Here is a 56,507-nt window from a genome sequence, read left to right as displayed (position 1 = left end):
CCTGGCCGGAGATCCGCTTCAACATCGACGTCAAGGAGGCGGCGGCCATCGCCCCGCTGGCCGAGGCGGTCAGGCGCACCAACGCCTACGATCGCATCTGCCTGACCTCCTTCTCCGATGAGCGCCTGATGCTGGCCAGGGCGGCGATCGGCAGGGAGGTGTGCTCGGCGCTCGGGCCGCGCGGCGTGGCCGCGCTGCGCGCCGCCGCCACCACCTCCGGCTACGGCCGGCTGCTGGCCCGCCTGTCGCGCGTCGGCATCCCCTGCGCCCAGGTGCCGGTGGGCTTCCGCGGCCTGCGCGTCACCACCCGCCGCCTGGTCCGCACCGCGCACGCCATCGGCATGCAGGTGCACGTATGGACCATCAACGACCCCGCCCGCATGGAGCGCCTGCTCGACCTGGGCGTGGACGGCATCATGACCGACAACGTCACCGGCCTGCGCGAGGTGCTCGAACGCCGCGGCCAGTGGCATCCCCACGGAATGGCGGCCTGACAGGCCATCCGTCGCCAGCCTTGGAATATGCTTGCCCCGCACCAGTCGCTGTCCTCGGCCAGATCCCAGAGCGGGCCATGGCCGCATCGCTTCGTAACCCTTGTGGGCGGGCCACGATCCGCTGGGCGGCGGTCACGGTTGAGCGCGGACATCACTCTCGGTTGGAATCGCGTGCCGAACCGGCGCCTTCGTCACCGACCGTTCTCGTCCTGGCACTGGAGCCGCTACCTACATCAGCATGCCTTGGCGGCGTGGGGACACGGCTTGCCGTTGCCCTGTACCTTCTTGATGGTTCCACGGCCTCGCTGAGTCATGGGTTTGAGCCCTTTCGCCGGAAAGGTGATCATTGTATGGTCATGGGCGCGACACGCGGATTTCAACGACGACCTGCGAAAATAGGCCGTGCGTCAAGCATGACCGACAACGTCACCGGCCTGCGCGACGTGCTCGAACGCCGCGGCCGGTGGCACCCCGGCAACCTGGCCGCATAAGAGGAGCAGCATGACCCTCCCCTCACCCCCCGCGCTCTTCGACGACTCGCCCGCCGCGCGCAAACGCGAGCAGTGGGGCTGGTACTTCTACGACTGGGCCAACTCCGCCTTCCCCACCACGGTGCTGACCGTCTTCCTCGGCCCGTATCTCATCACGATCGCGGAGAACGCCGCCCGCGGCGGACAGTACGTGGACGTGATCGGCTTCGACGTCCGGCCGGGCGCATACTTCTCCTTCGTCGTCGGGGTCGCCGCGATCCTGCAGATCGTGTTCATGCCGGTGGCCGGGGCGCTGGCCGACCACACCGGGCGCAAGAAACAGCTGATGGGCTTCTTCGCCCTGCTCGGCGCGCTGGCCACGGTCTGCTTCTGGTTCGTCAGCGACGGCCGCTACATCCTGGGCGGCGCGCTGTTCCTCGTGGCCAACGTGGGCTTCGCGTGCGCCTTCGTCATCTACAACTCCTTCCTGCCCGAGATCGCCACGCCCGACGAGCGCGACAAGGTCTCCGGGATGGGGTGGGGGTTCGGCTACCTCGGCGGCGGGCTGCTGCTCGCGGTCCATCTGGTGCTGTTCCTCCAGGCCGAGTCGTTCGGTCTGGACTCCGGGACGGCGGTGCGCATCGCGCTGAGCTCAGCCGGGCTGTGGTGGGGCGGATTCACGATCATTCCGCTGCTGCGGCTGCGCAACCGGCACGCCCTCGCGCCGCGCTCCGAGTCCGCGGGGCAGGCGATCGGCGGCACGTTCCGTCAGCTCGGCCGTACCGCCGCGGGGTTGCGCGCCTATCCGCTCACGCTGGCGTTCCTGGTGGGCTACCTGCTGTACAACGACGGCGTGCAGACGGTCATCTCGTTCTCCGCGACCTTCGCCGAGAAAGAGCTGCAACTCGGCAAGACCGTGCAGATCGGCGCCATCCTCATGGTGCAGTTCGTCGCCTTCTTCGGCGCGCTGCTGCTCAGCTGGCTGGCCTCGCGCATGGGCGCCAAGCGGGTGGTGCTCGGCGCGCTGGTGGCCTGGACGATCGTCGTCACGATCGCTTACTTCCTGCCCGCGGGTTCGGCTCTGGCCTTCTACGCCCTCGGCTTCGCCATCGCCATCGTCATGGGCGGCACGCAGGCGCTGTCGCGCTCGCTGTTCTCGCATGTCATCCCGAAGGGCAAGGAGGCCGAGTACTACAGCCTCTACGAGATCAGCGACAAGGGCTCGACGTTCCTCGGCTCGTTCACGCTCGGCATGGCCTTCCAGATGTCGGGCAGCTACCGGCTGGCGATCATCTCGCTGATCGCCTTCTTTGTCCTCGGCGGCGCCATCCTGGCAGCGGTGAACCTGCCCAAGGCCATCCGCGCCGCGGGCAACCAGGTGCCCGAGAAGATCTAAGCCGGCGCGGCGAGCAGCATCGTGCCCGGCCCCTGCGCCGCACCGGGGCCGCGCACGACCGTCGCTCCGGAACGAGAGCACTGCTCTTGACATCAGCGCGTCATGCCGAGAGCATTGCTCTCACAACAGAGCGACGCCCTCTTCAGGAGTACCCATGTCCACCCGGCTCACCGCCGCCGCCTTCGCGACCGGCGGCATCCTGTTCCTCGTCTATCCGGCGATCCGCCCCTCCGGCGACGACGCCACAGCGATGGCCTCCACGGAATGGGTCATGGGGCACGCCGCCGCGATGGTCGGTTTCATCCTGCTCGGGTTGGCGGTGCTCGGCCTGCACCAGGTGCTCGGCGACCGGCTGTCGCTGCGGGCGGCGGTGGTGACGTGGATCGGCGCGGGCCTGACGCTGCCGTACTACGGCGCCGAGGACTTCGGGCTGAACGTGATCGCCAAGCGCTCGCTACGCGACCAGGCGCCCGCACTCATGGAGCTGGCGCAGGAGTTCAGGTACGGGCCGCTCGCGGTCACGATGTTCGCCGCCGGGCTGCTGCTGCTCGGCGCCGGCACGGTCATGGCGGCGGTCTCGGTGTGGCGCTCGCGCACGCTGCCCCGGTGGAGCGGGACGGCGCTGGCACTCGGGTTCGCGCTCTTCATCCCGCAGTTCTTCGGCCCGTATCCGCTGCGGATCGCGCACGGCGCGCTCATCATGATCGGCGGACTTTGGCTGGCCGGGGCCCTGGCGACGGCCCGGACCCGAGCGGAATCGGCACCCGCCTGAATAACCGAGGCCCCAACCGCGATTGGATCACCCCGCAGGTGGGAATCCCATCACGGTATCAAGCGTTAGACACCGTGGGAGACAGACCCCCCACTTCAAGGGGGCCCTGTAGGAGGCATTGAGACATGGGCGAGCGCGCGCTTCGTGGCACCCGGCTCGGGGCAACCAGCTACGAGAACGACCGTAACACGGATCTGGCTCCGCGCCAGGAGGTGTCCTACACCTGTCCGAAGGGCCATCGATTCGAGGTTCCGCTTGCCGCAGAGGCCGAGATCCCCGCGACCTGGGAGTGCCGCATGTGCGGCGTGACCGCGGTACGCGTGGACGGCGAGCAGCCGGAGTCCAAGAAGACGAAGCCCCCGCGGACGCACTGGGACATGCTCCTGGAGCGGCGCTCCATCGAAGACCTTGAGGAGGTGCTCAACGAGCGGCTCGCCGTTCTGCGGGCCCAGCGTCGTAAGAGCGCCTGACCTCTTCTCACGGTGAAACCCCCGGGCCGGCGGCCCGGGGGTTCTTCATGCGCGCCCGCCGGCTCGCGTGAGCCGGCCAAGGCCCGTCAGTCGCGCTCCTCCCGGATGACCTCGCCGTGCACCACCCGGCCGCCATGCGGAGCCTCGCCCTGCGGAGCGGCGGCGCCGGGAGACGGCGGGAAGAGGTTCGCGTACGGCGACGCGGCCGCCATCTTCTTGACCCGGCGCTCGAAGAACCACGCCCCCAGGCGGCGCATCATCGGACGGGTGAACGGCAGCACGCACAAGAACCCGAACACGTCGGTGAAGAACCCCGGCGTCAGCAGCAGCGCGCCGCCCACCAGCACGAGGCCGCCGTCGGCCAGCTCGCGGTTGGGCATCCGGCCGGACTGCAGCGCCTCCTGCAGCGCCCGCCAGGCCCGGCGTCCCTCACGGCGCACGATCCACGCGCCGAGGAGGCTGTCGGCGATCAGCAGGGCCACGGTCGCGGGGCCGCCGATCACGGAGCCGACCTGGATCAGCAGCCAGATCTCCAGAATGGGGACGACCAGGAAGGCCAGGAAGAGCAGGAGCCGCATCATTTCCTCGATTCCGCACACACGCGTACGCCAGGAACAACGCCCGGCGGCCCGCAAGCGTTCCTATCCTGACTCGCCTTTGCGGCGCAGCCGCCTCGGCAGGCCGGTGACGCCCCACATGCCGATCCGCCACAGCGCCTCGGACATGACCTTGCCGCTCATCTTGCTCTTGCCCACCGTACGCTCCACGAACGTGATGGGCACCTCCACCACCCGCAGCCCGTGCCTGGAGGTGCGCAGCGTCAGGTCGACCTGGAAGCAGTAGCCCTGCGACTCCACGCCCGACAGGCCCACCTTCTCCAGGGTCGCGGCGCGGTAGGCGCGGAACCCGGCGGTCGCGTCGCGTACCGGCAGGCCCAGCATGACGCGGGTGTAGACGTTGGCGCCCTTGGACAGCAGCTCACGCCGGTGCGGCCAGTTGACCACCTTGCCGCCGGGCACGTAGCGGGACCCTATCGCCAGGTCGGCGCCGTCCACCAGCGCCTCCAGCAGCTTCGGCAGCTCCTCCGGCTGGTGCGAGCCGTCGGCGTCCATCTCCACCAGCACGTCGTAGCCCTCGCTCAGCCCCCAGCGGAAGCCGGCGATGTAGGCCGCGCCGAGACCCTGCTTGCCCGGCCGGTGCAGGACGTGCACCTGGTCGTCGGCGGCGGCGAGCTCGTCGGCCACCTCGCCGGTGCCGTCGGGGCTGTTGTCGTCGGCCACGAGCACGTGCGCCTCCGGCACGGCCGCGCGCACCCGCCCGACGATCATGGGCAGGTTGTCGCGCTCGTTGTAGGTCGGTACGACGACCAGCACCCGGCCGAGAGTCTCCATTGTCAGTCGTTCCTCACCTGGTCGCCTCGCCGCCTGGTGCGCCACGCGGCGACCGCGGCGGCCGCCGCTCCCATCACCATCAGTGCCCACTCAGGAAGTGCTCCCACCTTGGTGGCGAGCGTCTCCTGGGTGCGTACGGGCACCTTGACCACGTTCATGTCCGCGACCAGCTCGCGGGTCTGCCATGCGACCTTACCGTCAGGCGTGACGAAAGCGGAGATTCCGGTCGTGGCGGCGGTCACCACGGCCCTGTTGTGCTCGACGGCACGCAGCTGGGACATCGCCAGCTGCTGCGGCGGCAGATTGGACAGGGCGTAGCTGGCGTTGTTGGTCTGCACCACGAGCGGAGTGCCGCCGGCGCGCACGGTGCGGCGTACGGTGTCGTCGTAGGCCACCTCGTAGCAGTTGACCGCGCCGACCGTGACCGGACCCATCTTTAGATCGCCCGGTTTGTCGCCGGGGACCGACTGCCGGCCGACCAGGCCGGCCCGCTCCCACAGCGCCAGCACGATGTCCTTGAACGGCGTGTATTCGCCGAACGGCACCAGGTTCTGCTTGTCGTAGTAGGCGCCCGCCCCGGTCACCGGGTCCCACACCAGGCTGCGGGTGGCACGGTGCTCCTCGCCGATCGCGACGACGGCGCCGACGAGCGTCGGCACCCCGACGTCGCGTACCGAGTCATGAATGATCTGGCGGGCGACCTCGTCCTGGTAGGGGTCGATGTCGGTGGAGTTTTCCGGCAGGATGACGATGTCGGGCTTGGGGAGTTTGCCGGCCCGGACGGCCTCGGCAAGGCGTTTCGTCTCGTTGGCATGATTTTTCAGGACAACGGCGGGCTCGTCGCCGAGGGCGTACATGCCGCGGCCCGGGACGTTGCCCTGCACGACGCCGACGTTGATGCTGCGGCCCTCGTCGCCGGGCCGCGGGATCGCCAGGGCGAGCACGGGCACGGCCAGCGCCAGCCCCACTGGGACGGCCCTGCGCCACACCCGGCTCCGTACCAGGACGGCGTGGGCCAGCAGGGCACCGCTCAGGGTGGCGGCGAACGACACCAGCGGCGCGCCGCCGAACGCGGCGTAGGGGGTGAACAACGACTCACCCTGGCTGAAGGCCACCCGCGCCCAGGGGAAGCCGCCGATGGGCACCAGGCCGCGGGCCCACTCCATGGCCACCCACAGCCCGCCGAACCACACCGGCCACCCCGGCAGCCTGAACACCAGCGCGGCCAAGGCGGCCATGGCGGCGTAGAACAGGCTCTCGGTGCCGACCAGCATGAGCCAGACGTCGTCGCCGATGGTGCGCACCCAGGCGAGGGCGGGGAACAGGAACACCGCCGCGCTCAGGTAACCCAGCCAGGCGGCCCGCCGGGGACGGGCGCCGTACAGCGAGCCGGCGATCAGGGCGATGCCGAGAGGGGCGCACCACCACCAGCCGAGCGGCGGGAAGGCGGCGAACAGCGTGATCCCGCCGGCCACGGCGGCCACGACACGGGCGGCGAGCACTTTCCGCGTCTCCCGCCCGGCCCGCCCCGGCGCGGCCGCCGCCGTAGGCGGCGCCGCTCCCCCGCCGGCCGGTGTCCCGGACGCCGCATCCTGCCCCGTCACGTCCTGCCGCGTCACGTCCGCCCGGGCCGTGTCCTGCCCCGTCGCATCCAGCCGCGCCGTGTCCTGCCGCGCCGTGTCCAGCTCCGTTGCGTCCTGCCCCGCCGCATCCTGATGGGCCGCGTCCTGCCCCACCGCATCCTGTCCTGCCGCAGGGGCCACGTCATCCGCGCCGAGCAGCGTGTCCCGGGCCTCGTCTGCGACTCCCGTCGCCTTCTGCGGCGCATCGGCCGTCGAGAGGCCGGGGTCGCTGGTCGCCCTGCCGCCTGCCGACACCTCACGGGCCGGGGCGGCCACGGACGCATTCACGCGCTCCGAGCCGACCGTCTGCCCGTCCACCTGCGTGCGATCGCGCTCGCGGCCCGCCTCGGGAGGGCTGATCCCGTCAAGGGTGGACGTACCGGAGGACGTGGCGGGAGCGGTGTCCCTGACGGGCCGGCCGGACGCCGCGTCCGGCGCGTCAGGCGAGCGCGGTTCGGCCCCGGCAGTAGGAGATGAGCCGTGCCCGGTTTCGGGCGGTAGGCTCGCTCTGTCCTGAACCACTCCGGGATCTCCTCGCCACCGTCGAACGCCTGCTTGCGAAAACGCTACCGCCCCACGGCCGCGCTCGAGCCAGCGCGGGCACAAGAAAGATCGATGAATCGACGTCGCGGCAGGGTGATCCCGCGACCCACGGGATCACCCGGCGCACTGACGATCCTGCGCACGAGAGCGGGAAGAGGGCCCGGAAACCCTTCGGACCGGACCCGTCTCGTCGGCGGCGAGCTCGGAATTCCGTTGTCTACTGGGCTCCCGGACCCGTCCCGGGTCCAACCCCCCGCCCGGTTGGGGTGCCCCGACTCGACGGACCGACGGCCCTGCACCTGGCTGTGTGGACGAAGCCACGCTCCGTCACGGACGCAGGATCCGGCGATGTCAGAGACGGCCAACCGGCCAAGTCCCGTGCTGGACTGCGCAGCAAACTACCGACTCCACCTCAGATGTCAACCGTGTCCCGATCAGCAGAAACATCAAGTTTCCGCAGGTGGGACATGTATGACCTGCCGCCGCAATGCAGATCAAAGCCCACTTGCCGGTGCCGGCGAGCGGCTCGGCAAGCCCTGCAGCGCCGGGGAAAGCGGCCGCTCGTGAACGACGCCGAGCCGCTGCGTGGCCCGGGTGAGAGCAACATACAGGTCGCTGGGCCCACGTGGCGACTGGGCGGCGATGAGGTCAGGCTCGGCCACGATCACCGAGTCGAACTCCAGCCCCTTGGCGTCGGCCACCCCCATGACGGCCACCGGCGCGTCAAGCGCTTCCGCTCCCCTGGCCCGCCCGGCCCCGGGCGTGACCACCACGGCTCCCGCGACGCTCGCCGCGACCTCCGAGCCCAGCGACGCGAGCAGCGCGTCCGGCACCACCACGGCGACCTTACCGCCCTCGCCGACCTCGTCCTTGGCCAGCTCGGGCAGCGCCGACAGCGGCGCCGACCAGGGCTCGACGCCCAGCTCACGCACCGACGTGGGCGCCTGGAGAGCGGGGTCGACGGTGGCCAGGACGCGGGCGGCCACGGCCATCAGCTCGACCGGCGTGCGGTAGTTGACGGTGAGCCGCTCCTGACGCCAGCGCCCGGCCACGTACGGATCCAGGACCGACGACCACGACCGCGCCCCGGCGGCCGAGCCGGTCTGGGCGATGTCGCCGACGATCGTCATCGACCGCGTCGGGCAGCGGCGCATGACCGCCCGCCAGGCCATCGGCGACAACTCCTGCGCCTCGTCCACGATCACGTGCCCGTAGGCCCACGTGCGGTCGGCGGCGGCGCGTTCGGCGGTGGTGAGGTAGGGGCCCTCGCCGCGCTGGCGTTCGGCCAGCCGCTCGGCCTCCATGACGTCGGACAGGCCCGTCAGCTCCAGGACCTCGCGGGCGTAGGCGAGCTCGGCCTCGCGCTGGTGCTCCTCGGCCTGCCGGGCCGCGGCCAGTTCCTCCTCCGCCTGCAACGCGGTGGCGCGCAGCACCTGCTCGTCGATCTCGCCGAGCAACTCGGCGGCCTCGTCCAGCAACGGGACGTCGGACTCGGTCCAGTCCCCTCCGTCGCGGCGCAGCAGCGCGCGTTCCTCAGGCGTTAGGTGAGAGGCCGCGTAGCCCAGCCGCTCCGGGGAGCCGTACAGGCCGAGCAGCAGCCGCTGCGGCGTCAGATACGGCCACAGCCGGTTGAGCGCCGACTTGACCACCGGCTCGGTCCGCAGCTCCTCGCGCAGGTCGGCCAGCTCCTCATCGTCGATGAGCCCCTTGCCGATCTTGCGGGCCTGCTGCCTGGCCAGCGCGTTGAGCAGCGACCTGACGAACACCGTGCGCGCCTGGTTGTGCGGCCGGCGCGACCGGGCGGCCTTGTTCCTGGCCGCTTCCAGCATGGAAGCGTCGATGGTGAGCGTGATGCGCCCGATGGGCAGCTCGATGGGCTTGCGCGGCACCTTCTGGCGCTCGCGCACGGCCTTGGCGATGACCTCGGCCATGCGCAGGTCGCCTTTGAGCGCGGCCACCTCGGGGCGCTCCCTGGCGGTGGCGGTCACCCCCGGATACAGCTCACCGACCGTGGACAGCAGCACGTCGGTCTCGCCGAGCGAGGGCAGGACCTGCTCGATGTAGCGCAGGAACGTGAGGTTCGGGCCGATGATGAGCACGCCGCGGCGCTCCAGGCGTTCCCTGTGGGTGTAGAGCAGATAGGCGGCACGGTGCAGCGCCACGACGGTTTTGCCGGTGCCCGGGCCGCCCTGCACGACCAGCACGCCGTTCAGGTCACTGCGGATGACGCGGTCCTGCTCGGCCTGGATGGTGGCGACGATGTCGCGCATGCGGCCGGTGCGCCGCTCGTCGAGGGCGGCCAGCAGCGCGGCCTCGCCGTTGAGCGTGGCGCGGTCGGCGTCGCTGAGCGAGTCGAGATCGAGCAGGTCGTCGTCGACGACGACGACCGTGCGGCCCTTGGTCTGCAGGTGGCGGCGCCTGGTCACGCCCATCGGGGCGGCCGGGGTGGCGCGGTAGAACGGCTGCGCCACCGGAGCCCGCCAGTCGATGAGCAGCCGCCGCTGATCGTCGTCGGTCATGCCGAGCTTGCCGATGTAGAGCCGGCCCTCCTCGACGTGATCCAGCCGTCCGAAAACCAGGCCGCGCTCGACCGCCCAGAGGCGCGCGAGCCGGGAGGCGTACATGTCGGCGAACGTGTCACGCTCCGACCGGTTCTGCATCGTGCCGACGGCGCCCGAGGCCAGCACCTCCTTCAGCTGGTGCTGGGTACGCTCGCGCAGCGTGTCGAGCCGATCGTAGAGGCGGGTGACGTACGCCTGCTCTCTGGCGAGCTCCGTTTGACGAGTTGCCGCCTGACCATTAATGTGGTTAATGGGACACTCCGGGCCATTCTGCTTGTTGTTACGACAAACGACGACATTAGCATGCCTGTCGAGGTACTCTGCCCTCTTTTCTTTCCTTCCCAGGCGTTCGGTTACGTCTTCGTTTCGGCTCTTGACCATTCCGGCGGCTCCGCCTTACGTTCCTCTCAAGTTAGGAAAGTTTCCTAACTTCGAGCGAAGGAGTCATCGTGAGCGGTCCCGTGCCGGGGACACCCAGTCTGCTACGCGCCATCAACGATCGCGCGGCCTTGCAGGCACTCCTCGAACGCGGCCCGCTGACCCGCCCCGAGATCGGCGCGCTCACCGGGCTGTCCAAGCCCACGGCATCCCAGCTTCTCGCCCGGCTGCAGGAGGCGGGGCTGGTGGTGCTGGACGGCATCAGAGAAGGCCTGCCAGGCCGTACCGCGGAGGTCTACCGGATCAACCCGGCGGCCGCCTACGTGGGCGCGCTCGACGTCACCCCCGACCGTATCGAGGTCAAGGTGGCCGACATCACCGGCGCGATCGTGGGCGAGCACACCCTGCCCACGCCGCGCCGCCCCCACGGCGAGCTGGTCGGCCGGCTCAACACGGCGATTCTCGGCGCGAACCCGCCGGACAAGCTACGCCGGGTCGTCATCGGCGTGCAGGCCGCGATCGACCCGACCACCGGCAGGCTCGGGTACGCCGCCACCAAGGACGTGCCCGGCTGGCAGATCCCCGACCTGGTGCCCACGCTCAGCGCCGGGCTCGGCGTGCCGGTGGACGTCGAGAACAACGTCAACCTCGTCGCGCTCGCCGAGCAGGCGCACGGCGCCGCCCAGGACAGCCGGGATTTGGTGCTGCTGTGGGCGGACTCGGGCATCGGCTCGGCCATCGTCATGGGCGGGCGCATGCACCGGGGCGCGAGCGGCGGCGCGGGCGAGGTGGGCTACATGCCGACCCCGGGCGCGCCGACGGCCCGCGAGGCCGGCCGCCTCGGCGATCACGGCTACCAGGCGCTGACCGGCGGCCCGGCCGTGCTGAAACTGCTGCGCTCGTACGGCGTGCGCGGCGCCGACTTCCGCCAGGCGGTCGCGAACGCCGTACAGGCGGCCGAAGGCACCGGGCAGAAGGCCGACGACGCCAGGGCCGGGCTGCGTGACATCGCCGCCCGCCTGGCCGTGGGCCTGGCCGCCATCACCTCCGTCGTCGATCCCGGCCTGATCGTGCTGACCGGCGGCGTGGTGCTGTCCGGCGGCGAGACCCTGCGCGAGCTCGTCGAGCACGAGCTGCACGCGCTCACCATCCCCCGCCCCCGCGTGCGGCTGTCGAGCGTCGAAGGCAACCCGGTCCTGGCCGGCGCCCTCGACCTGGCCCTCGACACCGTGCGCGAGGAGGTCTTCAGCTCCACCGTTCCCTCATGAACTCTGGCAGGAGGCACCCCCCGTGCGCTTCGTCCCCCTCGCGGTCGCCGCGGCCCTCGCGCTGACCGCCTGCACCGCCGGCAAGGAGGCCGGGCCCTCGCTCGGCGCCCAGCCCAAACCCTCAGGATCCGCTTCCCAGGCCCTTCCCGCCGCCACGATCGAACTGTGGCACGGCTTCTCCACCGACGCCGAGGTCAAGGCGTTCGAGGACGCCATCTCCGGGTTCAACAAGAAGTTCCCGCAGATCACCGTCAAGGCCACCAAGGGCGTGCAGGACGACCAGATCACCCAGGCCATCCGCGGCGGCAAGGCGCCCGACGTCGCGGCCTCGTTCACCACCGACAACGTCGCCCAATGGTGCAAATCGGGAGCGTTCCAAGACCTCACCCCGGTGATCCGGCAGGACGGCATCGATCTGACGGTGCTGCCGGCGGTGGCACGTTCCTACACGGCCTTCGACGGCAAGCAGTGCACGCTGCCGCTGCTGGCCGACGCCTACGGCCTCTATTACAACAAGGCCCTGATGAAGGGCAACGAACCGCCCAAGACGCTGAGCGAGCTGACCGAGCTGACCAAGAAGCTCACCGTCCGCGACGCGGGCGGCGAGATCAAGGTGGCCGGCTTCATCCCGAGCGTCCAGTACTACGAGAACAGCCCCAGCCACATGGGTCCCATGGTCGGCGCCAGGTGGTACAACGACGACGGCACCTCGGCCATCGGCTCCGACCCGGCCTGGAAGCAGCTGCTGACCTGGCAGAAGGAGCTGGTCGACTGGTACGGCTACGACAAGCTGGAGAAGTTCCGCAAGAGCCTGGGCGACGAGTGGAGCGCCGAGCACCCCTTCAACAAGGGCAAGGTCGCCATGATCCTCGACGGCGAGTGGCGCAACGCCATGCTCGCCAATGACGCCAAGGACCTGGACTACGGCACCGCTCCCCTGCCGGTCGCCGACGACAAGCCCGACCTGTACGGCAGCGGCTTCACCGCCGGCACCGTCATCGGCGTGCCGAAGGGCGCCAAGAACCCGCAGCACGCCTGGGAGCTGATCAAGTATCTGACGACCGACACGAGCTCGCTGGTGACGCTGTCGAACGCGCTGCGCAACGTCCCCACGACGAAGGCGTCGATGGAGTCTCCCGACCTGGCCAAGGACGCCAATTTCACGACGTTCCTCGGCATCTTCGCCCACCCGAAGACCTCGACGCTGCCCGCCAGCGTGAACAGCGTCTTCAACCAGGAGGTCCTGGGTTCCTTCGTCGCCAAGTGGGAGAAGGGCTCCGTGCCGGACCTGGACGCCGGGCTGAAGAACGTGGACAAGCAGATCAACGACAAGCTGAAGCTGTCCGGAGGCTGATGTGAGCGTCGTCCACGCCGCGCCGCCCCCATGGCGGCGCGGCGAGGGCCTGCGTGCCCTCCTCTGGTTGTCGCCGTGGATCGCCGGCGTGTCGATCTTCTTCGTCTACCCGCTGCTGTCCACGGTGTACTTCTCCTTCCACCGCTACGACATGTACACCCTCGAGTTCATCGGCCTGGACAACTACCGTTACCTGCTGCAGGACGCCAGGGTGGCGACCTCGGCGCGCAACACGCTGTGGCTGGTGCTCATCATGGTCCCGGCGGCCGTGCTGTTCTCGCTGGCGCTCGCGCAGCTGGTGGTCAGGCTCAAGGCCGGCGTCGGCCTGCTGCGGACGATCTTCTACCTGCCGTCGCTGGTGCCGATGACGGCGGGCACGATCACGTTCGTCTTCCTGCTGAACCCGGGCACCGGCCCGGTCAACGTGGTGCTCGCCTGGTTCGGCGCCGAGGGGCCGGACTGGTTCGGCGACCCGGCCTGGTCCAAGCCCAGCCTGACGATGCTGTCGCTGTGGGGCTGCGGCCAGCTCATGGTGATCTTCATGGCGGCGCTGCTGGACGTGCCCAAGCACCTGTACGAGGCCGCCGCCATCGACGGCGCGGGCCCCTGGCGGCAGTTCCGCAGCGTGACCCTGCCGACGATCGCGCCGGTGCTGATGTTCACCCTGGTCACGAACGTCATCTACGCGCTCCAGTACTTCTCCCAGGCCATGATCGCCTCCCGCGTGGCCTCGGGCGTGACCGACTCGGCCGGCAGCTCCTTCTTCCCCGGCTACCCGGACGAGTCGCTGCTCACGCTGCCGCAGTGGCTGTTCCACGTCGGCTTCCGCGACTACACCATGGGGTACGCGTGCGTGCTCGCGCTGCTGCTGTTCGGCACCTCCATGATCTTCACGCTGATCCTGCTGCGGCAGTTCCGCCGGGCCGAGGAGGTCTCATGAGCGTCACGATCACCGCGCCGCCGCGGACGGCGCTCGCCCGGGGCACACGGCACGACGGGGCCAGGGCGCGCAGGCGGCGCGTGCTGATGTGGATCGCCACCCACGCCCTGGCCATCGCGCTCGCGCTCATGTTCCTGGCGCCCGTGGTGTTCATCGGGCTGACCGCGCTGATGACCGACGATCAGGCACTGACCAGCCAGTTGTGGCCGCAGAGCTGGAACTGGGACAACTTCGTGGTGGTGTTCGAGAAATCGCTGCTGCTGCGGTGGGCGGGCAACACGCTGATGTACGCGGCGCTCGGCACGGTCTTCACCCTGGTGTCGTCGGTGCCGGTGGCCTACGCGCTGGCCAGGTTCCGCTTCCGGGGGCGGCGGCTGGCCTTCCTCGTCGTCATCACCACGATGATGCTGCCGCCGCAGGTCGTGGCGGTGCCGATCTATCTCGTGTGGGCGCGGCTGGGACTGACCGACAGCCTGTGGCCGCTGATCCTGCCGCTGCTGCTGGGCGATGCGTTCTCCATCTTCCTGCTGCGCCAGTTCCTCCTGACGATCCCGTGCGACTACACCGACGCCGCCAAGGTGGACGGCTGCTCGGATATCCGGACGCTGCTGCAGGTGGTGCTGCCGATGGCACGCCCGGCGATCGCGGCGGTGGCGCTGTTCCAGTTCTTCTACTGCTGGAACGACTACTACGGGCCGCTGCTGTACGCCGGCGTCGAGCAGGAGAAGCTGACGTTGTCGCTGGGCCTGGCGACGTTCAAGGCGTTCCACAGCGTGCAGTGGAATCTCACCATGGCCGCCACGCTCCTGGTGACGGCGCCGGTGATCATCGTGTTCTTCCTCGCCCAGAGAGTGTTCATCGAGGGCGTCACCTTGACGGGAGTGAAGGGTTGAAACTGGCCGTGGTCGGGGGCGGGTCGACGTACACGCCGGAGCTGATCGACGGGTTCGCGCGGCTGTGCGAGGAGCTGCCGGTGGCGGAGATCGCCCTGATAGACCCTGACGCGGCGCGGCTGGACCTGGTGGCGGGGGTGTCGCGGCGGATGCTGGCGCACGCCGGGCACCCGGCGCGGGTCCTGGCCACCTCCTCGGTCGCCGAGGGCGTCGCCGGGGCGCAGGTCGTGCTGTTCCAGCTGCGGGTGGGCGGCCAGGCCGCCCGCGAGCGGGACGAGACGTGGCCGTTGCAGTGCGGCTGCGTGGGGCAGGAAACGACGGGCGCGGGCGGCCTGGCCAAGGCGCTGCGCACGGTCCCGGTCGTGCTGGACATCGCCGAGACGGTACGCGAGCACGCCCCGGACTCCTGGATCGTGGACTTCACCAACCCGGTCGGGATCGTCACCCGGGCGCTGCTGGACGCCGGGCACCGGGCGATCGGGCTGTGCAACGTGGCGATCGGGTTCCAGCGGCGTTTCGCCGCCTGGCTCGGCGCCGACCCGGCCCGGGTCTCCCTCGGCCACGTCGGGCTCAACCACCTGACCTGGGAGCGGGCCGTCTACCTCGACGGCCGGGACGTGCTGCCGGAGCTGCTGGCCGAGCACGGCCAGGAGATCGCCGAGAGCCTCGGCCTGCGGCCGGGCCTGCTGCGGCGGCTCGGCGTCGTGCCGTCCTACTATCTGCGGTATTTCTATGCCCATGACGCGGTGGTGCGCGAGCAGCGCTCGAAGCCGTCGCGGGCCGCTGAGGTGGCGGAGATGGAGGCGCGGCTGCTGGAGCTCTACGCCGACCCGTCCGTGGTGGAAAAGCCCGAGCTGCTGTCCCAGCGGGGCGGGGCGTTCTATTCGGAGGCGGCGGTGGCGCTGATCGCGTCGTTGCTCGGCGATCGGGGCGACACGCAGGTGGTGAACGTGCGCAACGCGGGCACGCTGCCGTTCCTCGGCGACGAGGCGGTGATCGAGGTCCCGGCGGCCGTCGGCGCCGGCGGGGCCGTGCCGCTGCCGGTCGCCCCCGTCGAGCCGCTGTACGCCGGGCTGATCGCGAACGTGTCCGCGTACGAGACGCTCGCCCTGGAGGCGGCCCTGCACGGCGGCGCGGACCGGGTGCGGGACGCGCTGCTCGCCCACCCGCTGATCGGGCAGGACGAGCTCGCCGAGGAGCTGACCGGCCTGCTGCTCGAGGCGGGCCGGGAGCATCTGCACTGGACGGTGGACTAGTGGCGCGTCCCAGGCTCGTTCTGGCCGTGGACGGCGGCAACAGCAAGACGGACGTGGCGCTGGTGTCGGAGGACGGCGAGGTGCTCGGGACGGGCCGCGCGGGCCCGTTCGTGCCGCAGCGGGACGGTGCCGCGGCGGCCGTGGGGGTCGTCGAGGCGGCGGTCGCGGCGGTCGCGGGCGTCGTCGAGGCGGCGGTCGCCGCGCTGCCGCCCGCGGACGGTATCGAGGCGGCTTTCGCCGCGCTGGGGTCCGCGGACGGTGTCGACCACCTCTCGGCCTGCCTGGCCGGGGCGGATCTGCCCGTGGAGGAGGAGGCGCTCGCCCGGGAGTTCACGGCCCGGGGGTTCGGGGCGGACGTGGTGGTGCGCAACGACACCTTCGCGCTGCTGCGGGCCGGCGCGTCGGCCCCGTGGGGGGTGGCAGTCGTGTGCGGGGCCGGCACCAACGCGGTCGGCGTCTCCCCCGCCGGCGAGGTCGCCCGTTTTCCCGCGCTCGGCCCGATCAGCGGGGACTGGGGCGGCGGCCACGGCCTCGGCGAGCAGGCACTGTGGCACGCCGTACGCGCCGAGGACGGCCGCGGCGTGCCGACCGCCCTGGCCGGGCTGGTCACCTCCCACTTCGGCACGCGGACGGTCGAGGAGCTGGTGCTGGAGATCCACTTCGGCCGGCTGGACGGTGCGCGGCTGCACGAGCTGGCGCCCGGCGTGTTCGCGATGGCGGCGGCCGGGGACGCGGTGGCCCGGTCGCTGGTGGCGCGGCAGGCCGAGGAGGTGGCGGTCATGGCCGAGGTCTGCCTGCGCCGGCTCGGGCTGCTGGAGACGCCGGCGGAGGTGGTGCTCGGCGGTGGCCTGCTGACCGCCCGGGACCCGCTGCTGACGTCGCTGCTGGACACGGAGCTTGCGGTGCGTGCGCCGCGGGCCGAGCCGGTGGTGGCCGACGTGCCGCCCGTCATGGGCGCGGCCCTGCTCGGCCTGGACCACCTCGGCGCCTCCGACACCGCCAGGACCCGCCTGCGCGCCCACTTCGAGCCGTCCCGCACCCCCTGACCCCGCACAGAACCGCCTGCGCAGGCGCGTGGCGCCGGCCGTCAGGCGCGGGGGTCCTCGTCCTGGAGGAGGCGGGCGCGGCTGTTGGACAGGTGCACGCGGACGGCGGCGCGGGCGCCCTCGGCGTCCTGCCGCCGGATCGCGGCGTAGATGTGGTCGTGCTCGGCGACGATCCTGGCGAAGTCCGGCCGGTCGGGACGCAGCCGGTCGCGCGGCATGATGATCATCGACGGGCCGAGCGAGGCGAGCAGATCGGCGAAGTACCGGTTGCCGGTGACCAGCGCGATCCGCAGGTGGAACAGGTAGTCGGCGTTGACCGCCGCGCTCGGGTGCCCGGCCGCCGACTCGAAGCTCTCCAGCGCCTCCCGCAGCCCCGCCAGCCCGGCCTCGGTGCGGCGGGCGGCGGCCAGCCCGGCCGCCTCCACCTCGACCCCCATGCGGAAGTCGAGCAGGTCGAGCACCTCCTGCCGGGTGCTGGCGGGCGCCGGGTCGAAGCCGGTCGTGCTGGGCCGGGCCAGCACGAAGCTGCCCCGCCCGTGCTGGGTCTCGATGAGCCCGGCCGCCTTCAGCCGCGCGATGGCCTCGCGCACGACGGTCCTGCTCACGCCGTACGTCTCCACCAGGTCGCTCTCGGTCGGCAGCCGCTCGCCGGGCCTGATCACGCCTTCCTGGATGCGCGCGGTCAGGGTGTCGACGAGCTGCTGCGTGCGGCTGGTCACGTCGTCTCGTAGCGCTCGGCGGTCCACTTGGCCGCCTGCTCGCTCAGCGTGACGCCGATCCCCGGCCGGTCCGGCACCAGCATGCGGCCGTCGCGGATCTCCAGCCGCTCGTTGAACAGCGGCTCCAGCCACTCGAAGTGCTCCACCCACGGCTCCAGCGCGTAGGCGGCGGCCAGGTGGAGGTGGATCTCCATGGCGAAGTGCGGGGCGAGCTGCAGCCGCTCGTGCTCGGCCAGCGCCGCCAGCCGCAGGAACGGGGTGACGCCGCCGATGCGGGGCGCGTCCGGCTGGATCACGTCGGCGCCGCGCGCCCTGATCAGCTCCGCGTGCTCGCCGACGCTGGTCAGCATCTCGCCGGTGGCGATCGGCGTGTCCAACGCGGCGGCCAGGGCCGCGTGTCCCGCGTGGTCGTAGGCGTCCAGTGGCTCCTCGATCCAGACCAGGCCGTATTCCTCCATCGCCCGGCCCATCCGTGCGGCCGTCGGCCGGTCCCACTGCTGGTTGGCGTCCACCATGAGCGGCACCTGCTCGCCGAGGTGCTCGCGCACGGCCTTGAGCCTGGACAGGTCCGCCCGGGTGTCCGGCTGGCCGACCTTGATCTTGATGCCGCCGATGCCGCGCTCCAGCGCCGCCGTGGCGTTGTCCAGCACCTGCTCGATCGGCGCGTGCAGGAATCCGCCCGAGGTGTTGTAGCAGCGTACGGAGTCGCGGTGGGCGCCGAGCAGCTTGGCCAGCGGCAGGCTCGCGCGCTTGGCCTTCATGTCCCACAGCGCCACGTCGAGCGCGGCGATGGCCTGGATCGCCAGCCCGCTGCGGCCGACCGACGCGCCGGTCCAGCACAGCTTGTCCCACAGCCAGGCGATGTCGTTGGGGTCCTCGCCGACCAGGTTGTTCGCGATCTCCTTGGCGTGCGCGTACTGGCCGGGGCCGCCGGCGCGTTTGGAGTAGGCGAACCCGATGCCCTCGTGCCCCTGCTCGGTGCCGATCTCGGCGAACAGGAACGCGATCTCGGTCATCGGCCGCTGCCGGCCGGTCAGCACCTTCGCGTCGCTGACCGGCGTGTCGAGGGGGAGGTAAACGGAGGACAGACGCACCCAGGCAATACGATCCGCAGAAGTCATCATGATGACATCCTATGTTGTCGTACAACCCAGGCGCCACCCACGAGGGCGGCGGCTGCGGCGTAGGCCGGGGTGCCGGCGGAGGTCAGGTACGCGACCGCGCCCGCCACGGGCACGCCGAGCCACTCCCAGCGGCCGTCGAGGGCCACCAGGGCCACGATCAGCAGGGCGTACCAGGGGAAGCCTGGGGTGAGGACGAGGAAGGCCGTACCGGTCAGCACGAGCGCGCTGCGCCACGGGCGATCGGGGTCGCCGCGCCTGAGGACGTGGAGCAGGACGGCGGCGAGGATCGCCAGGGCGGCGGGCAACGCCCAGGAGTCGGGCAGCACCCAGCGCAGGAGCGCGTACCTGTCGCGGGCCCCGGCCTCGTCGTAGCCCTCCTCGGCCAGGTAGCCCGACAGGTAGCCGAACACCGACCCCTGCGAGGCGAGCACGTACGGCAGGTAGGCGAGCACCACGACCAGCACGGCCGGGACCAGCGTGCGCAGTGCGGCGCGCCAGGCGCCTGCCGCCGTCCCGGCGAGAGCGCCGGGGATCACCACGGCGGGCACCAGCTTGACCGCGACCGCCGCGCCGAGCAGCGCGCCCCGCCCGAGCGGCCCGGCGCGGGCGGCGCCGAAGGCGAGCACCACGGCGGCCACGGCGAGCATGTCGACGTGGGCGTTGTTCACCGCCTCCATGGGGACGGCGGGGCACCACGCCCAGTACGCGGCCGGCCGGACGTCACGCCTGCGCAGCATGATCAGCAGGGCGGCGGTGGTGCCCGCGGCCAGCAACGCGCCGGAGACCTGCAGCGGCTTGTGCCGGGCGCCCTCCGGCGACAGGCGGTCCACCAGCAGGAAGTACGCCTCCGCCAGCGGCGGATAGATCGTGTGCACGGTCGGCCGGTTGATCCTCGTGCAGGCCCCGTCGATCGGGTAGAGGCGCCCCTGCGCGCAATCGGGGAACAGCCAGGGGTCGCGGAGGTGGGCGAGGGCGGGGTCGGCCGGCGTGCGGTCGTAGGGGGACAGGCCGGCCGACTGGACGCGACCGTCCCAGGCATAGCGGAAGGAGTCCGTGCTGGTGGCCGGCGGGCCCAGCAGGCCCGTGGCGATCACCGCCAGCCCGCCCGCCAGCACCAGCCGCCCGGCCGGGCGGCCCGGCACGCCACGCACCGCCCACACCGCGCCGCCGAACAGCACCCAGGCGGCGGCATACCACCAGAAGACTCCCTGGGGGGCAGCGTGGAAGACGACGGCGAGGACGCTCACCTGCGCGGCGATCAGTGCCGCGGCCACGCCCGTCCGCGGCCACACGCGACGGGCCGCACGGCCGGGTGCGCTCTGGGGCGGTGCGTGCGCTGCCGCGCCGTCCCGCGGAGCGGCGGTCAGGCGCGGGTGCTGTCGTGGTGCGGCCCTCATGGTGTGCAGCGTCGCACTGCCGCGCCCGGACCGGGCGGCGACGCGGCGATCCGTCCGCACTTCGTAAGAGGTGTGCCGCGCGATGCCCGCCAAGCGCCCACGGCCGCGCCTTGGGCAAGGGGCGCCGTAGGGCGGTCATACGGACTTGGGCAGGTGCCGCCTTGGGGCGGTCAGGCGGAGTTGTCTTGGACGGGGGCCGCTTCGGCGGTCATGTCGGGGGCGCGGTGCTCGTACGGTGTGCTCAGCACCACCGTGGTGCGGGTGGAGACGTTCGCGGCGGCGCGGATCTGCTGCAGGAGGTCCTCCAGCGCCACCGGTGAGGCGACGCGCACCTTGAGGATGTAGCTCTCGTCGCCCGCCACGCTGTGGCATGCCTCGATGGCCGCCAGGTGGGCCAGCCGCTCAGGGGCGTCGTCGGGCGCGGCGGGATCGATCGGCTTGATCGACACGAAGGCGGTCAGCGGAAGCCCGATCGCGTCGTGGTCGATGATCGCGGCGTATCCGCGCAGGACGCCGCGCTTTTCCAGGCGGCGTACGCGCTGGTGCACCGCTGAGACCGACAGCCCCGTCTCCCTGGCCAGGTCGGTGAAGCTCATGCGGCCGTCACGGGCCAGCAGCGTGACGATCCGGCGGTCGATCTCCTCCATCGGTCAAAGGTAGCCGGTCGTGGTCACGACATGGTCCCGACCGGAGTGACCCCCCGGCGCATCGCGTGCTCCACCAGCGTGACGAGGACCTCCCTGCCGGAATCGCGCCTGCGGGCGTCACAGCGCACGATGGGGATGTCCGGCTCCAGGCCGAGCGCGTCACGCACCTCGCCGACGGTGAACGGCTGCGTGCCCTCGAAACAGTTGAGCGCCACGATGAACGGCTGCTCACGCTTTTCGAAGTAGTCGACGGACGGGAAGCAGTCGTCCAGGCGGCGGGTGTCGGCCAGCACCACGGCGCCCAGCGCGCCCATGGCGAGCTCGTCCCACACGAACCAGAACCGCTCCTGGCCCGGGGTGCCGAACAAGTAGAGCATGTAGTCGTTGCGGATGGTGATGCGGCCGAAATCCATGGCCACGGTGGTGGTCAGCTTCCGCTCGACGCCGGACAGATCGTCGACGTGCGTGCCGACCTGGGTGAGCGCCTCCTCCGTGCGTAGAGGCCGGGTCTCGGAGACCGCGCCGACCATGGTGGTCTTGCCCGCGCCGAATCCCCCGGCGATCAGGATCTTGATCGCCGTCGGTAGTCGCCAATGGTCAGAGCGACCGAATTCCATCCAGCACCGCCCGTACATCTCCCGCGCATGCGCGGCCCGCCCCTGAGGTGCCGTGGTCAGTGGTACCTGTCAAGGTGTGTTTGAGAAGGCCGATCCACATGCCTGGCATCGAGACACCCTAGCAACGCCACATTTTCCACTCAAGCCGCAATTTGTTGCAAGAATCAAAATGTCACATTTTGTCGCTCAGAGCCCTGTTATTCGCTGGTTCCGTTCCCCCAGAGTCAAGTCCGCTTGTCATGGCCGCGGACCCGCCCTTCACGCTGTGTGGCCGGGGCCGGCAATACCGTTGAACCCGGCCTGGAATCCGAGCCGTCTGCCCAGGTAGGCGGCGGTGCGGGGGCTGTGCTCGCGAACCGGCTCGATCAGCTGCGCCACCTCGCGCGCGAGCGCGGCCATCGCGTCGGTCACCTCGGCGCGGCTGACGCCGAGCCCCAGAATGTTCAGATCGCCCCAGCTCATGTCTCTCCGGTATGACGCCAGCTCGCCGAGCAGATGCAGATACCGCTGCACCTGCCGGCTGACGGCACGTAATTGCTCCAGGTGGGCCTTCACCCAGGCATCGCCCGTGTAAATCCAGTGGGACAGGTCCGCGAAGCACGAGCCACGGCTGTCGGCGTTGTCGAGGTAGCGGGCCAGCGTGGGCGCCGCCTGCGTGTCGCGCCACACCCACGCCCTGGCCATGCCCGCCGGCATCCTGGCGAGCTGGTCGCGCCAGCCATGGGCGACGACCCCCAATACCCGGATATATACATCTGTTTGAGAATTGTTTCATGATCGCGCGCTATCGATCATGGTATCAGCAGCGTGGCCGATCAGCCTGCTCCGCTGACTGGGAACGCCACGTCGTCTTCCAACCTGGCCTGGCACCGCGCCCGAGGCGGAGGCCGCGGCGCAGCCCCGTCGAGCAGGCGTCCGGCCGCGACCGGCGCGGCGGCCTGTCAGGCGGGTAGGCCGGTTCACGTCGATCGGGCGTCGGTCGCGACCTTGGCGGCGAGCGCGACGCGGGAGCTGATGCCGAGCTTGGTGTAGATCTTGCCGATGTGGTACTCGACCGTCTTGACGCTGATCAGCAGCTCTGTCGCGATCTGACGGTTGGTCAGGCCGTGGGCCACCAGCGTGGCGGTGCTGAGCTCCTGGGGCGTCAGCCCGAGCCGTACCGTGGCCTGCGCTTCGAGCCCGCACGCCGCCAGCTCCTGCGCGCAGCGGTCCACGAGCGGACGCGCGCCCAGGCGTTCGAAGATCGCTCGGGCGGCGCCGAGCCGTTCCGCGGCCGCCCTGCGCCTGCCTGTGCGGCGCAGCAGGCGTCCGAGGTCCAGCAGGACCCGCGCCTCCTCCAGCGGGCACACCCCCCGCTCGACGAGCGCCAAGGCACGGACGAAGTCCTCCTCGGCCTGCGCGGGATCGTTCCCGGCAGCCAGCAGCAGCGCCCCCAGCCTGATCCGCTCCGCCTGCCGGCGCGGTCCCGCCGCCCCGCCGGCCCGGTCGGACTGCCACGCCGCGTCGAGCTTGCCGAAAGCGGCGAAGGCGCGCTCGGCCTCGGGCAGCCTGCCCTCGGCGATCAGCGCCTCGATCCGGCGCGGCCGCGGGTCGGGCACAAAAGCGTCGGGGATGAACAGGCCTACCACCGCCGACACATCCGCAGCGCCCACCACCGCCGACGCGCCAGCAGCGCCAACAACCACGCCAGACGCATCTGCAACGCCAACCACCCACGACGCGTCAACAGTGCCAACCACCGGCGACGTGTCAGCAGCGCCTACCACCCGCGACGTGTCCTCGGTGCCGAGCAGCGCCAGGGCCAGGCCCGCCTGTGTCTCCCCTAGGGCGTGGCGCATGCGGCGGGCGGCGGTCATCGCGGCGCCGGCGTGGGCGAGCGCAAGCTCGTGCTCGCCCAGAGCCGCGAGCGGCGCCACGCACACCGCCTCCAGGCAGGGCAGCAGCCACCGCTGGCCGAGCGCCGCCACCTCGGCCAGAGCGCGCTCGGCGCGGGCGGCGGCGTCGTGCCAGCGGGCGCACGCGTGCTCGGCGGCGGCCAGCAGCGCAGTAGCCGGCAGCCGATGGTGTGGCAGCCCCGCCTTCTCGGCCTCGGCCACGACCTGCTTCAGCACGGCGCACGCCTGCTCGGGCGCGTCCAGCTCAAGGTGCGCGACGGCCGCCGCGAGGCTGCCGGGCGGGGCGCCGGCGCTGGATGCCCCTGCCAGCGCCAGCACGTCGTACGGCCTGGCGATCGTGCCCTGGAGGGGCTGCTCGATCGCCAGGCGCGCCCAGCGCACCGCCCCCGCGCGATCCCCCGTCACCAGGTGCAGCCAGGCCAGCTGCTCGGCCACGTCGGCGGCCAGGCCGGGCTCCCGAACCCGCCACGCCTCGGCCAGCAACACCGACGCCTCGTCGAAGCGCCCGGAGCCGAGCGCGAGCCGGCCCAGCACGTACCAGCGCGCCGGCGCCGCGTCGTCCCGGTCGCGTGCGGCCAAGGCTCCGGCGAGCCGTTCCGCGTGGAGCACGTCGCCTCCGATGAGAACGTGCTCCAGCGCGGCCGTACGCAGCTCGTCGCGGCGAGCGGGGGCGCGCGCGGCGTCGATGAGCCCGGCGGCCGGCTCCAGATGGACGGCGGCTTCCCGCCACCGCCCGTGTTGTGCGGCCTTGGCCGCGTACCCGGCCAGTTCCTCGGCCAGCACGTCGTCGGGGCCGCTCGCCGCCGCGGCCCGGTGCCGCAGCGCCGTGCTGGTGTCGCCGGCCTGCGCGGCCGCCGCGAGGTGCAGGCGGGCCCTGGTGCCCGGGCCCAGCCCGTCGTACGCGGCGGCCCGGGCGAGAGGCTCGGGGAAGCCGATCAGCCGGCCGGGCAGCTCCCGGAGCAGCCCGGCGGCGACGGCCTCCTCCAGGGCGTCCAGGGGGTCGTCGAGACCGCCGGCGACGGCCGCGGCCACGTGCAGCGGGCACCCTTCCCCGAGCACGGCACAGGCGGCGACGAGCTGCCTGGCGGCCGGTGCGGAGCCGTCCAAGCGGCGTGTGAAGGGCCGCAGGTAGGTGCCGGGAGCCGGCACGCGTACGGCGGCATCCTCGAGGACGGGCCGGGTCACTGTCGCCAGCAGGGCGCAGGCGTGCAGCGGGTTGCCCCGCGTGTGCTCGCGCAGCCGCTCGGCCGCCTCCTCGCCGAGCCGCGGCATCGGCAGCGGCTTGCCGGGGAGCACTCCCGAGGGCGGCGCCAAGGCGGTGGACAGTTCGGCCAGGTCGGCGGCGCTCAGCCCGCCGAGCGTGATGCGGAGCGTGTCGTCATCGGTCAGGAGGCGCCGCAGCCCGTCGGGCAGCCAGGGGTCGGCGACGTCGCGGACGGCGACCAGCACGAGCACCCGCCCGGCCCGCAGCCGCCGCAGCACGTATCCCAGGGCGTGCAGCGACGGCCGGTCCGCCCACTGGGCGTCGTCGATCAGCACCACCACCGGCCCGTGCGCCTGCAACGCCCCGATGACCTCGCAGATCACCTGCCCCGCCGCGCACGGGTCCTGCCCCGCCGCATCGAGCCCCGCCGCCTCCAGCCCCGCCGCCTCCAGCCCCGCCGCCTCGAGGCCCTCCAGCGCCGCGGCACGTCCGTCCGGGCCCGCCACATCGTCCGCGAGCTGCCGCAGCACACCGAGGGCGAGCCACCGCTCCCCCTCCTCACCGCCGGCGGCCAGCACCCGCACGCCCGCCTCCCCACCGAGCGTGTGACGGACCAGGGCGGTCTTGCCGATCCCCTCAGGTCCCTCGACCACGACCCTCCTGGCGCGGCCCCCGCCCGCCGCGCGCAGCTCGGCGCGCAGCAGGGCGAGCTCCGCCGTCCTGCCGACGAACATGCCCGCTCCCTCCCCCCTGGCAGAGCAAGGTGGGCAATGCCTGATACACGCTGGTCTGTCCAGATGCGGTCAGCCCGGAGCAGGCCGCACCCGCCCCCACGCCACGGAGGCGTCGTCGTGCCGCTTCCCCCGGCCCGGCCCATGCGCCTCCTCCAGCCCCCGCACGGCCCCGATCACCGCATCCGGCCCCTCGCCGTCCAGCATGGCCACCACGTCGTCCCAGTTCCAGCCGTACCAGTCGACGAGCCTGGCCACCCCGTCGGTGCACACCCCGACCCCTCGCACCTCCCGTACGTCCACCGCCCCGCCCACGCCCTGGCCGGCCGCCTCGGGCCGCGCGGCGGCCACCCAGAAGCCGCCCGGCGCGTTCCGCATCCGCCGCACCAGCTCCACCGTGTACGGCCGCCCGCCCGGCAGCCGCTCCAGCCGATCGTCGGCCACCACTGCGACCCCGCCACCGGCCCGCGCGAGCACGACCGGCGAATCGCCCAGCACGAGGTATTCCACCCGCCCCCGACCGATCCGCACCATGGCCACCGTGGCGGACGGAGAATCCGGGTTGCCCAGATCGCACCCGTCGCCGTGCGCCGCCACCGTCTCCTCGATGGCCCGCTCCAGCACCCCGGCCAGCGGCGTGTCACCGTCCGCGGCCAGCCGCGCCGCCAGCGCCCCGCCGAGTCGCGCCACCAGCCAGGGCACGTCGTGGACGCAGCCGCTGTCCACCCCGGCCGCCGCCGTGGCCCCGTCGAGCACGACGATCCAGGACGGCCCGGCGATCACCAGATCCTCATTGGGCCGGTCGGCCGAGCCGGGACGGGTGGCGTAGGTGACCTCCGCGAACATGACAGCGACTGTGCCACAGTTGCCCTCATGACGATGGCCTGCGACCTCGGCGACGTCGTGGCCGAGCGGCAGCTGGAGGCCGTCGCCGAGGACGGCGCCCGTACGCCCGTGACGGTACGGATCGGCAGGCCGAGGCCGGACCGGCTCAGCTCACACGGAGACTGGTGCTGCCCCCACCAGATCGCGGGGCTGGGCGAGGACCGGGCCGGGGCGGCCTTCGGGGCCACAAGCTCCTCGACTGACGGCGCCTACACGATCACGAGCTCGCGCGGCGTGTTGTTGAGCCGCTCACCTCCGCTGTCGGTGCACACGACGATGTCCTCGATCCTGGCCCCGTGCCGGCCCGGCAGGTAGATGCCCGGCTCGACGGAGAAGGCGAAGCCGGGCTCCAGCGGCTCCCCGTTGCCGGCCACGATGTAGGGCTCCTCGTGCGTCTCGATCCCGATCCCGTGCCCGGTCCGGTGGATGAAGTAGTCGCCGTATCCGGCCTCGGCGATCACCTCGCGGGCGGCCGCGTCGACCGACTCGCACGAGACGCCGGGCCGCACCGCCGCGCACGCCGCCTCCTGGGCGCGGCGCAGCACCTCGTAGTAGGCGCTGAACTCGGCGGGCGGCTCGCCCACGCTGTAGGTGCGGGTGGAGTCGGAGCAGTAGCCGCTGTGCAGCTGGCCGCCGATGTCGACCACCACCGGCTCGCCTTTCTGGATCACCCGGTCGGACACGTCGTGGTGCGGGCTGGCCCCGTTGGGGCCGGAGGCGACGATCACGAAGTCGACCGTCTCGTGCCCGGCCGCCAGGATCGCCTCGGCAATGTCCCTGGCCACGTCGCGCTCGCTCCGCCCGGCGCGCAGGAACTCGGGGACCCGCCGGTGGACGGCGTCGATCGCCTCCCCCGCCTCGCACAGCGCCGCCACCTCGGCCGGGGACTTGCGCATCCGCAACTGCCGCAGCACGCTCCCGGCCAGCACCTGCTCGGCGCCCGGCAGCACCTCGCGGAAGCGCAGCGACGACATGGCCCACATCCGGTCGGCCAGCCCGACCTTGCCGGCCTGCCCCAGCCGGGCCGCCGCGATCGCGTAGGGGTCGTCGGTCTCGTCCCAGGCCACGAACTCCAGCCCGAGCCGCGATGCGGGCGAGGCCTCGGCGGCAGGCAGCTCCAGGCGGGGCACCATCATGAACGGCTCCCCCGCCGCGGGCACCACCAGGCACGTCAGCCGCTCCAGCGGCTTGGCGTCATAGCCGCTCACATAGCGCAGATCGGGCCCTGGCGTGAGCAGCAGGGCGTCAAGGCCGCTCTTGGCGGTGGCCTCCTGAACGGCGGCCAGACGGGACACGGGATACAGGTCTGAGGACGTCACAGGCCCAAATCTACTCCGCCTCCGGTCTCCCACTATCCGCGAAAAGCTCTCACAACACGGGAAGCACTCGCTACACTCCGTTCAACAACGATCACGTAGTGTGGGGACAATTGTTCAGATCCACTGCACTTTGAGAGTGAGACTATGGTCGACGTCATAGGCGCGGCCGGGCTGCTCGGGCACAAATCCGATGCGGAGTTGCTCGCCGCACGGCTGGCGCACGCGCAGCGGCTCGGCAACATGGGCTGGGCGGAATGGCACCTCCACACCGGCCAGACGATCTGGTCCGAGCAGGTGTATACGATCTTCGGCCGCGACCCGGCCCAGGGTCCCATCGCCCTGCCCCAGCTCGCCAAGCACGTCGAGCCCGCCGACGTGGCCGCGCTGGACCGGCTCCTGTGGTCCGCCGTGCAGAGTGTCGAGCCGGTCCAGGCCGAGTTCCGCATCAGACGCAGCGCGAGCTCCGGCGATCTGCGCGACATTCGCATGGTGCTCGAGCCGCTGATGGCCCCCGGCGGCCCCATCGGCCTGCACGGCGTCATCCAGGACATCACCGGCCGCCGCCGCGCCGAGCGCCTGATGTCGGAATCGCGCCGCCAGCTCCTGGAGGCCCGCGAGCAGGCCGCCGAGGAGCGCCACGTGATGCTGGCGCTGCGCGACGCGATCCTTCCCGACCCCGCCTGCTATCCGGGCCTGCCGGACACCAGCATCGCGGTGCGCTACGTGCCCGCCGAGAAGACCGCGAACCTGGGCGGCGACTGGTTCGAGGCGGCCCCCTCCCCCGACGGCCGCCTGCTGCTGGCCATCGGCGACGTCTCCGGCCACGGCCTGCCCGCCATCGCGCACATGGCCCAGCTCCGCCACGCCCTGGTGGGCCTCGCCATGACGGGGCGGCCCGCCAACCGGCTGCTGGACTGGCTGAACGAGCTGGTCCTGCACCAGCTCAACGACACCACCGCCACGGCGGTCATCGGGCATCTGGACCCGCGGACCCGGGTGTTCGCCTGGAGCCAGGCCGGCCACCTGGCGCCCATCCTGGTCCGCGACGGGGTGGCCAGCCGGCTCGGCCAGCCCAGGGGCGTGCTGCTCGGCGCCGCGTGCGGGCGCCCGTACGAGCTGGCCACGACCCGGCTGCGGCCCGGGGACGTGCTGCTGCTGTTCACCGACGGCCTGGTCGAGCGGCGCACCCGCGACATCGACGTCGGCCTCGACCTGGCCCTCGCCGCCGCCGCCGACGTGCGGGGAAGCGAGCTGGAGTCCGGGCTCGACCGTCTGCTGTCCGACATCGGCGGGCCCAACCCCGAAGACGACGCCTGTCTCCTGGGGGTGGGCATCCTGGGGGATCCATGCGCAGCCGACGAGGCCCCGTTGGGAGTGCGACCATAGACACGTGCTGATGGTTCTGGACACCCCGTCCCTCTACTTCCGCGCCTTCTATGGCATACCGGAGTCGATCACGGCCCCCGACGGCTCGCCCGTCAACGCCGTGCGCGGCCTCATCGACATGATCGCCACTCTCGTGCGCAAGCACTCCCCCGCGGAGCTCGCGGCCACCATGGACGCCGACTGGCGTCCGGCCTTCCGCGTGGCGGCGATCCCGACCTACAAGGCGCACCGCGTCGCCCACGGCAACACCGAAGTGGTGCCCGACGCGCTCGTGCCACAGATCGCCGTCATCCAGGAGGTGCTCGACGCGCTCGGCATCGCCCGCCTGGAGTCCGCCGGTTACGAGGCCGACGACGTCATCGGCACGCTCACCCACCGGTCGGGCGGCGCGGTCGACATCGTCACCGGCGACCGCGACCTGTTCCAGCTGGTCGACGACGCCCGCCCGGTCCGCGTGCTCTACACCGCCCGCGGCATCCGCAACCTGCAGATCGTGGACGAGGCGTTCGTCACCGCCAAATACGGCGTCCCCGGCCGCGCCTACGCCGACTTCGCCACGCTGCGGGGCGACCCCAGCGACGGCCTGCCCGGCGTGAGCGGCGTCGGCGAGAAGACCGCGGCGGCGCTCATCACCCGCTTCGGCTCCCTCGAGGCCCTGCTCGAGGCCTTGGACGGGGGCGTGACCGACGGCTTCCCCGCCGGCAGCCGCACCAGGCTGGCCGCCGCCCGCGACTACCTGAGCGCCGCTCCCGCGGTGGTCAAGGTGGCCCATGACGCCCCGCTCCCGGCCGCCGACCTGGCGCTGCCGGCCAAGCCGCGCGACCCCGAGGCGCTGGTGCGCCTGGCCGACCGCTACGGCCTGGACGGCCCGCTCAACCGCCTCCTCGACGTGCTGGGCGGCTGACCGCCGCACGCCGCAAGGCGGCCAGCAGCGCGCCGCTAGGCGGCCAGCAGGGCGCGGACGGCCGCCTGCGCGGCCTCGCGCAGGCGGGCGTGCACGAGCACGTTCTCCTCGCGGTCGGTACGCACCTCGACCACGCGCGGCCCCTCGCCGCGCAGCGCCTTCGGCAGCTCCGTGATCTCCGACACCAGCGTGTAGGGCGTCCCGGTCGCGGCCGTCGCATACCCGAGATCGACCCCATGCGGTGTGCCGAAGACCCGCTCGAACGGATCGCGCACCGCCGCCTGCGGCAGCAGCGAGAAGATCCCGCCCCCGTCGTTGTTGACCACCACGAAGCACACGTCGGGCCGGGGCTCGCGGGGCCCGAGGATCAGCCCGTTCTGGTCGTGCAGGAACGACAGGTCGCCGAGCAGCGCGAAGGCGGGCCCGTTGTGCGCCAGCGCCGCCCCCATCGCGGTCGAGACCAGGCCGTCGATCCCGGAGGCGCCCCGGTTGGCCATCACCCTGATGCCGCGCCGCGGCCGCATCGCCTGGTCCAGGTCCCTGATCGGCATCGACGACCCGCAGAACAGCAGCGCCCCGTTCGGCAGCGCGTCCACCAGGTCCCTGGCCAGGCGCGGCTCGCTGACACCCGAGACGTCGAGCACCTCGTCCACGGCCGACCTGGCCGCGAGGTCCGCCCGCCGCCAGGCGTGCAGCCAGCTGTCGTCGCCCGCGGCCACCGGGATCTCCACGGCCTGCGCCACCTGTGTGGCCGACCTGGTCGGGTCCGGCCAGCGGTCCAGGTCGGGCGCCACCACGATGTGCTCCGCGGTCCGCCGCAGCCAGGACAGCAGCGGCCGCGACAGCCCGGGCCGCCCCAAGGTGACCACCACATCGGGCCGGTGCGCGTCGGCGAACTCGGGCGTCCCCAGCAGGTAGTGGTAGGTCGAGATGGCGTGGTCGCCGTAGCGGGCGCCGCCGTTCGGCTCCGACAGCACGGGCCAGCCCGCCATGCCGGCGGCGGCCACGTAGCGGCGCACGTTCGCGGCGCCGTCGCCGACGACCAGCACGCCGCGCCGGGTCGGCGGGATGTGCAGGGCGATCGGCGGGGGCGCGACCCTGGCCCGCACCCACGGGCCGTTGGCGCCGCCGTCGAGCGGCTCGCACCAGGTGGTGTCGCCGTCGGGGATGAGCGGCTCCCTGAAGGCCAGGTTGAGATGGACAGGACCGGGGTTCGCCGGGCCGGCGGCCCGCTGGTAGGCGCGGCAGGCCAGCGACCGCCAGTAGGCCACCTGCCCGGGGCGGTCCTCCGGCACGCCGACCTCGGCGAACCAGCGCGTGGCCGTCCCGTAGAGCTTGATCTGGTCGATCGTCTGGTTGGCGCCGGTGCCGCGCAGCTCGGGCGGGCGGTCGGCGGTGAGCACCAGCAGCGGCACGCCCGACTCGCTCGCCTCGATCACGGCCGGGTGGAAGTTCGCGGTGGCCGTGCCGGACGAGCAGATCAGCGCGACCGGCCGCTCGGACCGCTTGGCCAGCCCGAGCGCCAGGTATGACGCCGAGCGCTCATCGATGCGCACGTGCAGCCGCACCCGCGACTCGGCGTGCAGCGCCAGCGCCAGCGGGGCCGAGCGCGAGCCGGGCGCCAGCACCACGTCGGTCAGGCCGCAGCGCACCAGCTCGTCGACCAGCACGGTGGCCAGCGCGGTCGCGGGGTTCAACGTGACGCCTCCTGCATCCGGCGAAGCCACTGGGGAGATTCAATCTCAAAAGCCGACAACTGCTGATCATCCACCGATGGGCGGCGTACCGCCAGCCGCCCGTCCACGGGCGTCAGCGGGTCGTCCACGACGTCGCCCGCCAGCAGGGGCAGCGTGCCGAGCCCGCACGCGTACGGCAACGACGGCAGCGCCGCAGCCAGCGCCAGCCCCGCCGCGAGACCCACAGAGGTTTCGACCGCGCTGGAGACCACGGCGGGCAGCCCGCACGCCTCCACCACCCGCAACGCGTTTCGCACCCCGCCCAGCGGCTGCACCTTGACCACCGCGACGTCGGCCGCCTCGGCCGCCCTGACCCGCAGCGGATCCTCGGCCCGCCGGATGGACTCGTCGGCCGCGATCGGCACGTCGCAGGCCCGCCGCACCGCCGCCAGCTCCTCCAGCGTGGCGCACGGCTGCTCGGCGTACTCCAGGTCGTAGGTGTCCAGGCGCTTCAGCCGCCGTACGGCCTCATCGACGCTCCACGCGCCGTTGACGTCGACCCGGAGCCTGCCCGCCGGGCCGAGCGCGTCACGCACGGCCTCCACCCTGGCCACGTCCTCGTCGAACGTCTGCCCCTGCTCGCCCACCTTGACCTTGGCCGTGCCGCAGCCGGAGCGCCGCACCAGCTCGTGGGCCCGCTCGGGGTCGACCGCAGGCACCGTCGCGTTGACGGGGACGCTGTCGCGCACCGGCTCCGGCCAGCCCTCGAAGGCCGCCTCGCGGGCGCACGCCAGCCACCGGGCGCACTCGCGCGGGCCGTACTCCGGGAACGGGGAGAACTCCCCCCACCCCGCCGGGCCGCGCAGCAGCACCCCTTCTCTGACGGTCTGTCCCCGGAAACGCAGGCGCATCGGGATTCGGAAGACCACGGGACCCCCGGGGGCTTCGGGAGAACCTGCCACGACCCTCCCCGCTTTCCCCTGCGCCGCTGTCCGACGTGTCGCCATTAACCTTACGAGCATGTGGAGGAACCCGTCGCATCCGGACCGTCCGCTGCATGCCATTGTGCAGCCTCCGGGACCCGCGCTGTTCACGGCCGTCCGCGACGCGCTGACCGGCGACGGACCCGCCGTCCTCCCCCTGCCTCCCGGCCAGGCCGATGCCGCGCTGGCCGCGCTGCGCCCCACCCACGTCGACGGGACGCCCCAGGACGGCGGCGCCGGCGTGCCCGCCGACGTGGCGGTCGTGATCGCCACCAGCGGCAGCACCGGCACGCCCAAGGGCGTGATGCTCTCGGCCACCGCGCTGCGCGCCTCCGCGGCCGCCTCCCTGCGGCGCGTGGAGGCCTCCAAGGGCGAGCGCTGGCTGTGCTGCCTGCCCGTCTCCCACGTCTCAGGCCTGCAGGTCTTGGTGCGCGCCCTGCTGTCGGACAGCGAGCCGATCATCCACCCGCGCTTCGACCCGCGCGCGGTCCTGGACTCCGGCGCCGACCACGTCTCACTGGTGCCGACCCAGCTGCACCGGCTCGTGGAGCTGGGGGCCGACCTGTCGGGGTTCCGCACCATCCTGCTCGGCGGCGCTGCGCCCCGTCCTGGCCTGCTGGAGCAGGCCCGGGACCTTGGCGGCCGGATCGTGACGACGTACGGGATGAGCGAGACGTGCGGCGGTTGCGTGTACGACGGCCGGCCCCTTTACCATGTAGATCTCAAGATCGGCGAGGACGGCCTGATCCGGATCGCCGGTCCCGTGCTCTTCTCCGGCTACCGCTCCGGCGAGCCCGCCCCGTTCGACGGCGGCTGGTTCGTCACCTCCGACCTGGGCGAGCTGGCCGGCGGGCGGCTGCGGGTGCTGGGCCGGGCCGACGACGTCATCAACACCGGTGGCGAGAAGGTCATGGCCGCCGCCGTGGCCGCCGTGCTCGGCACTCACCCCGCGATCGCCGACGTGGCCGTGATCGGCGTGCCCGACCCCGAATGGGGCGAGCTCGTCACCGCGGTCGTGGTCCCCGCCGCCCCCGACACGCCACTCACGCTTGCCCAATTGCGGGCATACTGCCGCGATAGGCTTCCCCCTCACGCCGCCCCGCGCGAGCTGCGCCTGGTCACCGGACTGCCGCTGCTGCCGAACGGCAAGACCGATCTGGTACGGCTGAAAGCAGGAACCTGACGAGGTGCGGCTGCGTCAGAGTGAGGAGAAGGAGGGAGCCTTCATGGACCAGACCCGCAAGATGTGGGCATCCGCGGCCATCATCGTCGTCGCCGGCGTCTCGGTCGCGGCGGCCGCCTCCGCGGGCAGGCTCGACCAGGTCGGCGAGGAGACCAGAGCTGTGGTGGAGAAGGCATCACCGTCCGGCCGGCCGGCGACGCCGGCCCCGTCTCCCGAGCCCACCGATGACGACATCGTGGTCTCCCGGGAGGTCAACCCGGACCCCAGCAAGGTGCTCGAATACTGGACGGACGAGCGCATGGAGGACGCCGAGCCCATGCCCATGCCGGAGGTCACGACCGGCGAGATCGACGTGACCGAGTAAGACCCGCACGAGGGGCGGCTCGCCAAGTGGGGCGATCCGTCCCTTTTTGGCATTTCGTCCAGGCGGGAACAAATGGCGGAGAATGGCGTTATTGATACTGGTGCGCCGTGCGGACAACGAAGCCGCCCGCCATAACCTGCCTGATCGCTTCTACTCCGTACGGAGGAGGTGTCCTCATGCCCACATCCGCCGTGGCGACCCCACCCGCGACTCTCGACCAATTGCTTGAACGAGGGCGTAACCAGGGTCACCTTTCTCTGGCGGAGCTGCGTGACGCGTTCGCCGAAGCCGGGATCAGCCCCTCTGAGGGCCGCACGATACTGCGCGAACTGTCGGAGGCCGGCGTGAGCCTGGCCGCCGAGAACGAGCCGTCTCTCAGCAAGACCGCCCCCAAGAAGCCCGCCACCAGGAAGCCCGCACAGCCGAAGGCCACCGAGGAGCAGGAAGAAGCCGCTCCGAAGAAGTCCTCGACCTCGCGAGCCAAGGCTACCGGCCGCAAGGCGGCCAAGGCAAAAACCGACATGCCGGCCGCGGCGAAGGGCGTCGTCCCGCCCGACCCCAAGCCGGAACACGAGGAGGACGTGCCCGACGACATCGTCATGACCTCTGAGAACGAAGAAATCGAGACCGAGCAGCTCGACCTGGACGACACGCAGTCCACCATGGGCGACTCGGTGCACACCTACCTCAAGTCCATCGGCCGCCGCACGCTGCTGACCGCGGCGCAGGAGGTCGAGCTGGCCAGGCGGATCGAGGCCGGACTGTACGCCGAGTACAAGCTGGAGACCCACCCCGAGCTGCCGCTGGACGTCCGCGAGGACCTGCGCATGGTCATCGAGGACGGCCGGCAGGCCAAGGACCACATGCTGGAGGCCAACCTGCGGCTGGTCGTCTCGGTGGCCAAGAAGTACACCGACCGCGGCATGTCCCTGCTGGACGTGGTCCAGGAGGGCAACCTGGGACTGATCAGGGCCGTGGAGAAGTTCGACTACACCAAGGGTTTCAAGTTCTCCACCTACGCCATGTGGTGGATCAGGCAGGCCATCCAGCGCGGCTTCGCCGACTCCGCGCGAACGATCCGGCTGCCCGTCCACGTGCTGGAGATGCTCTCCAAGCTGTCGCGGATCGAGCGTGACATGCACCAGCGCCTGGGGCGCGAGCCCACGCCCGAGGAGCTGGCGGTCGAGCTGGACAAGACGCCGGACCAGATCGAGGAGCTGCTGCGCACCAGCCGCCAGCCGATCTCGCTGAACGCGACGATCGGCGAGGACGGGGAGACCACGATCGGCGACCTCATCGAGGACGTCGACTCGCCGGAGGCCTCGGAGATCGTCGACCGCCAGCTGCTGGGCGACCAGCTGCGCGGTGTGCTCGACAACCTCTCGCCGCGGGAGTCGAAGATCATGGCGCTGCGGTTCGGCCTGGTGGACGGCAAGCCGCACACGCTCGACGAGATCGGCAAGCACCTGGGGCTGACCCGGGAGCGGATCCGTCAGCTGGAGAAGGAGTCGCTGTCCAAGCTGCGCCACCCGAGCAACACCCGCCCGCTGCTCGACTGGGCCAGCTGACCGCTCTGAAGCAAAGCCCCGGCCACACGAGGGAGGCGTGACCGGGGCTTTTCCATGCGCGCGTCGAGTCAGACGGTGGAGGGCACCGGGCGGGGCACGCTCGGGATCCCCCAGAGCCGGTTTTCCTCGCGCAGCGTCCGCAGCCGCTCCACCTCATCGGTCCACATCCGGCCGGCCGGCGTGGCCCGGGCCTTGCGCCGCGCGATCCGATCGTCGTAGGACTTCACCCCGAACGTGGCCCGCTGCCCCGCCTCGGCGGCCCGCAGCGCGTCGGTCAGCGCCCGGTCGAACGCCCGCCCCGCGGCCAGCAGCTCGATGTCGTCGGCCGCCGCGGCCCGCAGCTCCCGCAGCAGCTGCTCGGCCTGCCGCGCCTTCTCGAGCAGCTCGGGGAAGCTCTTGGAGATCTCCTGGTCCGCGTGATAGCGAACCTCGGCCTCACGGCTCACCCGCGGACGGAAAAACGCCATCGACCCTGCCCTTTCGCCAGCCTGCACCTCGTTCAACCGCCAAGAGTACGCCGTCGCGCGACACGAACTGAAATCACCCCGGCGCGGCGCCCTTTACATTGTAAGATGATCGCCATGCCCGCCAAGCGACCACCCGTCCCCCTCTCCCGCGAGCGCATCATCGAGGCCGCGCTCCACATCGCCGACAGCCAGGGTCTGCGCCGGCTGACCATGCGGCGCCTGGGCGATGCCCTGCAGGTGGAGGCCATGGCCATCTACCACCACCTGCCCCGGGGCAAGGAGGCGCTGATGGACGCCCTGGCCGAGCACGTCACCACCGTGCTCGTGGAGCAGGGCCCGACCTGGCAGGAGACGGCCAAGGCCTGGTGCCGGGCCGAGCGCGAGCTGCTGCGCGAGCACCCGGGCGTGCTCGCCCTGGCCCTGACCAAACCCCCGAAGGGTGCCACGGCCCTCGCCATCAGGGAGCAGGTCGAACAACTCGCCGACGGCGGCCTGGACGACGCGGCGCAGGCCGTACGCGCGCTGCGGGCCTTCGTGTTCGGCAGCGTCGCCGTCGAGGTCCAGCAGTCCGGCTGGGCCGATCCCGAAGTCGACGAGTGGGTAAGACGGGATGAAAGAGCCGACATGGACTTCGAGCGCGGACTCGACGCTCTCCTCAAGGGTTTGCAAACGTGATGCGCGTGTCACGCTTGGCCCGTTATCCTGCATAAGGCACGCTGTGTCGAAGGTCACACGTTCCGGGGACCCCCCTGTAACAGTCCGAAGGGACTATGTCGGAATGTGTGACGGACATCGCACACTTGCCAAAACGACAACCCGAGCCGCTCCCGTCCCTCAGCGGGGGCATTTCACGAGATATCGGAGGCACGCCGATGTGCCCGCACGACCCGGCCTGTCCGGATGCAGAGGCGCCAGACCGCGAGAAGGCACGCACTCTCGCCTGCCACCCCGAGCAGGGATGGAGCCTGCTCTGCAACGGCGTCGTCCTGTTCGAGGACACCGGGGAGCTCCTGCCCAGCGGTGCCAGCATCGAACCGCACCGGCCCGCGGTCGGCGCGGCCTGACCTACGGACCTACGCGTAGTGGGTGATCCACTCCGCCACTACCTCGCCCACCCGGACGGGGTCCTTTTTCAGGTCGTGGCCCTCCCCCGGCAGCACCACCAGGCGCGCCGCGTCCGCCGCGTCGGGGATGCCGAACGGATCACGGTCTCCGTTGACCACCAGCACGTCCACCCCGGCGCCGCGTAGCTCCTCGGCCCTGGACCGCTCAGGCCTGCCGGGCGGATGCAGCGGGAAGGCCAGCGCCACGACCGCCGCCGCGCCGACCGCCTGGGCCGTACGGCAGGCGACCCGCGCCCCGTTGCTCCGCCCGCCTTGCACCAGCGGCAGCTCCGGCCACCGCGCACGCAGCTCGCTCAGGACGATCTCCCACGCCTCGTCCTGCCGGGCCGGCGAGCCGGGCGCCCGCGCCCCCGCCACCCTGAAGGCCTGGGTCACCCTCGCCACGACGGCCCCGGCCCCGAGCGCGGCGGCACGCACGGCCACCAGGTCGGGAGCGTCCACTCCCCCGGCGGCCCCGTGGGTCAGCACGAGCAGCAGCCGCGGCTCGGCCACCTCGTCGACCTCGACCATCGCGGGTCCTCGCGGGGTCATGACCTCCATGGGAGAACCGTACCTTCGGACGATTCCGGCCTACCCCTCAGGGCTGATGACGGCGTGCCGCGTACGGGGCATGATTTTCCTATGCCAGACAAGCGTCCCCTCCGGGATGATCTGCAGGCCACGCTCGACGCGCGCCGCGATCTCGGCCCGGACTACGAAGCCGCGCTGGTCGAGTCGTTCGTGGAACGTCTCGACGAGACGATCGCCGCCCGCGTGCAGGCCGAGCTGGCCGTACGCGGCGCCGCCCCACACCGGCACCAGGGCAAGAACCCCGGCGCCGCGATGATCCCGATCGCGCTGGGCTCGATGGGCATCGGCATCCCGCTGACGGCGATCGCGGCGGGCAACGCCGGCCTGGTGGGACTGACGATCACCTGGCTGGCGATCGTCATCATCAACGTGGCCGCCGCCGCGGCCATCATGCGCCGCGGCTGAGCCGGGCCGGTCAGGCGTCGCGGTCGTAGCGGAGGCGGACCTCGGCTGCCAGGCTCTCGTCCTCGTGCTCCAGCCCGTACGCCCACACCCGCTCGGCGTCCTCCTCCCGCCCGCGCAGCGGCAGGGTGCGGGCCAGCAGCTCGATGGCCAGCGCGCTGGTCTGGGGGTCGGCGCCTGCCTCCACGGTGTCGGCGAACTCGGCGCAGGCCAGCTCCAGATGCGCGATCCCCAGCTGCACCCGCAGTCCCGGCACGTCCTCCTCGGGAGCCGACTCCAGCGCCTCCATGAGGACGTCGGCCGCCATCCCGGGCTCGTCGTGCTCCATCAGCAGATCGGCCAGCTGCCGGGCCGCGTGCGCGCCGATCTGGCCGTCGCCGGCCGCCATGGCGGCCCGCAGCTCCCCCTCCGCCTCCTCGAGACTCGTGGCCAGCCGGGCCAGCGCGAGATGGGCCAGCGGCACGTACGCGGCGGTGCCGACGCCCAGCACGGCCTGCCAGGCGGCCCGGGCCTGCTCGGCCCGCCCCTCCCGCTCGAAGCCCTGCGCGAGATGGCAGGCGGCCTGCGCGGCGTATTCAGGATGGCCGGTGGCCAGCGCGGTCCTGGCCGCGGCGCGGGCGGCCTCGACGTCGCCGCGCTCCTCCAGCACCACGGCCAGCCCCACGGCGGCCTGGGCCTGGTCGGGTCCTTCAGGGTCGGCGGCCAGCCGGCCCAGGATGGCGGCGGCTCCGTCGAGATCACCGTCCTCGGCGAGGCGGCGGGCGGCGTCGAGGGGCGGTGTCTCCAGCTCTGAGAACGTCAAGAGAGCTCCTTCTGGCGACGGTCGCACGAAGCTTAACCACTTCTGGCGATCATGTCTGCTCAGTTGACGCTGAAGGACTGGCCGGCCCTCGATTCAGGGCCGGCCGGACGACTCAGTCCTCGTAGGCCTCCAGCGGCGGGCACGAGCACACCAGGTTGCGGTCCCCGTACGCCTGGTCGATGCGCCGCACCGGCACCCAGTACTTGCCGTCCCGCAGCGACGGCACCGGGTAGGCGGCCTCGGTCCGCGAGTAAGGGTGCGCCCACTCGTCGGCGACGACGGACTCGGCCGTGTGCGGCGCGTTGCGCAGCGGGTTGTCGGTCTTGTCGTAGTCGCCGGACGCCACCTTGGAGATCTCCCCCCGGATGGCGATCATCGCCTCCGCGAACCGGTCGAGCTCGTCGAGGTCCTCGCTCTCGGTCGGCTCGATCATCAGCGTCCCGGCCACCGGGAACGACATGGTGGGCGCGTGGAAGCCGTAGTCGATGAGCCGCTTGGCCACGTCGTCCACGGTGACGCCGGTCTCCTTGGTGATCTGCCGCAGGTCGATGATGCACTCGTGGGCGACCAGCCCGCCGCGCCCGGTGTACAGCACCGGGTAGTGGGGGGCCAGGCGCCGGGCGAGGTAGTTGGCCGACAGGATGGCCTGCTCGGTCGCCGCGGTCAGGCCATCCGAGCCCATCATCCTGATGTACGCCCACGAGATCGGCAGGATCCCCGCCGACCCGTATGGGGCCGCCGAGACGGGCCCGACGGGCGTGTCGTTGTGCAGCGGGTGGCCGGGCAGGTAGCGCGCCAGGTGGGCGCGCACCGCCACCGGGCCGACACCCGGGCCGCCGCCGCCGTGCGGGATGCAGAACGTCTTGTGCAGGTTGAGATGGGACACGTCGGCCCCGAACTCGCCCGGCTTGGCCAGACCGACCAGCGCGTTGAGGTTGGCGCCGTCGACGTAGACCTGCCCGCCGGCGCCGTGCACCTTGGCGCACACCTCGGTGATGCTCTCCTCGTAGACGCCGTGCGTCGACGGGTACGTCACCATGATCGCGGCCAGCGCGTCCCGGTGCTTGTCGATCTTGGCGTCGAGGTCGGCCAGGTCGATGTTGCCGTCGGCGTCGCAGGCCACGACCACCACGCGCATCCCCGCCATGACGGCGCTGGCGGCGTTGGTGCCGTGCGCGGAGGACGGGATGAGGCAGACGTCGCGCCCGCTCTCGCCGTTCGCGCGGTGGTAGGCGCGGATGGCCAGCAGCCCGGCGAACTCGCCCTGCGAGCCGGCGTTCGGCTGGATCGACACCGCGTCGTAGCCGGTGACCTCGGCCAGCCAGCGCTCCAGCGTGCCGATCAGCTCCGTGTAGCCCTCGGCCTGGGCCTCCGGCGCGAACGGGTGGATCCCGGCGAACTCCGGCCAGGTGATCGGCTCCATCTCGGTGCTGGCGTTCAGCTTCATGGTGCAGGAGCCGAGCGGGATCATCGAGCGGTCCAGCGCGATGTCCTTGTCCTGCAGCTTGCGCAGGTAACGCAGCATCGCCGTCTCGGAGTGGTGGCCGTGGAAGACCGGGTGGGTCAGGTACGCCGACTCGCGCAGCAGCGCGGCGGGCAACGCGTCGGCGTCCAAGGCCACCTCGGAGGCGTCCATGCCGAACGCCGACCACACCGTGGTCACCTCGGCGGCGCCGGTCTTCTCGTCACAGGCGACCGAGACGTGGTCGGCGCCGGCCTGCCAGAGGTTGACGCCCCGCTCGGCGGCCGCGGCGACGACCTCGGCGGCCCGGCCGGGCACGCGGACCAGGACGGTGTCGAAGAACTCGTGGTGCACGACCTCCAGGCCGGCCTCGCGCAGCCCGTCGGCGAGGGCGACGGCGTGCCGATGGACCCGGTGGGCGATGCGGCGCAGCCCGTCGGGGCCGTGGTAGACGGCGTACATGCCGGCGATGACGGCGAGCAGGACCTGCGCGGTGCAGATGTTGCTGGTGGCCTTCTCGCGGCGGATGTGCTGCTCGCGGGTCTGCAGGGCCAGCCGGTAGGCGGGGTCGCCGTCGGCGTCGACGGACACGCCGACCAGGCGGCCGGGCATCTGCCGCTGCAGCCCCTCGCGTACCGACATGTAAGCGGCGTGCGGCCCGCCGAACCCGAACGGCACCCCGAAACGCTGCGAGGAGCCGATCGCGATGTCGGCGCCGAGCTCGCCCGGCGTGGCCACGAGCGTGAGGGCCAGCAGGTCGGCGGCGGCCACGACGAGCGCGCCGGCCTCGTGCGCGGCGGCGGCCACGGCGCGGAAGTCGCGCAGCCGCCCGGAGGCTCCCGGGTACTGGACGAGCACGCCGAAGCACTCGGGCAGCTCGCCGTCGAGCGGGTGCTCCACGAGCGTGATGCCGAGCGGCTCGGCGCGGGTGGCCAGCACCCGCTTGGTCTGCGGCAGCGCGTCGGCGTCGACCACGAACACGTTGCTCTTGGACTTGCCGGCGCGCCGGGCCAGCGTCATGGCCTCGGCGGCGGCGGTGGCCTCGTCGAGGAGGGAGGCCCCGGCGACGGGCAGGCCGGTGAGGTCGGAGACGACCGTCTGGAAGTTCAGCAGCGCCTCGAGGCGGCCCTGCGAGATCTCCGGCTGGTAGGGCGTGTACGCGGTGTACCAGCCCGGGTTCTCCAGCAGGTTGCGGCGGATCACCGCGGGCGTGATCGTGTCGTGGTAGCCCAGGCCGATCATCGAGGTCAGCACCCGGTTGCGGTCGGCGAGGGCGCGGAGCTCGGCGATCGCCTCGGTCTCGCTCGCGGCGGCGGGCAGCTGGAGCCGGTCCTTGGCCCTGATGGCCTCGGGGACGGCCACGGCCACCAGGTCGGACACGGACTCGAAGCCGACGGCCTCGAGCATGCGCTGCTGCTCGGCAGCGGAGGGGCCGATGTGCCGGGATGAGAACGGCGGAGCTGACAGGTCGGTCATGGACAGTGCCTCCCGAGGCTATGGAGACCGGCGCCAGGGCGCGGGCGAGTGCCGGATCTCCCCACTCTGTCAGCGCGGCGTCACCGCGACCTGAGAGCTTCACCCCCGTGAACAGGGGCTTGCACCGTCGGTGAGGCACGCCTGGCGGGCGCGCCTGCTTTCCAGAGTTGCCTCGCCCGAGCGGTACGGGGTGCCTGAGAGATTCCGGGGAGGGTTGCTCCTTCGGCGCCCCGGGACCCGTGGGCCCCAGAGACTCTCCCGCACGGGGTCGTCAGCCTTGCTGTCCTACATTACAGCCCCTATGCGTTACAAGGGGATTTCACCCGATGCGTCGGGCGCGGCGGCGCCGGGCGAGCTCGTCAGCGGGGTGGTCGGCCGGGACGGTGTCCTCGACCGCCGCTCTTTCCCCCGGCAGCTCCGCGAGGGATCCCTCGACCTCGCGCCAGACCCGGCCGAGCGCGATGCCGAACACGCCCTGGCCGCCCTGGAGCAGGTCGATCACCTCGTCGGCGGAGGTGCACTCGTAGACGCTGACGCCGTCGCTCATGAGCGTGATCTGGGCGAGGTCGGCGACCCCGCGATCGCGCAGATGCTGCACGGCCGTGCGGATCTGCTGCAGCGACACTCCGGTGTCGAGGAGCCGCTTGACGACTTTGAGCACCAGGATGTCGCGGAAGCTGTAGAGCCGCTGGGAGCCCGAGCCTTGCGCGGCCCTGATCGTGGGCTCTACCAGGCCCGTGCGCGCCCAGTAGTCGAGCTGCCTGTAGGTGATGCCGGCCGCCGCGCAGGCCGTGGGCCCGCGGTATCCGATGTCGCCCGGCAACGCCGCCGGCTGCTCGTCGAAGAGCAGACCCTGCTCCCCGGCACGCTGCCGCGCGTCCTCACGCCGTACCGGATCTTCCTGGCCGGCCGTCTTTCCCTCGCCGCTGCTGACCGCCACGCGGACCTCCGGCTTTCTCTCATCCCGTGGCCTGATCTGGGGGTTCATGAAGGGCGGCCACGGGTTTCACTTGCACCGTAGGACCGTGACCATGCTCAGTCAACGATCCGGCTCGGCGCGTCGTGAAGCGTAAATGCACCGAAATACCTACCCCGCCCTGCCGAAGTCTTCGGGAGTGATTGTGTCAAGGAACTCCCTGAACTTCTCCACCTCGTCCTCTTGGTCGTCGGGGATGACCACGCCGGCCTCCTGGACCACCTCCTCGCTGGCGAAGATGCGGGCTCCGGTGCGCAAGGCGAGCGCGATCGAGTCCGACGGCCGCGCGCTCACCTCCACGCCGTTGGAGAACACCAGATCGGCGAAGAAGATGCCGTCACGCAGCGCCACAATGTTGACCGCCCGCAGGCCGACGCCCAGGGCGCTCAGGACGTCACGGAAAAGGTCATGGGTGAGCGGCCGCGGCGGTGGCTCCTCCGCTTGGGCCAGGGCGATCGCCGTCGCCTCGGTCATGCCAATCCATATCGGAAGGAACCGCTCCCCGTGTGCCTCCTTGAGCAAGACGATCGGCTGGTTTGTGGGCATTTCAACTCTTACGCCCACGACCTCCATCTGCAACACGGGCTGCTCCGTATTCCTGACCGGTCACCCGGCACAGCTCTTCGCTCGACTGGCTACTTCAATTCAACGTAACACCCGGCGGGCCTGGAATGTGCCGTCGGCTCCCTGCTCGCCCCGCTCTCAACGGCCCAGCACCGACCGTACGCCCGTGCGCACCAGAGATGCGTGCAGATCGAGCAAGAGGGCCGAAAGCTCCCTGGCGATCTCCTCCGCCTCGCCGGCGGCCCCGGGGGCGCGCCGCTTCAGCACGGGCGCGACGGTCTGCTCGACCAGGCCGCACTCGCGCTCGGCCGCCGCCTTGACCGCACGCAGATGCCGGGCGTGCAGGCCGAAGCGGGCCAGGGCGCCGACGGTGCGCGCGACCTTCAGCGCCTCCTCGTCGTAGCGCCTGGCCACCGGGGCGAGCAGGCCGTAGTCCTCCAGCTCGGTGAGCGTCTCCTCATCGATCTCCGCGGCCTCGAGCAGCTCGGCACGGCTGAGCTTGACCTCGTGCTTGTCCTGCACCGCGCGGGGGCGGCCGAAGCTCTCGGCCATCCTGTCCTTGATCACCCGCAGCGGCAGGTAGTGGTCGCGCTGCTCGGTGAGGATGAAACGCAGCTGCTCGACGTGCAGATGCGTGAACTTGCGGTAGCCGGAGGGGCTGCGCTCGGGCTCGATCAGCCCTTCGCCCTCCAAGAACCTGATCTTGGAGATCGTGACATCGGGGAACTCGCCCTGCAGGAGCGCGAGCACCTCCCCGATGCTCATATGCGAGCGTGCCGCCTGCGGGCTCATGAGACCTTCGGCCTCACGAGCCCGAGCGGGGCTGTGTCCACCGGTCGCTCGCCTCGCTCGCTCATGCGACCTTCGGCCTCATGAGCCCAGGGGCCGTGTCCATGCGTCGCTCGCTTGACTCGCTCATGCCCCGGCGTTGCCCCGCATCAGGAAGACCAGGCGGAACTTGCCGATCTGCACCTCGTCGCCGGAGTGCAGCGGCACCTCCTCGATCCGCTCCCTGTTGACGTAGGTGCCGTTGAGGCTGCCGACGTCGCGGACGGAGAACTGGCCACCACGATGCCGGTAGAACTCGACGTGGCGGCGGGAGACCGTGATGTCGTCGAGGAAGATGTCGCTCTCCGGGTGGCGCCCGGTCGTGGTCAGCTCCTTGTCGAGCCGGAAACGACTCCCCTGATTGGGGCCCCTGGTCACCGTGAGCAACGCCGTGCCGGGCGGCAGCTGCTCGACGAGCGCCCGCTCGGCCAGGAGCATGTCACCTGTCTCAGCCTCGTATGCCTCGATTCCCGCGACGGAGATCGTCGACGTGGTGTCCCCGGAGACCTCGGGTCTGGTCAGCGGTGACCCACAACGGGAACAGAAACGGGCATCCTCGGGGTTGGCGTGCCCGCACTGCGTGCAGTAGACGCTCGGCATCGATCGGCTCGGCCTCCTACCGCGAAGACGCGGCGACGGTGCTCGGGGCGCGCCTCGCTTCGCTTTTTCACGTTTGCGAATGCCGCAACATACGCTGATCAGCGGTAAAGGTCAACTCGGGGCGCTGGACTGTGGTGTGGACGCAGACAAAGTTACCGCCGCTTCCGCCCCGTGGTCCATGCCGCCGCGCGTTTCAACATTACGATCTTGCGGCGCCGTCCGCGCGCTTCGCGGGCGAACTTTTTCAGATGACACTCGGTGACCGGCCCCTAGGTGGCGGCCTGCTCCACGATGCGCGCCCAGTGTTCGAGCAGCGCCTGGGCGCCGTCCATGTCGGGTGCCTCGGCCCACAGATCGGTGAGGGGCTCGGTAGCGGCGGGCAGGATCAGCACCCAGCTCCCGTCGTCGTGGGTCACGCGCACCCCGTCGGTGGTGTCGATGCTGTGGCCCTCGGCCTCGGCCTCGGCCGCCTCGATGACCGAGCGCATGACGGCGCCCTTGGCCGCCCAGGGCGTCGGCACGGCCCGCTTGAGCAGCTTGACCTCGGGGATCCTGGCGTCGATCTGGCTGAGCGACAGGCGGGTGCGGGCGACCAGCCCCAGCAGGCGCATGAACGCGGCCAGCCCGTCGATGGCCGGGCTGAACTCGGGCACGACGAACCCGCCCCGCCCGTCCGCCGCGAAGATCATGTCGGCTCCGGCGGCGGCCGAGGTGAGGGCGTCCAGCGCGGTGGAGGTCCACTGCACCTGCACGCCGTGGAAGCGGCAGACCTGCTCGGCGACCCTGGTCGTGGTGACCGGCAGCGCCACCTGGCCGCCCCGGCGCTCGGCGGCGACGAGGTCGAGCACGACGAGCAGCGCCCGTTCGTCGTTGATGAGCTGGCCCATCTCGTCCACCAGGGCGATGCGCTCGCCGACCGGGTCGAACCGCACGCCGAAGGCCGCGCGCGAGGAGCTGACCAGCTCGGACAGGCGCTGCAGGTCGCGGCGGCGCTCGGCCAGCGTCTCGGTGGGCGAGAGGTCGTCGAGGCGGGCGTTCACGGTCAGCACCTCCACCCCGAGCCGGCCGAGTAACGCCGGCAGCACCAGCGACGAGGTGCCGCCGGCGCAGTCGACGACGACCTTCATGTCCCTGATGCCGTCCATGCCGACGTGGCGCAGCAGCTCACGCGTGTAGTCCTCGACCGCCCTGGCCGGGTAGGTGAGCTCGGCGATCTCGCCGGGGAAGGCGCGGCGGAACTCCTGCCGGGAGAAGACCCGCTCCAGCTTGCGCTGGGCGGCCGGCGGCAGGTCGGCGCCGCGGCCGTCCATGAGGACGATGTCGACGCTCTGCGGATCGCCGGGCGTGGTACGCAGCGAGATGCCGCCCGCGGCCGACTCGCGGCCGGTGTGGAAGCGGGCCACCGGCAGCGGGGCCGCCTCCAGGTCGAGCACGTTGATGGCGCTGGCGGTGAGCGCGGCGTTGACGGCCCGCTTGAGCGCCCTGGCGGCCAGTGAGCAGTCGCGGGAGGTGACGACGTGCTCGCCCTTGTTCAGGGTGGTGGCGTACGCGCTGGCCAGGCGCACGCACAGCTCGGCGGTGATCTCGACGTTGACCAGGCCGCTGACGCCCCGGGGGCCGAACAGGTTGCGTTGGCCTCGCGACTCCCAGATGACGCTCGTGTTGACGACCGCGCCCGCCTCGATGGTCTTGAACGGGTAGACCCTGACGCCGCTGGAGACGTATGCCTCGGCCTCGATGACGCACTCGTCGCCGACGACGGCGTTCTCCTCGATGCGGGCCCCGGCCATCACGTCCGTGCTCTTGCCGATCACGCAGCCGCGCAGGTGGGCCCCCGGGCCGAGGTAGACGTTGTCGTGGACGATCGCGCGGTGCAGGAACGCGCCCTCCCGCACGACGGCGTTGTTGCCGAGCACGGTGAACTCGCGTAACTCGGCGCCCGCCTCGACCTTGGCGTACTCGCCGATGAGCAGCGGGCCCTTGAGCACGGCGTCGGGGTCGACCGAGGCCGACTCGGCGACCCAGACGCCGGGCGAGAGCTCGAAGCCGCCGATGTCCAGGGCGACCTTGCCGGACAGGGCGTCGGCCTGCGCCTTGAGGTAGCTCTCGTGGGTGCCGACGTCCTCCCAGTAGCCGTCGGCCACGTACCCGTAGAGGGCGGCGCCGCGCTCGAGCAGGGCGGGGAAGACGTCGGATGACCAGTCGACGGGCTCGTCGGCCGCCACGGCCTCGAGGACCTCGGGCTCCATGACGTAGACGCCGGTGTTGACGGTGTCGGAGAAGACCTGCCCCCAGGTGGGTTTCTCGAGGAAGCGCTGCACGCGGCCTTGTTCGTCGACGATGATGATGCCGAACTCGAGCGGGTTCGGTACGCGTTTCAGGCCGATTGTCACAAGCGCCGCATTTTCCCGGTGAAATCGGATCATTTCCGTTAAATCGATATCCGTCAGGGCATCGCCGGAGATCACCAGGAATCGATCGTCGCGAAGGCGGTCGGCGGCGTTCTTGACGCTGCCCGCGGTGCCGAGGGGCAGGTCCTCGGTGGCGTACTGGAGGCTCATGCCGAGTTCGTCGCCGTCGCCGAAATAGTTGCGCACCAACGCCGCGAGGAACTGCACCGTCACCACCGTCTCGGTGACGCCGTGCCGCTTGAGCAGGCGCAGCACGTGCTCCATGATCGGGCGGTTGACCACGGGGAGCAAGGGTTTGGGCTGGTTGGCGGTCATCGGACGCAGCCGAGTGCCCTCCCCGCCCGCCATGACGACCGCCTTCACCCGATCACTCCTTTTTGGCCGACGTTACGAGCTGCCGCACCTGTACCGCATACAGCACCCCTGCCCACCAGTAGAGGCCTGTTCCCCAGAGTGCGAACGCCCATCCGGCAATTCGGGCTACATCGGCATACCACCCAGTGTGGGATGCAAGGAAGAGGAGAGGGAAGGCATACATGAGGTTGAACATGGCGGCCTTGCCCAGGAAATGCACCTGAAGTGCCCTATAGCCGTATTTGCGGAGTACGGGGAAGCAACTCGCGACGAAGAGTTCCCGCGCCACGATCACCGCGACCAGCCACCAGGGGATGACGTCGCGCAGCAGCAGCGCGAGGATCGTGGCGCCCACATACAGCTTGTCGGCGGCCGGGTCGATGACCCGGCCGAGCTTGCTGGTCTGGTTGAACGCGCGAGCGATCTTCCCGTCGAGCCAGTCGGTGAACCCGGCCACCGCGAGGACCCCGATGGCCCACCCGTCCGCCTTGGGCCCGAGAACCAGCCAGAGGAACACGGGCACGCCGAGGAGGCGCAGAAAGCTCAGCAGGTTGGGAACCGTCCAGATCCGGTCCTCGGCGGAAGTTTCGCTCACGAGGCAGACCCTACTGCCTGGAACTCCACCACAGCGGCCCCGCCTGCGGCGGACTGCCCGGGGACCGGTCAGGTGCGCAGGAACGCGTGGACGCGGCCCAGTTCCTCGAAGCCGAGCCGGGCGTAGAACTCCTTCGGCCAGCCGGACGCGCCGGCCACCAGGAAGATCAGCTCGGCCCCCGCCGCCTCCGCCAGGAGCGCGGTGATCAGGGCGCGCGCGTATCCCCGGCCCCGGTGCTCCTCGCCGGTGAAGACGTCCTCGATCTGGGCCACGCCGCCGTGCGCGTAGAGGTCCGCCCTGGCGGCGATCCGGCCGTCCGGAGCGCGCATGCCGCGGAAGGCCACCACGTCGGCGCCGCGCAGCCGGGTCTCCACGCGGCGGACAAGGTCGTCGATCACGTGCTCCGGGGCCTGGGGCAGGCTGCGGCGCCAGTCGCGGCGCAGCACCGGCAGCAGCTCCTCCAGCTCGAGGTGCTCGGCGGCGGGCGGGTCGGCCGGGATCGCGCCGCGGAAGGCCATGACCACGTTGGTCTCGTGGTCGTAGCCGGCGGCGGCGAACGCGTCCGCCAGCGCCGTGCCCAGGCGGTCGTCGTCGACCGACACCAGCCGGTGGGCACGCTCGGCGAGGACCTCGTCCGCCGCTCGCAACAGTGCGCCGGAGGCCGGGCCGGGACCGTCACCGGCGCCGACGATCAGCTTGTTGTCGTCGTAGGAGCCCGGGTAGCGGTCGTCGAGCACCGCGAAGCCGCCGGGCACCGGGAGCGTCCGCGGCGCCCTGCGGCGGGCGAAGGCGCGCATGAAGCCGACCGCGCGGGCCAGGTCGGCCGCCGCGCCCTGTCGCGCCAGCGCGGCGGCGCGCGCGAGCTCCTCCGTCACGCCGATCGGCTTACGGGGCGGGCGCCGCGCACCGCCTGCAGGAACGCCGTGATGAGGGCCGGGTCCTTCACGCCGGGCGAGGACTCCACGCCGCTGGACACGTCGACCCCCCACGGCTCGGCGGCGGCGATCGCCTCCGTCACGTTGGCCGGGGCGAGGCCGCCGGCCAGCAGCCACCTGCCCGACGGGCGGCCGCGGATCGCGGCCCAGTCCCACGGCAGGCCGGAGCCCGCGTGGGGGGCGTCGACGAGGAGCAGGTCCTCGTCGTAGGCGCCGCACCGCAGGTCGGCCTCGGCGTCCACCGCCCTGATCAAGGCGGCTCCGAGGTCCTTGAGCGCGGTGAAGTCGCCATGCGGGTGCCTGCCGTGCAGCTGGACGGCCCGCACGCCGGAGGTCAGCGCCGCCGCCCGCACCGTGCCGGGGTCCTCGCCGCGGAACACGCCGACGGTCAGCACGTGGGCGGGGACCAGCGCGGCCAGCTCGGCGGCCCGCTCGGGCGCGATCTGCCGGGGGCTGCGGGTCATGACGAACCCGACGGCGTCGGCGCCGGCCTCGACCGCGGCGGCCACGTGCTCGGGCTCGGTCAACCCGCAGATCTTGACGTACACATCCTGGGGCACACCTGAAACCTTAGCGGCGGCGCGCGGTTGCCGGTGACCGCGCCCGGATCAGCGCCGCGGCGTCACCCTGCGGGATGATCGCCGATCCGCCGGACGGCGGACACCTGAACCTCCGGGGCCAGGGAGGCGTCAGCCGGGGCCGCGGCGTACCGGGCGGAAGGAGGCGTCCACGAGGCCGGTGCGGTGCGCCACGACCGCGGCCTGGATGCGGTTGCGCAGTCCCAGTTTCTCCATCGCGGCGGCGATGTGGGTCTTGACCGTGGTGACGCCGACGTGCAGCTCCTCGGCGATCTCCGCGTTGGACAGGCCGGTGCCGACCAGGGCCAGCACCTCCACCTCGCGTTCGGTCAGCCCCGGGGGCGGCGGCGCGGTGGCCTGCTCCTCGGCCGCCAGGAAACCGTCGACGACCCTGCGCAGCACCGACGGCGCGAGCAGTTGCTCGCCGGCCGCCGCCCGGCGCACGGCCTCCACCATGCGCTCCGGCTCGTCGTCCTTGACCAGGAAGCCGACGGCCCCGGCCCGCAGGGCGGCGTAGACGTTGGCGTCCTCGGCGAACGTGGTCAGCACCACGATCCTGCTCGCCGGGCGGGCGGCCAGCACCCGCTTGATCGCCTCGAGGCCGTCGACCCTGGGCATGCGCAGGTCCATGAGGATCACGTCGGGCACGTGGCGGTCGGCCAGGCGGACCGCCTCGGCACCGTCCTCGGCCTCGCCCACGACCTCCATGCCGCCCGCGGCCTGCAGCAGCATGCGCACGCCCGCGCGGACGAGCGCCTGGTCGTCGGCCACCAGCACGCGGATCACACGGCGCTCCCCGAGGGCAGGCGCGCAGGCAGGCTGGCGGCCAGCAGCCAGCCGCCCTCGCCGTCGGGGCCGGCGGTGAGGGTGCCGCCGAGCGCGCGCACGCGCTCGCGCATGCCGGACAGCCCGCGGCCGGAGGACGGCAGGCGTTCGATGCTGGTGGGCGGCCGGCCGTTGCGGATCTCCACCGACAGCCCCTCACCGGCGGGGGCCACGCTGACGCGGACCCGGGTGCCGGGGCCTGCGTGTTTGAGCACGTTGGTGAGTCCTTCCTGGACGATGCGGGCGGCGGAGGTGCGGGCGATGAGCGGCGCCTGGTCGGTGGCCGGGTCGAGGTCCAGGTCTACCACGAGCCCGGCGGCGGCCATGCGCTCGGCCGACTCGCGCACCACGTCGGCGGGGTTGGCCAGCAGGTGGGGCTCGTTGTCCGGCCGGGTCCCCTCGCGCATCAGGTCGAGCAGGTCCCGCAGGTCCTGCAGCACTTGATGGCCGGTCTCGCGGATGTCGTTGAGCGCGTCGGCGACGGGGCCGTCGGGCGCGGTGTAGCGGGCGGCGCCGGCCCGCAGCACCATGGCGCCGACGTGGTGGGCGACGATGTCGTGCACGTCGCGGGCGATGCGCTCGCGTTCGGCCAGCTGGTCGGCCCGCACCTGCGCGAGCGCCGCCCGGGCGGCCTCCTCGGCGCGCAGCCGGTCGGCGGCCACGGCGGACTGCCGCACGCCGAGGTAGCGGCCGATCGCGATGGGGGTGGCGACCAGCGTCATGAGCACGCCGACGCGGAACGGGGTGATGTCGGTGTCGTCGCCGACCACGGCGATCGCGGTCAGCAGGCAGCCGGCGAAGTACGCCGCCACCGTCCACGGCCAGGAGGCCACGCGCATGGCGAACACGCCGACCGCGATGAGGGTGAGGATCACGCACGTGTTGACGGCGTCGTTCAGGTAGGTGTCGGCGGACAGCAGCAGTACGCCCTGCAGGAGGAAGACCAGCCCGGGAAAGCGCCGGGCGATGCCCAGTGCCAGGCCGCCGACCACGGCCAGCAGCCCGACGACCCAGACGGGCTGCGTACCCGAATGCCAGGAGGTCCAGGTGCTGAGCACGGTGATCGCCACCCCGGCGGCCGCCAGCAGCGCGTCCGGGGTGACGTCGCGCTCCTCCAGGCGCCCGGCCGAGCTGCGCAGGTAGGCGCCCAGCACGGCGGGGAAGACCGGCAGCAGCACCGCGTACATCCACGCGTTGGCGGTGAGCGCGATGCCGGGGTCGGCGATGTTGACCGCGGTCGCGCCGATCGTGGCGGCCACGGCCACCACCGTGGCCCGCCGGCCGGACCGGAACCCGGCCACGCCGAGCGCGACGCACACGAGGATCTGCGCGCTGTTCGAGGTGAGCGATCCCAGCTGGTCGGTGACGACGAGCAGGACGGCCAGGTAGAGGGTGACCGGCACCGGCCACCGCCGGACCAGCCCCATGGGCAGGCCCGCCAGGAGCGCCATCGGGATGTTCAGCTCCGCGGGCAGAGAGTTCGTCTCGCCCGCATGGGCCGTGGTCAACAGGGCCAGAGCCACACCCGAAACGGCCAGCAGGACATCCAGCGGCACACCGCGCCAACGCATGGGCACACGGTATCCGGCCGCGATGAAGGGCCAATCCTCCCGGCGGAGGACCCCTCCTCCTCCTTGTGGCCGCAGGGACCGTCCTCAGGGGGGAGCGATTGGTCAGATCTTGGCCCTAGTTTTGTCCTATGTCTAACGGCACTGCTCTCTTTCTCGGTCAGTTCCTCCGCTCCCCTGCCATGATCGGCGCGCTGGCGCCGAGTTCCCGGCAGCTGGCCGCCGCGGTGTGCACGCCGATCCCCGAGCGTGGCGAGCCGACCGTGGTGGAGCTGGGCCCCGGCACGGGGTCGTTCACCGCGGAGATCCAGCAGCGGCTCTCCGGGCGTGGCCACCATCTGGCCGTGGAGGTCAACGGGCCGCTGGCGCGGTTGCTCACCGAGCGTTTCCCCTCCGTGGACGTGGCGCACGCGGATGCGGCGCACCTGGGCGAGCTCCTGCGGGAACGGGGATTGCGGCAGGCGGACGTGGTGGTGAGCGGGCTGCCGTGGGCGGCTTTCCCGGAAGGCCTGCAGAGGGATCTGCTGGGTGCGGTGACGGCGTCGATGTGCCAGGGAGCGGCCTTCACGACGTTCTCCTACATTCACGCCATCCCGCTCAACTCGGCGCGGCGTTTCCGTGAGCTGCTGGCCGAGCGTTTCGAAGAGGTCGTACGGGGACGCACGGTGTGGCGCAACGCTCCCCCGGCGTTCGTCTTCCACGCGCGCCGTCCCAGGCTCTGACGGAAAAAAGGGGCACCCGCGGCGGAGGAGCTCCTGCTCAACTACCTCACTGCCCCGGGTGCTCGGCCCTGCTCGCGCTTCAGCCCGGCTTGCCCATAGCCTTGCGGATCACGTCCCGGGCCCGATCCATGATGGCGACGGGCGGGCCTACGAGCAGGTTCTGCGCCGCCGTCTCGACCCCCGGGTGCGGGTGCGTGGGCGCTATGGCCTCCGCTGCCTTCACCCCGACGGCCATCGCCTGACGCTCCTTGTCGCCGGTGGCCTGCTTGAACTTGGGGAACTCTTCGTGTTCCTCGTGCTCGGCGTGCGCGACGACGGCTTTGCGCAACGTGGCGAGGTTGGTGGCGAACTGAGGATGGTCGACGCCGTCCTTCTCCATCTGCGTGAGCATGTCCTTGGCGGCGTTCTCCTCGGCCAGCCGTTCGTCGACCACCTCTTGGCCGTGGTCGAGCTTGCGGCGCGCGTACGGGTGGACGATCTCCTCCTCCGCTGTCTCGTGGACGGCCAGCAGCCGCACCAGGCTTCGGAAGGCCTCTTCTTTGTCCTCCGGGGCGGCGTTCTCGACCTCGTCGAACTGGCCTTTGATCTCCTCGTGCTGGCGTAGCAGCAGGTCGATCACATCGTTGTCCTTCATGAGCCTGCGTCTACCCGAGGCCTGGGGAAGCACACGCCCGCCCTCAGCCGAAGGACGGGGGCCGTTTCTCCCGCAGGGCGCGCACTCCCTCGGCCACGTCGGGACCGGTGAAGCCGAGGAACTCCATGGCCAGCGAGGCGTCGAAGGTCGGCCCGGCCAGCCGGAGCCAGTTGTTGAGCGAGTATTTGGTCAGCCTGATCGCCTCCTGGGAGCCTGCGGCGAGCCGGACGGCGATCTCCATGGCCTTGTCGTCCACTTGGTCGTCGTCCACGCAGAGGCTCACCAGGCCCATCCGCTCGGCTTCCTCTCCCGTGACCGGCTCGCACAGCAGCAGGTGGTATTTGGCCTTGGCCAGGCCGCACAGCAGCGGCCAGACGATCGCGGCGTGGTCGCCCGCCGCGACGCCGAGCCTGGTGTGTCCGTCGATGATGCGCGCGGTGCGGCCGGCGACGGAGATGTCGGCCAGCAGCGCGACCGCGAGCCCGGCGCCCACGGCGGGCCCCTGGATGGCGGAGACGACCGGCTTGGCGCAGTTGAGCACGTTGTAGACGATGTCGCGGGCCTCGGCGAACACGCGCAGCCTGGTGGCGTGGTCGCGGGTCATCTCCTCGATCATGGAAAGGTCGCCGCCGGCGGAGAACGCCCGGCCCTCTCCCCTGACCACGATCGCCCGCACGCTCTCGTCGCGGCCGGCGTCGCGCCAGATCTCGGCCAGCTCGCGATGCGCGGTCATGTCGACGGCATTGAGCCTGCCCGGCTCGCTGATCGTGATCCGCAGCACGCCGCCGGCCGGGGTGTCGATCGCGAGCTTGGTGTAGGCGTCGTAGGTCACCACGATTCCCTGAGCCGTCGCGCCACGTAATCACGGGCCTCGACCGCCTGGTCGAACAGGCCGGGCAGGGCGAAAAAACCGTGCAGCGCGCCGTCATACCTGCGGCTCTCGGCCGGCACGCCGGCCTGGGCCAGCCGCCGGGCGTAGGCCTCGCCCTCGTCGCGCAGCACGTCGTATTCGGCCGTCACGACGGTCGCGGGAGGCAGCCCCGCGACGTCGGGCAGCCGCAGCGGGGACAACCGCGGGTCGGCGTGATCCACGCCGTCGGCGTATTGCCGCGCGAACCATGCCATCTCCGCGGCGGGCAGGACGTAGCCCTTCGCGCATTCGGCGTAGCTGGGCGTGTCCATGGCGGCGTCCAGCACGGGGCAGACGAGAGCCTGATGCGCCAGCCGCAGCCCGGCGTCGCGGGCCTGCCAGGCCGCGACCGCCGCGAGATTGCCGCCCGCGCTCTCGCCGACCACCGCCACGCTGCCATTGCTCTGGTAGAAGGCGGGCCGGGCGAAGATGTCGCGCACGACGGTGAACGCGTCGTCGGCGGCGGCGGGGAACGGATGCTCCGGCGCCAGCCGGTAGTCGGCCGACACCACCACCGCCCCGCTGTGGACGGCCAGGAAGCGCCCGAACGCGTCGGACCGCCTGATGCTGCCGAACACCCAGCCGCCACCGTGGAAGTAGACCACCACGGGCAGCGGCCCGTCGCCCGGGTCGGCGCGGTAGATCCGGATGGGCACGCCCTCGGCCACCTCGTCGCGGACGAAGGGCAGCTTGGTGAGCGGGCCGCGGTGGAGCGCGACGCCGTCGGGCTGTGCGCGCCTCTCGTGGATCTCGGCCAGTGTGATCGCGTCGAAGTCGGTGTCCTCGTCCGGCCCGAGGGAGGCGAGGTAGTCCCGCGCCTGGGGGTGCAGCGGCATGATCGCAGCCTAGCGGGCCGCCTCCATGAACGCATCGAAGAGCCGGTTGTCCGCGCCCCGCTCCGGGTGCCACTGCACGCCCACGCCGAACCTGTGGCCCTGCAGCTCGATGCCCTCGACGATCTGGTCATCGGCCCAGGCCACGGCCAGCAGGCCGCTGCCGAGCCGCCGGACGGACTGGTGGTGCGGCGCGACGACCTCGACGTGGTCGCCGACCGCCTTGCCGAGCTTGCTGGAGACGCTGACCTGGATCGCGTGCGTGGCGCCCGGCTCGCCGTGCCGGTCGTGGTCGAGCATCTCGGGCAGCCACGGGATCAGCGTGCCGCCCTGCGCGACGTTGAGCACGTGCATGCCCCTGGCGATGGCCAGGATGGGGACGTCGGCGCGCACGGCCGCCCTGGCCAGGGCCAGCTCGAAGCGGTCGCGGTGCACCTGCGGCTCGGGGACGCGCTCGTCCTGCTCGCCGTTGTAGGAGGCGGCCGCCATCTCGACGCCGCCGGCCAGCAGCACGCCGTCGAGCCCGCGTACGTAGTCCTCGATGGCGTGGGGGCCGAGCGGCGGCAGCACCACGGGCGCACCCCCTGCCCGCGCGACCGCCTTGGCGTAGGAGGGCGGGGAGAGCACGGCCTCCCGCACCCAGTCGCTCCAGCGGGCGGCTTCGAAGTAGGCGGTGATTCCGATCAGCGGTCGGGCCATGCGATCTCCCGGAGCAGGGTGGAGTTCGTGCCGCCGCCAGCCCGTCTGCGGTGACGGCCACTTGTCCCAATCATGGCGCACAGCCTTTCCGATATGTCACCCATCCCAAAGATCCCCGGCTACCACTTGCCTCCCCCGCCACCGGATTCGTGCCTTTTCATCCGAAGACGGAAGGATGTCTCGCTGATCAGCTGGGTGAGGATCGAGGCGGTCTCCGGGTGGGTGTCGAGCAGCTCGTCCAGGCGGGCCCGCCACGCCCCGGCCTCGGCGTAGAACGCGTCGTCCTCCGCCTGCAGGCGCAGCCGGGTCTCGCACAGCTGCAGCTGATACATCAGCCCGAGGTAGTGCCCGACCGTGTCGCTGAGCCACCAGTAGGCGTCCGTGTTGGCGGCGAAGACGAAGATCCGAGCGCCTTCCCAGGCCACCCGTCTGGGGTGGAGGACTGCCATGGCCGGATCGTACGCCCGCTGGACGGTTTCCGGAACGTTTCGGGCTCTGCCCGCCGCAGGTGACATACTCCGGCGGCGCTGGGAACGCGTGCCGCCGGCGACGCAGCAGGGGGAGCTGACCGCGGCTGGCGCCGATCCAGCCTCGGCTATTCAGCCGGTATTTCGTTCTGAAGATCGATAACTAAAAGAAGGTGCCTCCGACCTGCGATGATCTGACTGCTGAGATCATGAACATCGCACAGAACGGACGCACCTTCCGGGTGAACG

At 71.7% G+C, this 56,507-nt stretch carries 53 protein-coding genes and 2 riboswitches (1 of these 55 running past the window's edge); of the genes, 19 read left to right on the top strand and 34 right to left on the bottom strand.

Annotated elements, in window-relative coordinates; translation table 11 throughout:
* The 4 genes from ACTWQA_RS41345 to ACTWQA_RS41330 all read left to right on the top strand — a co-directional run.
* Positions 1-494 carry the 3' portion of a glycerophosphodiester phosphodiesterase family protein gene (locus ACTWQA_RS41345; RefSeq protein ID WP_443164347.1) on the top strand. It extends 307 nt beyond the left edge of the window, so 494 of the gene's 801 nt are visible here — the last part of the coding sequence; its start codon lies beyond the left edge, outside the window; it ends in the stop codon at positions 492-494.
* Between the two features lie 501 nt (positions 495-995).
* Positions 996-2,360, top strand: coding sequence for an MFS transporter (locus ACTWQA_RS41340; protein ID WP_443164346.1), 1,365 nt, complete (start codon positions 996-998; stop codon positions 2,358-2,360).
* Between the two features lie 154 nt (positions 2,361-2,514).
* Positions 2,515-3,132 carry a hypothetical protein gene (locus ACTWQA_RS41335; protein ID WP_443164345.1) on the top strand — a complete coding sequence of 206 codons (618 nt, stop codon included), beginning with the start codon at positions 2,515-2,517 and terminating at the stop codon, positions 3,130-3,132.
* 125 nt (positions 3,133-3,257) lie between these two features.
* Positions 3,258-3,602 (top strand): RNA polymerase-binding protein RbpA, encoded by a 345-nt coding sequence (locus ACTWQA_RS41330; RefSeq protein ID WP_125637410.1) that lies wholly within the window; start codon positions 3,258-3,260, stop codon positions 3,600-3,602.
* A gap of 86 nt (positions 3,603-3,688) precedes the next feature.
* Here ACTWQA_RS41330 and ACTWQA_RS41325 read toward each other — a convergent pair whose 3' ends face one another.
* From ACTWQA_RS41325 to ACTWQA_RS41310, 4 genes are all read right to left on the bottom strand, one after another.
* Positions 3,689-4,183, bottom strand: a complete 495-nt coding sequence (locus ACTWQA_RS41325) for an FxsA family protein (RefSeq protein WP_443164344.1) — start codon at positions 4,181-4,183, stop codon at positions 3,689-3,691.
* Between the two features lie 60 nt (positions 4,184-4,243).
* On the bottom strand, positions 4,244-4,993 hold the full coding sequence (locus tag ACTWQA_RS41320) for a polyprenol monophosphomannose synthase (RefSeq protein ID WP_443164343.1): 750 nt from the start codon (positions 4,991-4,993) through the stop codon (positions 4,244-4,246).
* A gap of 2 nt (positions 4,994-4,995) precedes the next feature.
* Positions 4,996-7,137, bottom strand: coding sequence for an apolipoprotein N-acyltransferase (gene lnt, locus ACTWQA_RS41315; protein ID WP_443164342.1), 2,142 nt, complete (start codon positions 7,135-7,137; stop codon positions 4,996-4,998).
* A 515-nt stretch (positions 7,138-7,652) separates the two neighbouring features.
* Entirely contained in the window at positions 7,653-9,845 is a 2,193-nt protein-coding gene (locus tag ACTWQA_RS41310) for a HelD family protein (protein WP_443164341.1), read from the bottom strand.
* Between the two features lie 323 nt (positions 9,846-10,168).
* Between ACTWQA_RS41310 and ACTWQA_RS41305 the strand changes: the two genes are divergently transcribed.
* The 6 genes from ACTWQA_RS41305 to ACTWQA_RS41280 are packed head-to-tail and all read left to right on the top strand — an operon-like array spanning position 10,169 to position 16,854.
* Positions 10,169-11,365 (top strand): ROK family transcriptional regulator, encoded by a 1,197-nt coding sequence (locus tag ACTWQA_RS41305; RefSeq protein ID WP_443164340.1) that lies wholly within the window; start codon positions 10,169-10,171, stop codon positions 11,363-11,365.
* Between the two features lie 22 nt (positions 11,366-11,387).
* Entirely contained in the window at positions 11,388-12,719 is a 1,332-nt protein-coding gene (locus ACTWQA_RS41300) for an ABC transporter substrate-binding protein (RefSeq protein ID WP_443164339.1), read from the top strand.
* A gap of 1 nt (position 12,720) precedes the next feature.
* Entirely contained in the window at positions 12,721-13,659 is a 939-nt protein-coding gene (locus ACTWQA_RS41295; protein WP_443164338.1) for a carbohydrate ABC transporter permease, read from the top strand.
* A complete protein-coding gene (locus tag ACTWQA_RS41290; RefSeq protein ID WP_443164337.1) occupies positions 13,656-14,552 on the top strand; it encodes a carbohydrate ABC transporter permease in 897 nt (298 codons plus the stop codon). The genes ACTWQA_RS41295 and ACTWQA_RS41290 overlap by 4 nt, the downstream gene beginning before the upstream one ends.
* Positions 14,549-15,808 (top strand): 6-phospho-beta-glucosidase, encoded by a 1,260-nt coding sequence (locus ACTWQA_RS41285; protein ID WP_443164336.1) that lies wholly within the window; start codon positions 14,549-14,551, stop codon positions 15,806-15,808. The genes ACTWQA_RS41290 and ACTWQA_RS41285 overlap by 4 nt, the downstream gene beginning before the upstream one ends.
* The gene (locus ACTWQA_RS41280) at positions 15,808-16,854 is read left to right on the top strand and encodes an N-acetylglucosamine kinase (RefSeq protein ID WP_443164335.1); all 1,047 of its coding nucleotides are present in this window, start codon (positions 15,808-15,810) and stop codon (positions 16,852-16,854) included. Before ACTWQA_RS41285 ends, ACTWQA_RS41280 begins: the two co-directional genes overlap by 1 nt.
* A 41-nt stretch (positions 16,855-16,895) precedes the next feature.
* Here ACTWQA_RS41280 and ACTWQA_RS41275 read toward each other — a convergent pair whose 3' ends face one another.
* The 9 genes from ACTWQA_RS41275 to ACTWQA_RS41235 form a co-directional block, all read right to left on the bottom strand.
* The gene (locus ACTWQA_RS41275; protein ID WP_443164334.1) at positions 16,896-17,573 is read right to left on the bottom strand and encodes a FadR/GntR family transcriptional regulator; all 678 of its coding nucleotides are present in this window, start codon (positions 17,571-17,573) and stop codon (positions 16,896-16,898) included.
* Entirely contained in the window at positions 17,570-18,697 is a 1,128-nt protein-coding gene (locus ACTWQA_RS41270; RefSeq protein WP_443164333.1) for an L-talarate/galactarate dehydratase, read from the bottom strand. Before ACTWQA_RS41270 ends, ACTWQA_RS41275 begins: the two co-directional genes overlap by 4 nt.
* Entirely contained in the window at positions 18,694-20,094 is a 1,401-nt protein-coding gene (locus tag ACTWQA_RS41265; RefSeq protein WP_443164332.1) for a glycosyltransferase 87 family protein, read from the bottom strand. The genes ACTWQA_RS41270 and ACTWQA_RS41265 overlap by 4 nt, the downstream gene beginning before the upstream one ends.
* Before the next feature lie 170 nt (positions 20,095-20,264).
* The gene (locus ACTWQA_RS41260; protein ID WP_305918832.1) at positions 20,265-20,741 is read right to left on the bottom strand and encodes an Lrp/AsnC family transcriptional regulator; all 477 of its coding nucleotides are present in this window, start codon (positions 20,739-20,741) and stop codon (positions 20,265-20,267) included.
* 23 nt (positions 20,742-20,764) lie between these two features.
* Positions 20,765-21,358: a GTP-binding protein gene (locus ACTWQA_RS41255; RefSeq protein WP_305918833.1), complete on the bottom strand. Its 594-nt coding sequence runs from the start codon at positions 21,356-21,358 to the stop codon at positions 20,765-20,767.
* 258 nt (positions 21,359-21,616) lie between these two features.
* Positions 21,617-22,096: a hypothetical protein gene (locus ACTWQA_RS41250; protein WP_443164331.1), complete on the bottom strand. Its 480-nt coding sequence runs from the start codon at positions 22,094-22,096 to the stop codon at positions 21,617-21,619.
* Between the two features lie 221 nt (positions 22,097-22,317).
* The gene (locus ACTWQA_RS41245) at positions 22,318-25,191 is read right to left on the bottom strand and encodes an AAA family ATPase (RefSeq protein WP_443164330.1); all 2,874 of its coding nucleotides are present in this window, start codon (positions 25,189-25,191) and stop codon (positions 22,318-22,320) included.
* Positions 25,192-25,260: 69 nt separating this feature from the next.
* A complete protein-coding gene (locus ACTWQA_RS41240; protein WP_443164329.1) occupies positions 25,261-26,034 on the bottom strand; it encodes a protein phosphatase 2C domain-containing protein in 774 nt (257 codons plus the stop codon).
* A 248-nt stretch (positions 26,035-26,282) separates the two neighbouring features.
* Positions 26,283-27,392, bottom strand: a complete 1,110-nt coding sequence (locus tag ACTWQA_RS41235; protein ID WP_443164328.1) for a M24 family metallopeptidase — start codon at positions 27,390-27,392, stop codon at positions 26,283-26,285.
* A gap of 144 nt (positions 27,393-27,536) precedes the next feature.
* On the opposite strand from ACTWQA_RS41235, the gene ACTWQA_RS41230 reads away from it, so the two are divergent.
* Both ACTWQA_RS41230 and ACTWQA_RS41225 read left to right on the top strand, forming a co-directional pair.
* Positions 27,537-28,778, top strand: a complete 1,242-nt coding sequence (locus ACTWQA_RS41230; protein ID WP_443164327.1) for a PP2C family protein-serine/threonine phosphatase — start codon at positions 27,537-27,539, stop codon at positions 28,776-28,778.
* Between the two features lie 10 nt (positions 28,779-28,788).
* Complete coding sequence (locus tag ACTWQA_RS41225) at positions 28,789-29,682, top strand: 5'-3' exonuclease (RefSeq protein WP_443164380.1); 894 nt, start codon at positions 28,789-28,791, stop codon at positions 29,680-29,682.
* A gap of 35 nt (positions 29,683-29,717) precedes the next feature.
* Here the strand turns inward: ACTWQA_RS41225 and menD are convergent, their stop codons facing one another.
* Together menD and ACTWQA_RS41215 are read right to left on the bottom strand one after the other, a co-directional pair.
* Positions 29,718-31,379, bottom strand: coding sequence for a 2-succinyl-5-enolpyruvyl-6-hydroxy-3-cyclohexene-1-carboxylic-acid synthase (gene menD / locus ACTWQA_RS41220; RefSeq protein ID WP_305918841.1), 1,662 nt, complete (start codon positions 31,377-31,379; stop codon positions 29,718-29,720).
* Positions 31,376-32,269: an o-succinylbenzoate synthase gene (locus tag ACTWQA_RS41215; RefSeq protein ID WP_443164379.1), complete on the bottom strand. Its 894-nt coding sequence runs from the start codon at positions 32,267-32,269 to the stop codon at positions 31,376-31,378. The genes menD and ACTWQA_RS41215 overlap by 4 nt, the downstream gene beginning before the upstream one ends.
* Positions 32,270-32,378: 109 nt before the next feature.
* On the opposite strand from ACTWQA_RS41215, the gene ACTWQA_RS41210 reads away from it, so the two are divergent.
* From ACTWQA_RS41210 to ACTWQA_RS41200, 3 genes are all read left to right on the top strand, one after another.
* On the top strand, positions 32,379-33,524 hold the full coding sequence (locus tag ACTWQA_RS41210) for an AMP-binding protein (RefSeq protein WP_443164326.1): 1,146 nt from the start codon (positions 32,379-32,381) through the stop codon (positions 33,522-33,524).
* Positions 33,525-33,567: 43 nt separating this feature from the next.
* Positions 33,568-33,888, top strand: coding sequence for a hypothetical protein (locus ACTWQA_RS41205; RefSeq protein ID WP_443164325.1), 321 nt, complete (start codon positions 33,568-33,570; stop codon positions 33,886-33,888).
* A gap of 176 nt (positions 33,889-34,064) precedes the next feature.
* Entirely contained in the window at positions 34,065-35,456 is a 1,392-nt protein-coding gene (locus ACTWQA_RS41200) for an RNA polymerase sigma factor (protein ID WP_443164324.1), read from the top strand.
* Positions 35,457-35,524: 68 nt separating this feature from the next.
* On the opposite strand, the gene ACTWQA_RS41195 is transcribed toward ACTWQA_RS41200, so the two are convergent.
* Complete coding sequence (locus tag ACTWQA_RS41195; RefSeq protein WP_443164323.1) at positions 35,525-35,902, bottom strand: hypothetical protein; 378 nt, start codon at positions 35,900-35,902, stop codon at positions 35,525-35,527.
* Between the two features lie 135 nt (positions 35,903-36,037).
* Here ACTWQA_RS41195 and ACTWQA_RS41190 point away from each other — a divergent pair, with 135 nt between their 5' ends.
* Entirely contained in the window at positions 36,038-36,598 is a 561-nt protein-coding gene (locus tag ACTWQA_RS41190) for a TetR/AcrR family transcriptional regulator C-terminal domain-containing protein (RefSeq protein ID WP_443164322.1), read from the top strand.
* 197 nt (positions 36,599-36,795) lie between these two features.
* A complete protein-coding gene (locus tag ACTWQA_RS41185) occupies positions 36,796-36,987 on the top strand; it encodes a DUF5999 family protein (protein WP_443164321.1) in 192 nt (63 codons plus the stop codon).
* 9 nt (positions 36,988-36,996) lie between these two features.
* On the opposite strand, the gene ACTWQA_RS41180 is transcribed toward ACTWQA_RS41185, so the two are convergent.
* Entirely contained in the window at positions 36,997-37,587 is a 591-nt protein-coding gene (locus ACTWQA_RS41180; protein WP_443164320.1) for an alpha/beta hydrolase family protein, read from the bottom strand.
* A gap of 81 nt (positions 37,588-37,668) precedes the next feature.
* Between ACTWQA_RS41180 and ACTWQA_RS41175 the strand changes: the two genes are divergently transcribed.
* On the top strand, positions 37,669-38,022 hold the full coding sequence (locus tag ACTWQA_RS41175) for a hypothetical protein (RefSeq protein WP_443164319.1): 354 nt from the start codon (positions 37,669-37,671) through the stop codon (positions 38,020-38,022).
* A 10-nt stretch (positions 38,023-38,032) separates the two neighbouring features.
* Here ACTWQA_RS41175 and ACTWQA_RS41170 read toward each other — a convergent pair whose 3' ends face one another.
* The 12 genes from ACTWQA_RS41170 to ACTWQA_RS41115 all read right to left on the bottom strand — a co-directional run bounded on the left by ACTWQA_RS41170 (position 38,033) and on the right by ACTWQA_RS41115 (position 51,996).
* The gene (locus tag ACTWQA_RS41170; RefSeq protein WP_443164318.1) at positions 38,033-38,821 is read right to left on the bottom strand and encodes a hypothetical protein; all 789 of its coding nucleotides are present in this window, start codon (positions 38,819-38,821) and stop codon (positions 38,033-38,035) included.
* Between the two features lie 112 nt (positions 38,822-38,933).
* Entirely contained in the window at positions 38,934-41,759 is a 2,826-nt protein-coding gene (gene gcvP, locus ACTWQA_RS41165; RefSeq protein ID WP_443164317.1) for an aminomethyl-transferring glycine dehydrogenase, read from the bottom strand.
* Between the two features lie 56 nt (positions 41,760-41,815).
* Positions 41,816-41,930: riboswitch (glycine riboswitch) on the bottom strand.
* A riboswitch (glycine riboswitch) is annotated at positions 41,931-42,030 on the bottom strand.
* Positions 42,031-42,078: 48 nt separating this feature from the next.
* Positions 42,079-42,699, bottom strand: a complete 621-nt coding sequence (locus ACTWQA_RS41160; protein ID WP_138669872.1) for a MerR family transcriptional regulator — start codon at positions 42,697-42,699, stop codon at positions 42,079-42,081.
* A gap of 147 nt (positions 42,700-42,846) precedes the next feature.
* A complete protein-coding gene (locus ACTWQA_RS41155) occupies positions 42,847-43,317 on the bottom strand; it encodes a bifunctional nuclease family protein (RefSeq protein WP_020539830.1) in 471 nt (156 codons plus the stop codon).
* A gap of 120 nt (positions 43,318-43,437) precedes the next feature.
* Positions 43,438-44,064, bottom strand: a complete 627-nt coding sequence (ftsR, locus tag ACTWQA_RS41150; protein ID WP_443164316.1) for a transcriptional regulator FtsR — start codon at positions 44,062-44,064, stop codon at positions 43,438-43,440.
* 150 nt (positions 44,065-44,214) lie between these two features.
* The gene (locus tag ACTWQA_RS41145; RefSeq protein ID WP_106237610.1) at positions 44,215-44,727 is read right to left on the bottom strand and encodes an FHA domain-containing protein; all 513 of its coding nucleotides are present in this window, start codon (positions 44,725-44,727) and stop codon (positions 44,215-44,217) included.
* A gap of 269 nt (positions 44,728-44,996) precedes the next feature.
* Positions 44,997-47,501, bottom strand: coding sequence for a sugar phosphate nucleotidyltransferase (locus ACTWQA_RS41140; RefSeq protein WP_443164315.1), 2,505 nt, complete (start codon positions 47,499-47,501; stop codon positions 44,997-44,999).
* A gap of 4 nt (positions 47,502-47,505) precedes the next feature.
* Positions 47,506-48,087: a CDP-alcohol phosphatidyltransferase family protein gene (locus ACTWQA_RS41135; protein ID WP_443164314.1), complete on the bottom strand. Its 582-nt coding sequence runs from the start codon at positions 48,085-48,087 to the stop codon at positions 47,506-47,508.
* Positions 48,088-48,155: 68 nt separating this feature from the next.
* Positions 48,156-48,962 (bottom strand): GNAT family N-acetyltransferase, encoded by an 807-nt coding sequence (locus ACTWQA_RS41130; protein ID WP_443164313.1) that lies wholly within the window; start codon positions 48,960-48,962, stop codon positions 48,156-48,158.
* On the bottom strand, positions 48,959-49,582 hold the full coding sequence (locus ACTWQA_RS41125; protein WP_443164312.1) for a phosphoribosylanthranilate isomerase: 624 nt from the start codon (positions 49,580-49,582) through the stop codon (positions 48,959-48,961). The genes ACTWQA_RS41130 and ACTWQA_RS41125 overlap by 4 nt, the downstream gene beginning before the upstream one ends.
* A 129-nt stretch (positions 49,583-49,711) precedes the next feature.
* Entirely contained in the window at positions 49,712-50,386 is a 675-nt protein-coding gene (locus tag ACTWQA_RS41120; protein WP_443164311.1) for a response regulator, read from the bottom strand.
* The gene (locus ACTWQA_RS41115; protein ID WP_443164310.1) at positions 50,383-51,996 is read right to left on the bottom strand and encodes a histidine kinase; all 1,614 of its coding nucleotides are present in this window, start codon (positions 51,994-51,996) and stop codon (positions 50,383-50,385) included. Before ACTWQA_RS41115 ends, ACTWQA_RS41120 begins: the two co-directional genes overlap by 4 nt.
* Positions 51,997-52,124: 128 nt before the next feature.
* On the opposite strand from ACTWQA_RS41115, the gene ACTWQA_RS41110 reads away from it, so the two are divergent.
* Complete coding sequence (locus tag ACTWQA_RS41110) at positions 52,125-52,715, top strand: class I SAM-dependent methyltransferase (protein WP_443164309.1); 591 nt, start codon at positions 52,125-52,127, stop codon at positions 52,713-52,715.
* 79 nt (positions 52,716-52,794) lie between these two features.
* On the opposite strand, the gene ACTWQA_RS41105 is transcribed toward ACTWQA_RS41110, so the two are convergent.
* From ACTWQA_RS41105 to ACTWQA_RS41085, 5 genes are all read right to left on the bottom strand, one after another.
* Positions 52,795-53,349: a hemerythrin domain-containing protein gene (locus ACTWQA_RS41105; protein ID WP_443164308.1), complete on the bottom strand. Its 555-nt coding sequence runs from the start codon at positions 53,347-53,349 to the stop codon at positions 52,795-52,797.
* A 43-nt stretch (positions 53,350-53,392) separates the two neighbouring features.
* Positions 53,393-54,181: an enoyl-CoA hydratase/isomerase family protein gene (locus tag ACTWQA_RS41100; RefSeq protein WP_443164307.1), complete on the bottom strand. Its 789-nt coding sequence runs from the start codon at positions 54,179-54,181 to the stop codon at positions 53,393-53,395.
* Positions 54,178-55,095, bottom strand: a complete 918-nt coding sequence (locus tag ACTWQA_RS41095; protein WP_443164306.1) for an alpha/beta hydrolase — start codon at positions 55,093-55,095, stop codon at positions 54,178-54,180. The genes ACTWQA_RS41100 and ACTWQA_RS41095 overlap by 4 nt, the downstream gene beginning before the upstream one ends.
* Before the next feature lie 9 nt (positions 55,096-55,104).
* Entirely contained in the window at positions 55,105-55,791 is a 687-nt protein-coding gene (locus ACTWQA_RS41090; protein WP_443164305.1) for a gamma-glutamyl-gamma-aminobutyrate hydrolase family protein, read from the bottom strand.
* A 119-nt stretch (positions 55,792-55,910) separates the two neighbouring features.
* Positions 55,911-56,240: a hypothetical protein gene (locus ACTWQA_RS41085; RefSeq protein WP_305918866.1), complete on the bottom strand. Its 330-nt coding sequence runs from the start codon at positions 56,238-56,240 to the stop codon at positions 55,911-55,913.
* Positions 56,241-56,507: the final 267 nt, after the last annotated feature.

The sequence above is a fragment of the Nonomuraea sp. 10N515B genome (assembly GCF_052245915.1).
Taxonomy (GTDB): Bacteria; Actinomycetota; Actinomycetes; order Streptosporangiales; family Streptosporangiaceae; genus Nonomuraea.
This window is presented reverse-complemented; position numbering and strand designations above follow the sequence as displayed.

What these genes read in the sequence shown, in the direction of transcription:
- ACTWQA_RS41320 (WP_443164343.1), bottom strand. Translation starts at nt 4,993, where the DNA reads ATGGAGACTCTCGGCCGGGTGCTGGTCGTCGTACCGACCTACAACGAG.
- ACTWQA_RS41190 (WP_443164322.1), top strand. Translation starts at nt 36,038, where the DNA reads ATGCCCGCCAAGCGACCACCCGTCCCCCTCTCCCGCGAGCGCATCATC.
- ACTWQA_RS41270 (WP_443164333.1), bottom strand. Translation starts at nt 18,697, where the DNA reads ATGATGACTTCTGCGGATCGTATTGCCTGGGTGCGTCTGTCCTCCGTT.
- ftsR (WP_443164316.1), bottom strand. Translation starts at nt 44,064, where the DNA reads ATGAGCATCGGGGAGGTGCTCGCGCTCCTGCAGGGCGAGTTCCCCGAT.
- ACTWQA_RS41210 (WP_443164326.1), top strand. Translation starts at nt 32,379, where the DNA reads ATGTGGAGGAACCCGTCGCATCCGGACCGTCCGCTGCATGCCATTGTG.
- ACTWQA_RS41335 (WP_443164345.1), top strand. Translation starts at nt 2,515, where the DNA reads ATGTCCACCCGGCTCACCGCCGCCGCCTTCGCGACCGGCGGCATCCTG.
- ACTWQA_RS41145 (WP_106237610.1), bottom strand. Translation starts at nt 44,727, where the DNA reads ATGCCGAGCGTCTACTGCACGCAGTGCGGGCACGCCAACCCCGAGGAT.
- ACTWQA_RS41105 (WP_443164308.1), bottom strand. Translation starts at nt 53,349, where the DNA reads ATGAAGGACAACGATGTGATCGACCTGCTGCTACGCCAGCACGAGGAG.
- ACTWQA_RS41095 (WP_443164306.1), bottom strand. Translation starts at nt 55,095, where the DNA reads ATGCCGCTGCACCCCCAGGCGCGGGACTACCTCGCCTCCCTCGGGCCG.
- ACTWQA_RS41200 (WP_443164324.1), top strand. Translation starts at nt 34,065, where the DNA reads ATGCCCACATCCGCCGTGGCGACCCCACCCGCGACTCTCGACCAATTG.
- ACTWQA_RS41340 (WP_443164346.1), top strand. Translation starts at nt 996, where the DNA reads ATGACCCTCCCCTCACCCCCCGCGCTCTTCGACGACTCGCCCGCCGCG.
- ACTWQA_RS41225 (WP_443164380.1), top strand. Translation starts at nt 28,789, where the DNA reads ATGGTTCTGGACACCCCGTCCCTCTACTTCCGCGCCTTCTATGGCATA.
- ACTWQA_RS41325 (WP_443164344.1), bottom strand. Translation starts at nt 4,183, where the DNA reads ATGATGCGGCTCCTGCTCTTCCTGGCCTTCCTGGTCGTCCCCATTCTG.
- ACTWQA_RS41085 (WP_305918866.1), bottom strand. Translation starts at nt 56,240, where the DNA reads ATGGCAGTCCTCCACCCCAGACGGGTGGCCTGGGAAGGCGCTCGGATC.
- ACTWQA_RS41205 (WP_443164325.1), top strand. Translation starts at nt 33,568, where the DNA reads ATGGACCAGACCCGCAAGATGTGGGCATCCGCGGCCATCATCGTCGTC.
- ACTWQA_RS41110 (WP_443164309.1), top strand. Translation starts at nt 52,125, where the DNA reads ATGTCTAACGGCACTGCTCTCTTTCTCGGTCAGTTCCTCCGCTCCCCT.
- ACTWQA_RS41115 (WP_443164310.1), bottom strand. Translation starts at nt 51,996, where the DNA reads ATGCGTTGGCGCGGTGTGCCGCTGGATGTCCTGCTGGCCGTTTCGGGT.
- ACTWQA_RS41245 (WP_443164330.1), bottom strand. Translation starts at nt 25,191, where the DNA reads ATGTTCGTCGGCAGGACGGCGGAGCTCGCCCTGCTGCGCGCCGAGCTG.
- ACTWQA_RS41215 (WP_443164379.1), bottom strand. Translation starts at nt 32,269, where the DNA reads ATGCGCCTGCGTTTCCGGGGACAGACCGTCAGAGAAGGGGTGCTGCTG.
- ACTWQA_RS41180 (WP_443164320.1), bottom strand. Translation starts at nt 37,587, where the DNA reads ATGGAGGTCATGACCCCGCGAGGACCCGCGATGGTCGAGGTCGACGAG.
- ACTWQA_RS41330 (WP_125637410.1), top strand. Translation starts at nt 3,258, where the DNA reads ATGGGCGAGCGCGCGCTTCGTGGCACCCGGCTCGGGGCAACCAGCTAC.
- ACTWQA_RS41230 (WP_443164327.1), top strand. Translation starts at nt 27,537, where the DNA reads ATGGTCGACGTCATAGGCGCGGCCGGGCTGCTCGGGCACAAATCCGAT.
- ACTWQA_RS41265 (WP_443164332.1), bottom strand. Translation starts at nt 20,094, where the DNA reads ATGAGGGCCGCACCACGACAGCACCCGCGCCTGACCGCCGCTCCGCGG.
- ACTWQA_RS41185 (WP_443164321.1), top strand. Translation starts at nt 36,796, where the DNA reads ATGTGCCCGCACGACCCGGCCTGTCCGGATGCAGAGGCGCCAGACCGC.
- ACTWQA_RS41255 (WP_305918833.1), bottom strand. Translation starts at nt 21,358, where the DNA reads ATGGAATTCGGTCGCTCTGACCATTGGCGACTACCGACGGCGATCAAG.
- ACTWQA_RS41260 (WP_305918832.1), bottom strand. Translation starts at nt 20,741, where the DNA reads ATGGAGGAGATCGACCGCCGGATCGTCACGCTGCTGGCCCGTGACGGC.
- gcvP (WP_443164317.1), bottom strand. Translation starts at nt 41,759, where the DNA reads ATGACCGACCTGTCAGCTCCGCCGTTCTCATCCCGGCACATCGGCCCC.
- ACTWQA_RS41240 (WP_443164329.1), bottom strand. Translation starts at nt 26,034, where the DNA reads ATGTTCGCGGAGGTCACCTACGCCACCCGTCCCGGCTCGGCCGACCGG.
- ACTWQA_RS41175 (WP_443164319.1), top strand. Translation starts at nt 37,669, where the DNA reads ATGCCAGACAAGCGTCCCCTCCGGGATGATCTGCAGGCCACGCTCGAC.
- ACTWQA_RS41090 (WP_443164305.1), bottom strand. Translation starts at nt 55,791, where the DNA reads ATGGCCCGACCGCTGATCGGAATCACCGCCTACTTCGAAGCCGCCCGC.
- ACTWQA_RS41290 (WP_443164337.1), top strand. Translation starts at nt 13,656, where the DNA reads ATGAGCGTCACGATCACCGCGCCGCCGCGGACGGCGCTCGCCCGGGGC.